This window comes from Peribacillus sp. CSMR9 (assembly GCF_033141925.1).
GTDB classification, from domain to species: Bacteria; Bacillota; Bacilli; order Bacillales; family DSM-1321; genus Peribacillus; species Peribacillus simplex_A.
Window position 1 is genome coordinate 1 of the sequence record NZ_JAOPHO010000029.1, and the last position, 55,793, is coordinate 55,793.

At 40.3% G+C, this 55,793-nt stretch carries 51 protein-coding genes and 3 pseudogenes; 13 read left to right on the forward strand and 41 right to left on the reverse strand.

Features of this window, described 5'->3' with window-relative positions; all coding sequences use genetic code 11:
• Positions 1 to 995: 995 nt before the first annotated feature.
• The 3 genes and pseudogenes from N9I19_RS14090 to N9I19_RS14100 form a co-directional block, all read left to right on the forward strand.
• Positions 996 to 2,192 (forward strand): macrolide family glycosyltransferase, encoded by a 1,197-nt coding sequence (locus tag N9I19_RS14090; protein ID WP_317778166.1) that lies wholly within the window; start codon positions 996 to 998, stop codon positions 2,190 to 2,192.
• A 509-nt stretch (positions 2,193 to 2,701) separates the two neighbouring features.
• Entirely contained in the window at positions 2,702 to 3,871 is a 1,170-nt protein-coding gene (locus N9I19_RS14095; RefSeq protein WP_317778140.1) for a serine hydrolase domain-containing protein, read from the forward strand.
• Positions 3,872 to 4,091: 220 nt separating this feature from the next.
• A pseudogene (locus N9I19_RS14100) lies at positions 4,092 to 4,334 on the forward strand (transposase); the annotation flags it as partial.
• Between the two features lie 98 nt (positions 4,335 to 4,432).
• Here N9I19_RS14100 and N9I19_RS14105 read toward each other — a convergent pair.
• The 3 genes and pseudogenes from N9I19_RS14105 to N9I19_RS14115 form a co-directional block, all read right to left on the reverse strand.
• Positions 4,433 to 4,925 (reverse strand): annotated as a pseudogene (locus tag N9I19_RS14105) (recombinase family protein).
• Positions 4,926 to 5,071: 146 nt separating this feature from the next.
• The gene (locus tag N9I19_RS14110; RefSeq protein WP_317778141.1) at positions 5,072 to 5,269 is read right to left on the reverse strand and encodes a hypothetical protein; all 198 of its coding nucleotides are present in this window, start codon (positions 5,267 to 5,269) and stop codon (positions 5,072 to 5,074) included.
• Positions 5,270 to 5,279: 10 nt separating this feature from the next.
• Positions 5,280 to 5,633, reverse strand: a complete 354-nt coding sequence (locus N9I19_RS14115) for a hypothetical protein (protein WP_317778142.1) — start codon at positions 5,631 to 5,633, stop codon at positions 5,280 to 5,282.
• 203 nt (positions 5,634 to 5,836) lie between these two features.
• Between N9I19_RS14115 and N9I19_RS14120 the strand changes: the two genes are divergently transcribed.
• From N9I19_RS14120 to N9I19_RS14135, 4 genes are all read left to right on the forward strand, one after another.
• The gene (locus N9I19_RS14120) at positions 5,837 to 6,853 is read left to right on the forward strand and encodes a multicopper oxidase domain-containing protein (RefSeq protein WP_317778143.1); all 1,017 of its coding nucleotides are present in this window, start codon (positions 5,837 to 5,839) and stop codon (positions 6,851 to 6,853) included.
• Between the two features lie 18 nt (positions 6,854 to 6,871).
• On the forward strand, positions 6,872 to 8,041 hold the full coding sequence (locus N9I19_RS14125) for a ZIP family metal transporter (RefSeq protein WP_284470884.1): 1,170 nt from the start codon (positions 6,872 to 6,874) through the stop codon (positions 8,039 to 8,041).
• A gap of 15 nt (positions 8,042 to 8,056) precedes the next feature.
• Positions 8,057 to 8,200 (forward strand): hypothetical protein, encoded by a 144-nt coding sequence (locus tag N9I19_RS14130; RefSeq protein WP_284470885.1) that lies wholly within the window; start codon positions 8,057 to 8,059, stop codon positions 8,198 to 8,200.
• 229 nt (positions 8,201 to 8,429) lie between these two features.
• Complete coding sequence (locus N9I19_RS14135; RefSeq protein WP_089364502.1) at positions 8,430 to 8,657, forward strand: twin-arginine translocase TatA/TatE family subunit; 228 nt, start codon at positions 8,430 to 8,432, stop codon at positions 8,655 to 8,657.
• Positions 8,658 to 9,132: 475 nt separating this feature from the next.
• Here the strand turns inward: N9I19_RS14135 and N9I19_RS14140 are convergent, their stop codons facing one another.
• The 13 genes from N9I19_RS14140 to N9I19_RS14200 form a co-directional block, all read right to left on the reverse strand.
• Positions 9,133 to 9,945, reverse strand: a complete 813-nt coding sequence (locus N9I19_RS14140; protein WP_317778144.1) for a VOC family protein — start codon at positions 9,943 to 9,945, stop codon at positions 9,133 to 9,135.
• 16 nt (positions 9,946 to 9,961) lie between these two features.
• Positions 9,962 to 10,093 carry a hypothetical protein gene (locus tag N9I19_RS14145; RefSeq protein ID WP_317778145.1) on the reverse strand — a complete coding sequence of 44 codons (132 nt, stop codon included), beginning with the start codon at positions 10,091 to 10,093 and terminating at the stop codon, positions 9,962 to 9,964.
• Between the two features lie 39 nt (positions 10,094 to 10,132).
• Positions 10,133 to 10,921 carry an SDR family NAD(P)-dependent oxidoreductase gene (locus N9I19_RS14150; protein ID WP_284470888.1) on the reverse strand — a complete coding sequence of 263 codons (789 nt, stop codon included), beginning with the start codon at positions 10,919 to 10,921 and terminating at the stop codon, positions 10,133 to 10,135.
• A gap of 41 nt (positions 10,922 to 10,962) precedes the next feature.
• Positions 10,963 to 11,472, reverse strand: coding sequence for an aromatic-ring-hydroxylating dioxygenase subunit beta (locus tag N9I19_RS14155; protein ID WP_089364500.1), 510 nt, complete (start codon positions 11,470 to 11,472; stop codon positions 10,963 to 10,965).
• Positions 11,473 to 11,493: 21 nt separating this feature from the next.
• Complete coding sequence (locus N9I19_RS14160; protein WP_089364499.1) at positions 11,494 to 12,795, reverse strand: aromatic ring-hydroxylating oxygenase subunit alpha; 1,302 nt, start codon at positions 12,793 to 12,795, stop codon at positions 11,494 to 11,496.
• A 39-nt stretch (positions 12,796 to 12,834) separates the two neighbouring features.
• Positions 12,835 to 13,620 carry an aspartate dehydrogenase gene (gene nadX / locus N9I19_RS14165; protein WP_089364498.1) on the reverse strand — a complete coding sequence of 262 codons (786 nt, stop codon included), beginning with the start codon at positions 13,618 to 13,620 and terminating at the stop codon, positions 12,835 to 12,837.
• Between the two features lie 16 nt (positions 13,621 to 13,636).
• Positions 13,637 to 15,082 carry an aldehyde dehydrogenase family protein gene (locus tag N9I19_RS14170; RefSeq protein WP_317778146.1) on the reverse strand — a complete coding sequence of 482 codons (1,446 nt, stop codon included), beginning with the start codon at positions 15,080 to 15,082 and terminating at the stop codon, positions 13,637 to 13,639.
• Between the two features lie 12 nt (positions 15,083 to 15,094).
• Positions 15,095 to 16,783, reverse strand: a complete 1,689-nt coding sequence (locus N9I19_RS14175) for a thiamine pyrophosphate-binding protein (RefSeq protein ID WP_317778148.1) — start codon at positions 16,781 to 16,783, stop codon at positions 15,095 to 15,097.
• 30 nt (positions 16,784 to 16,813) lie between these two features.
• Positions 16,814 to 17,605, reverse strand: coding sequence for an SDR family oxidoreductase (locus N9I19_RS14180; RefSeq protein ID WP_317778149.1), 792 nt, complete (start codon positions 17,603 to 17,605; stop codon positions 16,814 to 16,816).
• Between the two features lie 118 nt (positions 17,606 to 17,723).
• Positions 17,724 to 18,662, reverse strand: coding sequence for a VOC family protein (locus N9I19_RS14185; protein WP_317778150.1), 939 nt, complete (start codon positions 18,660 to 18,662; stop codon positions 17,724 to 17,726).
• 125 nt (positions 18,663 to 18,787) lie between these two features.
• Positions 18,788 to 19,321 (reverse strand): cupin domain-containing protein, encoded by a 534-nt coding sequence (locus tag N9I19_RS14190; protein ID WP_284470894.1) that lies wholly within the window; start codon positions 19,319 to 19,321, stop codon positions 18,788 to 18,790.
• A 292-nt stretch (positions 19,322 to 19,613) separates the two neighbouring features.
• Positions 19,614 to 20,429, reverse strand: a complete 816-nt coding sequence (locus N9I19_RS14195; RefSeq protein WP_089364494.1) for an IclR family transcriptional regulator — start codon at positions 20,427 to 20,429, stop codon at positions 19,614 to 19,616.
• Between the two features lie 152 nt (positions 20,430 to 20,581).
• Complete coding sequence (locus N9I19_RS14200; RefSeq protein ID WP_317778151.1) at positions 20,582 to 21,388, reverse strand: alpha/beta fold hydrolase; 807 nt, start codon at positions 21,386 to 21,388, stop codon at positions 20,582 to 20,584.
• Positions 21,389 to 22,117: 729 nt separating this feature from the next.
• On the opposite strand from N9I19_RS14200, the gene N9I19_RS14205 reads away from it, so the two are divergent.
• A complete protein-coding gene (locus tag N9I19_RS14205; protein WP_317778152.1) occupies positions 22,118 to 23,407 on the forward strand; it encodes an MFS transporter in 1,290 nt (429 codons plus the stop codon).
• An 877-nt stretch (positions 23,408 to 24,284) separates the two neighbouring features.
• Positions 24,285 to 24,467 carry a YppF family protein gene (gene yppF / locus N9I19_RS14210; RefSeq protein ID WP_061463025.1) on the forward strand — a complete coding sequence of 61 codons (183 nt, stop codon included), beginning with the start codon at positions 24,285 to 24,287 and terminating at the stop codon, positions 24,465 to 24,467.
• Between the two features lie 230 nt (positions 24,468 to 24,697).
• Here the strand turns inward: yppF and N9I19_RS14215 are convergent, their stop codons facing one another.
• From N9I19_RS14215 to N9I19_RS14245, 7 genes are all read right to left on the reverse strand, one after another.
• Positions 24,698 to 26,023 carry a GntT/GntP/DsdX family permease gene (locus tag N9I19_RS14215; RefSeq protein ID WP_317778153.1) on the reverse strand — a complete coding sequence of 442 codons (1,326 nt, stop codon included), beginning with the start codon at positions 26,021 to 26,023 and terminating at the stop codon, positions 24,698 to 24,700.
• Between the two features lie 56 nt (positions 26,024 to 26,079).
• A complete protein-coding gene (locus tag N9I19_RS14220) occupies positions 26,080 to 26,802 on the reverse strand; it encodes a GntR family transcriptional regulator (protein WP_089364489.1) in 723 nt (240 codons plus the stop codon).
• 17 nt (positions 26,803 to 26,819) lie between these two features.
• The gene (locus tag N9I19_RS14225; protein ID WP_317778154.1) at positions 26,820 to 27,833 is read right to left on the reverse strand and encodes a sugar kinase; all 1,014 of its coding nucleotides are present in this window, start codon (positions 27,831 to 27,833) and stop codon (positions 26,820 to 26,822) included.
• Positions 27,826 to 28,581, reverse strand: coding sequence for a 2-dehydro-3-deoxy-phosphogluconate aldolase (gene dagF, locus N9I19_RS14230; RefSeq protein ID WP_061463022.1), 756 nt, complete (start codon positions 28,579 to 28,581; stop codon positions 27,826 to 27,828). Before dagF ends, N9I19_RS14225 begins: the two co-directional genes overlap by 8 nt.
• Entirely contained in the window at positions 28,578 to 29,687 is a 1,110-nt protein-coding gene (locus N9I19_RS14235; RefSeq protein ID WP_317778155.1) for a DgaE family pyridoxal phosphate-dependent ammonia lyase, read from the reverse strand. The genes dagF and N9I19_RS14235 overlap by 4 nt, the downstream gene beginning before the upstream one ends.
• Entirely contained in the window at positions 29,665 to 30,768 is a 1,104-nt protein-coding gene (locus tag N9I19_RS14240) for an amidohydrolase/deacetylase family metallohydrolase (protein WP_317778156.1), read from the reverse strand. The genes N9I19_RS14235 and N9I19_RS14240 overlap by 23 nt, the downstream gene beginning before the upstream one ends.
• A gap of 495 nt (positions 30,769 to 31,263) precedes the next feature.
• On the reverse strand, positions 31,264 to 31,710 hold the full coding sequence (locus N9I19_RS14245) for a MarR family winged helix-turn-helix transcriptional regulator (RefSeq protein WP_061463020.1): 447 nt from the start codon (positions 31,708 to 31,710) through the stop codon (positions 31,264 to 31,266).
• A gap of 122 nt (positions 31,711 to 31,832) precedes the next feature.
• On the opposite strand from N9I19_RS14245, the gene N9I19_RS14250 reads away from it, so the two are divergent.
• Positions 31,833 to 33,020: an MFS transporter gene (locus tag N9I19_RS14250; protein WP_089364485.1), complete on the forward strand. Its 1,188-nt coding sequence runs from the start codon at positions 31,833 to 31,835 to the stop codon at positions 33,018 to 33,020.
• Positions 33,021 to 33,448: 428 nt separating this feature from the next.
• On the opposite strand, the gene N9I19_RS14255 is transcribed toward N9I19_RS14250, so the two are convergent.
• From N9I19_RS14255 to N9I19_RS14310, 12 genes are all read right to left on the reverse strand, one after another.
• Positions 33,449 to 34,492, reverse strand: coding sequence for an oxidoreductase (locus tag N9I19_RS14255; protein ID WP_317778157.1), 1,044 nt, complete (start codon positions 34,490 to 34,492; stop codon positions 33,449 to 33,451).
• 66 nt (positions 34,493 to 34,558) lie between these two features.
• Complete coding sequence (locus tag N9I19_RS14260; protein ID WP_061462999.1) at positions 34,559 to 34,981, reverse strand: DUF1801 domain-containing protein; 423 nt, start codon at positions 34,979 to 34,981, stop codon at positions 34,559 to 34,561.
• A 455-nt stretch (positions 34,982 to 35,436) separates the two neighbouring features.
• Positions 35,437 to 36,912 (reverse strand): N-acetylglucosamine-specific PTS transporter subunit IIBC, encoded by a 1,476-nt coding sequence (gene nagE / locus N9I19_RS14265; protein ID WP_317778158.1) that lies wholly within the window; start codon positions 36,910 to 36,912, stop codon positions 35,437 to 35,439.
• A gap of 188 nt (positions 36,913 to 37,100) precedes the next feature.
• The gene (locus N9I19_RS14270; RefSeq protein ID WP_411730447.1) at positions 37,101 to 38,339 is read right to left on the reverse strand and encodes an exo-beta-N-acetylmuramidase NamZ family protein; all 1,239 of its coding nucleotides are present in this window, start codon (positions 38,337 to 38,339) and stop codon (positions 37,101 to 37,103) included.
• A gap of 13 nt (positions 38,340 to 38,352) precedes the next feature.
• Entirely contained in the window at positions 38,353 to 40,293 is a 1,941-nt protein-coding gene (locus N9I19_RS14275; protein ID WP_317778159.1) for a glycoside hydrolase family 3 protein, read from the reverse strand.
• Positions 40,294 to 40,479: 186 nt separating this feature from the next.
• A complete protein-coding gene (locus N9I19_RS14280) occupies positions 40,480 to 41,514 on the reverse strand; it encodes a MupG family TIM beta-alpha barrel fold protein (RefSeq protein WP_317778160.1) in 1,035 nt (344 codons plus the stop codon).
• Positions 41,511 to 42,878 carry a PTS transporter subunit EIIC gene (locus N9I19_RS14285; protein WP_089363047.1) on the reverse strand — a complete coding sequence of 456 codons (1,368 nt, stop codon included), beginning with the start codon at positions 42,876 to 42,878 and terminating at the stop codon, positions 41,511 to 41,513. Before N9I19_RS14285 ends, N9I19_RS14280 begins: the two co-directional genes overlap by 4 nt.
• Before the next feature lie 32 nt (positions 42,879 to 42,910).
• The gene (locus N9I19_RS14290) at positions 42,911 to 43,768 is read right to left on the reverse strand and encodes a MurR/RpiR family transcriptional regulator (protein WP_061462994.1); all 858 of its coding nucleotides are present in this window, start codon (positions 43,766 to 43,768) and stop codon (positions 42,911 to 42,913) included.
• Positions 43,769 to 43,779: 11 nt separating this feature from the next.
• On the reverse strand, positions 43,780 to 44,694 hold the full coding sequence (murQ, locus tag N9I19_RS14295; protein ID WP_375166235.1) for an N-acetylmuramic acid 6-phosphate etherase: 915 nt from the start codon (positions 44,692 to 44,694) through the stop codon (positions 43,780 to 43,782).
• A gap of 1,054 nt (positions 44,695 to 45,748) precedes the next feature.
• Positions 45,749 to 48,193, reverse strand: a complete 2,445-nt coding sequence (parC, locus tag N9I19_RS14300) for a DNA topoisomerase IV subunit A (protein ID WP_317778161.1) — start codon at positions 48,191 to 48,193, stop codon at positions 45,749 to 45,751.
• Positions 48,183 to 50,168 carry a DNA topoisomerase IV subunit B gene (gene parE / locus N9I19_RS14305; RefSeq protein WP_089363049.1) on the reverse strand — a complete coding sequence of 662 codons (1,986 nt, stop codon included), beginning with the start codon at positions 50,166 to 50,168 and terminating at the stop codon, positions 48,183 to 48,185. Before parE ends, parC begins: the two co-directional genes overlap by 11 nt.
• Before the next feature lie 403 nt (positions 50,169 to 50,571).
• Entirely contained in the window at positions 50,572 to 50,982 is a 411-nt protein-coding gene (locus N9I19_RS14310) for a CoA-binding protein (protein ID WP_284470909.1), read from the reverse strand.
• A 484-nt stretch (positions 50,983 to 51,466) separates the two neighbouring features.
• Between N9I19_RS14310 and plsY the strand changes: the two genes are divergently transcribed.
• Both plsY and N9I19_RS14320 read left to right on the forward strand, forming a co-directional pair.
• Positions 51,467 to 52,054, forward strand: coding sequence for a glycerol-3-phosphate 1-O-acyltransferase PlsY (gene plsY / locus N9I19_RS14315; RefSeq protein ID WP_061462989.1), 588 nt, complete (start codon positions 51,467 to 51,469; stop codon positions 52,052 to 52,054).
• A 737-nt stretch (positions 52,055 to 52,791) separates the two neighbouring features.
• Positions 52,792 to 52,935 (forward strand): YycC family protein, encoded by a 144-nt coding sequence (locus tag N9I19_RS14320; protein WP_081108790.1) that lies wholly within the window; start codon positions 52,792 to 52,794, stop codon positions 52,933 to 52,935.
• A gap of 545 nt (positions 52,936 to 53,480) precedes the next feature.
• Here N9I19_RS14320 and N9I19_RS14325 read toward each other — a convergent pair.
• Both N9I19_RS14325 and N9I19_RS25255 read right to left on the reverse strand, forming a co-directional pair.
• Positions 53,481 to 53,675, reverse strand: a complete 195-nt coding sequence (locus N9I19_RS14325; protein ID WP_284470910.1) for an NUDIX hydrolase — start codon at positions 53,673 to 53,675, stop codon at positions 53,481 to 53,483.
• Positions 53,629 to 53,817, reverse strand: a pseudogene (locus tag N9I19_RS25255) (NUDIX domain-containing protein); the annotation flags it as partial. The pseudogene N9I19_RS25255 and the gene N9I19_RS14325, both read right to left, overlap by 47 nt.
• Before the next feature lie 119 nt (positions 53,818 to 53,936).
• On the opposite strand from N9I19_RS25255, the gene N9I19_RS14330 reads away from it, so the two are divergent.
• Positions 53,937 to 54,233 (forward strand): HesB/YadR/YfhF family protein, encoded by a 297-nt coding sequence (locus tag N9I19_RS14330; protein WP_061462987.1) that lies wholly within the window; start codon positions 53,937 to 53,939, stop codon positions 54,231 to 54,233.
• 37 nt (positions 54,234 to 54,270) lie between these two features.
• Here N9I19_RS14330 and N9I19_RS14335 read toward each other — a convergent pair whose 3' ends face one another.
• From N9I19_RS14335 to N9I19_RS14350, 4 genes are all read right to left on the reverse strand, one after another.
• A complete protein-coding gene (locus N9I19_RS14335; protein ID WP_317778163.1) occupies positions 54,271 to 54,564 on the reverse strand; it encodes a hypothetical protein in 294 nt (97 codons plus the stop codon).
• Between the two features lie 25 nt (positions 54,565 to 54,589).
• Positions 54,590 to 55,021 (reverse strand): acyl-CoA thioesterase, encoded by a 432-nt coding sequence (locus tag N9I19_RS14340; RefSeq protein WP_317778164.1) that lies wholly within the window; start codon positions 55,019 to 55,021, stop codon positions 54,590 to 54,592.
• 152 nt (positions 55,022 to 55,173) lie between these two features.
• On the reverse strand, positions 55,174 to 55,419 hold the full coding sequence (gene tlp / locus N9I19_RS14345) for a small acid-soluble spore protein Tlp (protein ID WP_317778165.1): 246 nt from the start codon (positions 55,417 to 55,419) through the stop codon (positions 55,174 to 55,176).
• A 58-nt stretch (positions 55,420 to 55,477) separates the two neighbouring features.
• Positions 55,478 to 55,621: an acid-soluble spore protein N gene (locus tag N9I19_RS14350; protein ID WP_230302655.1), complete on the reverse strand. Its 144-nt coding sequence runs from the start codon at positions 55,619 to 55,621 to the stop codon at positions 55,478 to 55,480.
• Between the last annotated feature and the right edge of the window lie 172 nt (positions 55,622 to 55,793).

A 55,793-nucleotide genomic window follows, 5' to 3' on the forward strand; every position in this document is an offset into this window, starting at 1 on the left:
TCTCGTTTTCTTAGTATGGGCTATAGGTACCTGCTTTATCCAAGATTACCGAAGGAGATCATTTAAACGTTTTTCTGTTTCTGTTTTTTTGTGTAGGAAATTATTAATTTTTATTGTTTTCATGCAAGCATTGCCACATAGAATGGATAACCTTCAATTCTAAGAGGAAACCGCTCGAAAAGGAGCGGTTTTTTTATGTTGTGTGCCCAGCAAGCCGTTAATTGTTAGTTGGTGAAAGTCCAACCGAGGTAAGAGCCAAGTCGCCTCGTAGCTGACAGGCAACTGGTGGAGAAATCCTAAGGTTGAAGCCCTGTGACCAATTTGGACACTGACTACATTTTAGTTCCTCAAGCAATTAGGCCCAGAACCAGCAACCAAACGATAAACCATAATTTTACCAACAAGTTGATTGAGTCCTTCTGGACTCATTAATACACCGGTTGAAGATTCTAGACAGCAACATAGCTGAGTTAAGGAAGTATTCGCTACCTTTTGGCTTAACCATACACACAAAGCACCATCCTTTCCATCATATTACAGAAAGGATAGCGCTTTTTTCGTTTAGGAGGTAATATTTTACCTTAGCTTGATGGGCATGGGGTTCCACCAGCAAAACGCAGATTTACAATGCATATGTCATTTCTTTAAAGTACTTTTTGCAATGACTTTTCTATCCTTAACCGGGGTACGGCAAGAATTCGTTACTTTTGGAGCCACAGAGGTAAAAATGTCATAGATGTCTTATAAGTCATTTATGAGATCGGCATAAAAGCTCCTGTAAATCCATCAGTTAACGATAAAGAAAAAGTGACGTAGAACTTCATTAATAGCTCAAATCACTATTGTCTTTAGTGAATGGCTTAAAAAAGAAATAATTCTTGCCTCCCCCCTTATAGATAAATACGATGGTTTATATTGGAAAAAGATAAGAATGGTATGTATCATGAAAAGAGATTGAGTGATTTATATATTATTGAAAAGGGGAATGAAAGTTGATGAATGTATTAATGATAAACATTCCAGCTGAGGGCCATGTTAATCCGACTCTTGGTGTAGTAAAAGCTTTAATTGATCGTGGAGATTCTGTTCATTACGTAACCACTGAAGAATTTAAAGAGAGAATTGAAGGTTTGGGTGCTAATGTATACCTTCATCCTAATCATTTAAAGGGATTAACACCTCAAAAAGTCACTAGTATCCATGAATTTATGCAAATCCAATTAAAACTTTCCTATGATATTTTGGCTGTTGTTCAAGAATTAGCTGATTCCATCCCATTTGATTATGTGTATCATGATACATTTGGTGCGGGACTACTGGTCAAAGACTATTTAAACATTCCTTCTATCTCTTCATCATCTTCCTTCGCTATTCCTCAGGAGCAATTCCTGAAAATGCTAGAAAGTAGCAAAGGTCTTCCTCTAAATCCATCGCCGGAAATGGAGAAAGAAAATTCGACTATAACGGAACGGATCCAGGAACGTTTCGGTGTGAAGGTAAAGCACCACTTCCAATTTATGATGAATACTTCTGATTTGAATATTGTCTATACAAGCAGAGAGTTTCAACCAGGTGGAGAATATATGGATGATTCATATGTATTTATCGGTCCTTCCATCACGAAACGGGTGCAAACACATGATTTTCCGTTAGAGGAACTGAAAGACCAGAAAGTACTGTATATTTCAATGGGTACCATATTGCAAGGATTTGAATCTTTCTTTCAAACCTGTGTAGAGGCTTTTAGAAACTTTGAGGGGAAAGTCATATTTTCAGTGGGCATGGCTACTGATTTAGCCAAGCTGCAGCCTTTGCCGGAAAACTTCATTGTACGTAGATATTTACCGCAGCTTGAAGTTTTAAAGCATACGGACGTCTTCATTACCCATGGAGGAATGAATAGTACGAGCGAGGCTCTCTATTATGAAGTGCCCCTTGTCGTCATCCCCCAGACCTCAGATCAGCCTATGATCGCTAATCGATTAGAGGAACTTCAAGCCGGGTTTAGAATTGATCCACATGAAGTAAGCATAGAAAAGCTACAAGAATCCGTTCAAGAGGTATTGTCCAATCCTGCTTATCGGGAAAATGCTAAGAAGTTGAGCAATAGCTTTAAAAAAGCAGGTGGAGCAAAAGAAGCTCTAACGGCTATAGATGAGTACTTAAAAAAGGTAAGTTCGGGTATCTTCTAAGGCATATAAGGGGTACGGTCAGAAAAATGATCGATTGACATCTGTATCACTCCTAGAAGAGATTATCGAAGTAACAGGTCAATTGAATCATCAAAAGGATCTTCGTTGAAGATCCTTTTTCACTGTGATTTATAAAATGAAATTCTAAATATCTAATTATAATAGGTGAAAAAGACGATCAATAGTTTGGGTACGGAAATGATTCGAATTTACACTCCTCCTCAATACATATTATGGATAAAATAGTAAAATATGGGTTGATGGTATATCTCATGTTGTATTAATCTACATTAACTAAGGTTACATAATATGCTTTCATACCTTTAAATAATTTTGTTATAGAAGGGATGGAGATTTAAATGGCTCAAATTGTTGATATTGATAGATACCTTTGTACTGGGGGTTTAATCTATCTATATGAGAGAGGGCCTTTTCCCTAAGCCTTGTCAGGAGGTAAGGAACAGTAAGAAATCACCTATACAATATTAATAGAGGAGGAGGAATGCCTTATGAAAATACGTAAGCAAATTACATTTGCAAGTCTGGCCCTTTTACTAGCTGGAAGTTCCCTGCTATACACATCGCCAACCTCAATTGCAAAAGTAAAGCCCACTCAAAATGTATCTAGTCCGTTACAAACAAGCACTCAACGAGGTCATAATTCCGTCAAGCAAGCAATGCGGGACACATTGCAACTTGGATTCCCAGGGATACTTGCTAAAACTTCCGAGGGTGGAAAAACGTGGGGTTATGCCGCTGGGGTAGCGAATCTGAGCACCAAGAAACCAATGAAAACAGATTTTCGTTTTCGCATTGGCAGCGTGACGAAGACGTTCACCGCAACGGTTGTACTTCAATTAGCTGGAGAGAACCGCTTGAGTCTAGACGACTCCATCGAAAAATGGTTGCCTGGTGTCATTCAAGGAAACGGATATAATGATAAACAGATTACCATCCGGCAGATATTGAACCATACAAGTGGTATCGCTGAATACTCAAGGTCAAAAGACGCTGATTTTATGGATACAAAAAAATCGTATACGGCTGAAGAACTAGTGAAGATGGGGATTTCACTGCCCCCAGACTTTGACCCAGGAAAGGGCTGGTCCTATTCAAACACAGGATACGTATTACTGGGTATTCTTATTGAAAAAGTAACCGGAAACAGCTACGCGGAAGAGATTGAAAATCGGATTATTGAACCGCTTGAATTGTCGGATACATTCCTACCTGGTAATTCAAGCGTTATTCCAGGCACCAAGCACGCCCGTGGATATTCCCAACCAGACGAAGCAAGTGAGATAAAAGACGTTACCTATTATAACCCAAGTGCAGCTAGCTCGGCTGGAGATATGATTTCTACTGCTGACGACTTAAATAAATTCTTCTCCTCCTTGCTCAATGGCAAATTACTAAAGGAACAGCAACTAAAACAAATGCTTACTACAGTTTCTACAGGAAGAGATGGAATCGATGGATATGGTCTTGGAATCTATGAAACCAAGCTTCCAAACGGTGTCTCGATATGGGGACACACAGGTGGCATTCTAGGGTTTTCTACTATTGCTGGAGGTACACTTGGAGGCAAGCATACGTTGGTCGTCAGTTTGAACAGTTTGGGTAGAGATAACAGTCCTAATCCTTTTAAAAATATTTTACTTGCTGAATTTAGCAAGTAGGCAAAAAGGAAAAATTTTGTCGTAGTTTTATAGTTAAAAATATACTTTTCTGGTTCAAAAGCCCCGACTTACTTTTAAAAATAAATTTAGGGCTTTTTGGAATCCAGGTGGCAACCCATGCTATTAAGCTAATAAAACAAAATCCTCCTTAAAATGAAAAAATACGCTATTCTTTCTGTAAAACCATAGGAAAGGATGGCGTTTTTACTCATTATGATGTTGGCAAATTGAACTTAACTTTAAAACATGGAAATCATTTTTTCGTATTAAGCAATGTAATTCTGTAAAACTGGAAAGATTAGAGTGTCATCTATATGGACAATTAATTAGCATCCTTCTTTGTTCCCCCAATATGCTTCAAATGCGCCAATTACTCCTCATCAAGAAGAAACGAAAATTGAGTGAATATAAGGCTGTTTATATCATTAAAGATTATTTTCCACTTTTTTATCAAGCATTAAATAACGAATATTAATAGACTGACAACCTCTAAATATCATAAACATAGATTTCACTTCCTTTTATTTATTATCTTCATATCAAGCCACAATACTAATACCTTTACTTTTTTTCTTCGTGTTGTTTTTTCGCCCGCGGCAAGGTACTTACACTGATCTCTGTCATTTATTCAACTTGTCTATAAGATTTCGTTTTTAATAAATCAAGAGAATGTGCGATCTGCTTTTTATATTTCTTGTTCGCCCTTCTTTAAAATCCGGATTTAATTTTGGAATCGCTTTTCTTCTTGTGTGTTCTACTATCGTATCTCTTTCAAATTCGGCAAATGAACTCATAATATTAAACATCAATTTTTTTCTATTGGTGTATTTTCCACTACTATCATATTGAGTATATGAACCTTAACCCCTTTTTAGAGAAAACAATCTAATTGTTTGAATAACATTTTTACCGAACGTGCAAAGCGATCAAATTTTGTTACAACAAGTGTATCTCCAGTTTCTAGTACAGAAAGTAGTTCTCTAAATTTTGGACGATCAAATTTTGTCCCCGTAAACTTTTCGGAGTAAATTACTTCGCAACCTTTTTTCAACATTTGAATTTCAGATTCCGAATCTTGGTTTAAGGTACTCACTCTGGCATATCCATATTACGCACAGTAATCTTTCTGGCATTAATCAACCGCTGTTTGGCCTGATTGATCGCATTATGAATTTTTACGTCATTCGCAAAACAGATCACCTAATCGTAGGAGTAAAGCTGATGGTCCCGTCGTCCACCGGAAAGCATATCATCAAACATCTTAATCTTGTAATCATAGCGCTTACGATCTTTCTTATTCAATTCCAGTACAACCCAAGTGGTAGACGTTCCCATCAGTTCCTTTAAAAAGAAAACAGCATCTGGTATTCGGTCTCGATTATCATTGTAGGCCTTCAATTTACTTTGATTATCTCCTTCTCCTAACATAGAAAAGCGAATTTCCCTCTCTGTTCGATATAAAGTCAACGGCCTGCTTTTCCGATTGTAGTTCATGTATCAAGTCGGTAATAAGAAGATCATGCTGCATGGTGTAGATCGTTGCCTTATTTGGAACGGTCACATTGACATTCGTTAATTTCCTTGCCTTAATCGTTCCAAGATAACCCCCTACTTTATGTGCAATGCGTTCATGCTTGACAAATTTTTGGCCGTCACCATACCATTCCTCAAAATGAACGATAAAATACTCCAAATCTTCTCTTTCAACGAAGTGTACTTTAGCATTACCAAAAATATCATCCACTTCTAGAAATATAGTCAAGCTGTACTCAAATTGAACAAAAAAACTAATAATTAGAGTTGGATCATGAATTATTGATGCACCTCTCACAGATTTGTACTTGCGTGTCTTTGCATACGAAGCATTTTGCAAAAATATGTTGACATGAACCTTGTCTCTGTTTTAAATTATAGCTAATACAAAAAAAGTTTCCTTAAAGAAACTTTTTGAGAGGTGGTCAAGTAATGTCTGAAGAAAACAAGGTCTCCCGCAGAGATATATTAAAGATGGGGACTGCAGGAGCGTTTGGGGTAGCTGGAACGTATTACTTCAATAAAATGGCACAATTTCCAACTGTAGCTAAGGCAGCAAATGATTCGTCTCACAAAACTAGCCACCATTCCAATCATTCAAACATGATTGATAAAACAAAAACCACAGGTTATAAAATGGCAGAACGGCTCCTTACTGAGTTTGATTATGGAAAAGTTACCAAGCTGCCAAACGGGCAAACACTCCGGGAATACGAGGTCGTGGCCATTGATAAAGAAATTGAAATTGCCAAAGGTATTAAATTTCCTGGCTGGACTTATAACGGGACTATTCCAGGACCAACTTTTCGTTGTACCGAAGGGGACCTTTTGCGGTTTCACTTTATTAATAAGGGCAGCCATCCCCACTCTATTCATTTTCACGGAATCCATCCTCCAGAGATGGACGGTTTAACTTCCATTTTTCCTGGACAAAAATTCACATACGAATTTGAAGCGAAACCATACGGATTACAAATTTACCATTGCCATGTACTCCCCCTAGCCCGCCATATCCATAAAGGTCTATACGGTAATTTTATTATTGATCCAAAGAAGCCAAGAGAGCCGGCATTCGAGTTAAACATGGTTATGAATGGATTTGATTTGGATTTAGATGGCGAAAACGAATTTTACACAGTGAATGGCTATGCCTTCGCATTTATGAATCACCCTATTAAAATTAAAAAAGACCAACTCGTTCGGATCTATCTAAGTAATTTAACAGAATTTGACTTATTAAATTCGTTTCACTTGCATGCGAATTATTTTACGTACTATCCAACCGGTAGAAACGATAACCCCTCCCAGTTTACAGATACCATCATGCAATGTCAGGGAGAGCGTGGAATAATTGAGGTTCGTTTTCCTTACGCGGGAACATATATGTTTCATGCCCATGTTAGTGAATTTGCTGAGTTAGGCTGGATGGGACTTTTTGAGGTCGAGTAAAGAAGGGGAGATATTAGTATGAAGGGGAAAGGAATAATTACTGGTTTAATACCGTTAATAATACTAATAGGTGTGCTGGGATTGGTGCTAAAGAATGGAGCAGGTGTAGAAAAAGATCCTGCAGCACCAATAGAAGTGTTGAACATTGAACGCATCAAGGTAACTAATACCGGTTTCGAATTATCTGTTAGTAATACGGGACCCACATCATTAACGATTTCCCAAGTTATGGTCAATGATTCGGTGTGGAATTACAGTGTCTCCCCTCAAGCTACACTTGAACGATTTGAGGAAGGAAAGGTAAACATCGCTTACCCATGGGTGGAAGGTGATCCACATACCATTAAATTAATCACAGAAAATGGAATTATCACGGAAGGTGCACTTGCAGCCACCACGCTTACTCCAGAAACCAACCGAAACAACTTTTTGAACTACGGCTTAATAGGCTTTTATGTTGGAATAGTGCCGATTACATTGGGTCTGTTGTGGTATCCATTTATGAAACGTTTCTCACGAAAGTGGATTAATTCGATTCTTGCCCTTACCGTTGGGCTGCTTTTATTTTTATTTGTTGGGACGCTAGCTGATGGATTTGAGATTGGTGCAGAAGCTCCTTCTGTCTTTCAGGGCAATATGATTGTCATTATTGGAGCTTCCTTAACCTTCTTATTATTAATCGGCTTTGATCAGTATCAACAAAGAAAGCAAGAAAAGAAGGGGTATTCACCTTTTGGTATGGCTTTGTTGATGGCTACTGGAATAGGACTTCATAACTTTGGGGAAGGCTTGGCAATTGGTTCTTCTTTTTCTCTTGGTGAAGCCGCTTTAGGAACCTTTTTAATTATCGGATTTACCCTTCACAACATTACGGAAGGTATTGGAATCGCTGCTCCTTTATTAAAGACCACACCTAGATTGAAAGACTTTTTATTACTGGGAGGTATCGCAGGTGCACCCGCCATTTTAGGTACTTGGGTTGGGGCGTTCATCTTCTCGCCAATTTGGGGAGCTTTGTTCCTGGGTATTGGTGCAGGGGCAATTCTTCAAGTAATTTATGTAATAACGAAAATGCTCATTGACGATCATAGAACACATAGAGAACCATCTGTCTCATGGTTAAACCTTTCTGGATTCACGATTGGACTGTTAATCATGTACTTTACTGCATTTTTCGTTAAATTTTAAGAGAGAACTAAATAAATGAACCTTGGAGTATTGGACCTGAAAAGCTTCCTACTGTCGGGAATAGGTTGTTCTTTAAGTGAACAATCAATTAAAGGATTAGTAGATGTCAAGGAAGAAGACATTGCAGGAGACTTCTATTCTCTTGTTCATGTTTTTTAGGTGATTTCTTGAAATAAGGTCACATGTACGACCATCATTTAAAGAGTGTTCTCTAAAGGTTCAAAAACATGGGGGCGTCATAATTTGCCTACACCACCATTTCCCCCCTAATGAAGAGGCGTAATTCATTTCAGTCCAGCACCCGAGTGGCGGATGGCACGTCACCCTGGCGAAACGATGCCTTTGTGTTACTCTGTAAAGAATTCCAATTTCAGGAGGCTGATTATTAATGTTTTCAAATATCGGAATTCCAGGTTTAATATTAGTACTTGTCATTGCCTTGATTGTTTTTGGACCAAAAAAGCTGCCGGAAATCGGCCGGGCTTTTGGACGTACTTTAACTGAATTCAAAAGTGCGACCAATGGATTAGTATCTGATGAAAAAGATAAAGAGGAAGAGAATAATCCTGAGTTAACGACTGGTGAAAAGAAACTGGATAAATCGTCAGTTTCATAAGGTACTAGGGTAGACGGGGCAACTCGTCTATTTATTTTATTTTAAAAAAACGAGACATCCGCCAAGGAATACAGCGATATACATCTTATCGGTTTCTGATGCAAATATGATTTGTTAGAAACATATAACCTCAACATCTATTTCCACTATGAATTATGAGGTTTTACTCTCTCACTTTAGGCAGACTTCACCATTTGTTGAAGTTGCCCTTTTTTCAGCATATGCATCACCTAGTCCACAGATTAATTGTTTGGCTGTTCGAAATATTTTTAGCCTAACTTAGAACGAACTCGCTAATTAATAAACCGATGATCTTGTTCGACGATATTATTCATCTGGATTTATAAAGTATATTAGAGCTATACTAAAGCCTGTTTTTTTCGGATATCCCCTACTCCCTCCGCCTACTATTGTTTTTACCAGCTTGATTCCTTGAAAAGAATAAGCATTTTGATATTCTTGGAATGAAACATGTTTACCCATCAAAACGTTCTAGTAATTCAATAATCACTTTAAAGGTCGATATTGTATCCATATAGGCATATCGCCCTTTTCCGTTAAAAAAGTTACCTGTCTGTATGACCGGATAACCCATTTCCTCCAACATCTTCATTTTACCTTCCATATCTTTAACGACAAAAGAGATATGGTGAACTCCCTCACCATTTGTTTCAAGATGATCTTTCCATGTGCTAGGTGATTCGCCCGGCTCGATTAATTCAACCTGAATTAACGGGGTATCGATGAACATGTATCTAGATTCTCCTTCAGTGGGCTTCCCTTTGTAAATCACATTTGTAATTTCGGTTGATCCAGAATGAATGATGGGAGGTTTTTCAATACCCAACAACTTACAATATGCATCTGCAGCCGCATCCAGGTCTTTTACAACTAACGCAAGCTGTTCCACTCTGTTAGTCCCTAATAACGGCTGAACTCTTTCATCTTCTGGTCTTTCCCATGCCGTTTTTCTTGGCTCTTCACTTTCAAGCAGCTCAACTAACGTTTTGTGATCATCTAGTGTATCCACATATACATACCGGCCGTCACTTGAAGTGAATTCACCCGTTTGCAAAGCTGGGTATTCACTTTTCTCCATGATTGGCAGTCTCTTTTGGATAGAATCTACATCAAAAGCAATATGGTGGATCCCTTCACCTACTTCATCCAGGAACTCACGCATCGTTCCTGGATTTTTATCTGGTTCTATTAGTTCAATTTGGACGGTTGGTGTATTCAGAAAAGCCAGTTTAGATTTTGATTCCGTTGGTACACCTCTAAAAGTCACTTTCGAAACAGAACTGTCACCAGTTAGAAATGGGTTCTGTCTTCTTAATGCCTAGCAGTCTTGTGAAAGCTAGATTAGCAGCTTCAATATCTTTAACAACAAATGCAAGTTGATTAATGTTCCTATTGCCCAATAGTGATTCTGCCAACCTTATAAACCTTCTTCCACAGTTTATTTTGTTATAAACTCAACCCAGTCCACGAACTGACAAACCACCGTCGCTGGAAATGACTTCACCGGTAATTGCACGCGCTTCGTCCGATGCTAACAGGACATAAGCAGCTACATGATCTTCGGGCATCTGGGCAAGCTGAAGTGGATTTCTTTTCTTTATGCTGCTGGCCTTCGTATCATTATCCACGATTTTAACGAATGGACTTAGAGGAGGAATGACCGATAATGCCGTCAGTGTGCCACCAGGCGCCACAGCGTTTACCCGAATATTCGGAGCGAGTTCAAAAGCAAGTTGGCGCATTAACCCTATTTGAGCATGCTTGCTTGCTGTGTACCAAACCCCGCCGCCATCAGGATAGAAACTAGCACCGGATACAGTAAAAATAATATTGCCATTCGATTTTTGCAGTTCATCAAGAGCGGCTTTTGCACCGAAGAAAGATCCTTTAACGTTAATATCGAACAGAAAGTCATATGCTTCGGAAAGTGCATCGGGAGTTACGTCGGCAAATTTGGCAAACCCATCAAAGACTCCAGCATTAGCAACGAAAACATCCAGCTTTCCGAATTGCCTGACAGTGGCCTGTACAGCCCTCTCATTGTCTTCATATTTGCTTACATCACCTTGATGAACCAGAATCCCTTCACCAAATTCCTCCTTCATTTTCTTCAGCGTTTCTATTGAGCGGCCGATAATGCTAACTTTTGCTCCTTCTTGTATGAAACGTCTAGTGACAGCTTCCCCTATACCAGAGTTCCCTCCGGTAATCAACACTACTTTATCCTTTAACGCCATTGCCATTACAACCAGCCTCCTTGTTATCCTTTTTATGCTAGTAATATTTATACGAAGATAGCAAGATTCCTGGTATTTATCGTTGTTTGGTCAACGATGAATATCCGTTTGGAAAGTTTCCATTTACCCTCTTCGAATATGAATTCATCATTTCGTTCGCCCGAAATCAAATCGTGTTGAATATCCGTGCTACGGCTTCGATAGATAAGAAGATAGCTCTTGACGACTGCCTTTTCACCTTCAACAAAGTCCTTAACGCGCACGTTAGAGACAAAACGGCGTGTTCTTGATGGCGGTATTTCCGCCCATGCATAATCTGTTTTCAAACGATCCACGCGCAGTCTCAGCAGCTCAATATCATCATTAAATGTAAACATTTCCGTTGAATAATCCGGGCGTTCCACCCCTTCTTTATTAATGCGAACAGGCATTTGGTAGCGCAAGCTTGAGTGCATTAGATCGAACCAATCATCAAATTCAATATCATCCAGTAATTGTGCTTCATCATACAGCCACTGTTCAAATTCACATTTAAGCAACATTTTCTCCACATTCATTTCCATTCCCCCTCCCGCTTATCATTTCGTCATCAACTCCAGCCAGTACTTGTAAAAATTCCGTTGGCTCGCTTCTGTGAATTTATCATCGTAAGCAATGCCCGGTCCTATGAAATCAACAGGGTCACGATGAAGACCCATGGTATAATTATAGGTTAAATTCTTTAGGAAAGGCATTGGGCCCTGGGCTGCTTCAGTAATATCCGTAAACACTTCCGTATCATCCTGTTCGAAAATACCGGATGGGCTAAAGGTCAAGATAAACGAATCTCTTGATCTATCTTTCCAATCTTGGGAGGCGTTCTTTTCGACGAGCATCCAAGCGATCACTTCCATTTTATTGTGACCAATTGGCCGCCACATTCTAATTGAAGTGTTGGAGATGAACTGGTCTTTGATTTTTGTATGGGATATTAAAAATGATAAGTTGGGGAAAACGTTCCCAATCATATTCTTTAAGTTTGATAAAACTTCATATTGTTCTTCAGACAAATTACTTTTAAATTCATCTTTCAATTCTTCCGGGAAGGCGAAGTCAGGGTTAGGTGTCCCTAAGTTCAGCCCATGGCCGTTATCCATATGGATTTGAAAACCACGCTTTGAATAGGTGGCATTGGGTACCATGCCAAGTTTTGCAATGGATCCGTGTGTGACCATCGTGTGATAGGAATCACCAACAAAGTTATCGGAACCCACTTTCCAGTTGGAATTAACAACGAATCTTTGCGGGACCCCGATAACTTCCATTTCTGCGCGTCCTACGAGTATATCCAAATACCATTTAATATCTCCAAGAAACTCTTCAAGCGGCTCAGCGTCTTCATTCCAAGTTCCAAATAAAAGTCCTTTATAAGAATCAAGCTTCACTTTGTGAAGGCCCATTTCTGAGCGGTCAAGTGTGCTCCCATATATGTCCTTTTGAAGTGGTACCCCCACTAGCTCACCAGTGTTTTTAAAGTTAAATCCATGATAGGGACACGTAAATAAAGACTTGTTTCCTTTATCAGCACGGCATAGTTTCATTCCGCGATGTGTGCACATATTATAAAACGCCCTGATTTCCCCTTCACCGTCACGGGTTATGATGAGCGAATATCCAGCCAGTTCACGGGTCAAGAAATCTCCTTTGTTGGGTACTTCAGATTCATGGCCGACAAAAACCCATGTTTTCAAAAACACTTTTTCATGTTCTATATCATAAACCTTTTGATCTCCAAGGAGGTATGCAGGTATAACGCCTTCCTCTGGTTTAACCGTTTCGTTCAAATAGTTAACAACTTGCTGTTTCGACATTTCTTCCAGGGACTTATCAGTTTTAAGCATACTTTTCTCTCCCTTCCATAAATTTGACCTCATAATTCATTATCCGATTTGAACGCTCTTTTCCTTGTTTTGCAGAGTAGCCAAAACACTTAATGCGGCTAAGTAACTCGTTTTCGGATTATTTGGCATCGGATCATTTTCCACTTCGAGTTTGAGTTTCCCGAACGAACCTGACGCTTCTATTAGATGGATGTTTTTCAGTACACTTGGATCGGCAATGATTTTCACTTTTGTCTTTTCAGATCCCAGACCAGCCAAAGCCAGCACAATCGCAACATTAATGTTTCTCGGAAACTGCTTGATCGCTTCTGCAGCCGACCCATCAAATAAAACCGTTTCTTCTTCCATTGAAGAACCTGCAGGTAATGCGTTTGGCGGTTTTCTCGTGGTGATGCAAACAGATTCAAGACCATTCACCGCTTTTGCCGATTTAAGTACATCAAGACCTCCAATCGCACCAGACGGAAGGAAAATATTCACGTTATTATTTTTGCAAATCAGGTTTGATTGTTCTTCAAAGGCAGCATTGGCCATCACGCCTATGCTGCTTAGTAAGAGATTTTTCCCGCTTTTAAGCACTTTAAATGCGTACTCTTCAGCAGCTTCAATCGTTGCAGCCTCTATGACTAAATCTACATCGGATTTAAGTAGTTCATCAACATCATTAAATGGCTGTGTCCTGAATTCTTCAGCTAGTTGAGCTGCGATTTCTTCACGGCGGGCATAAATCGAGACGATTTTCCCACCTGGAAGAAGCCCATCGTTATTTATTGCCTGAAGCAGAAATTTCCCGATATTGCCGCATCCGATTAAGCCTAACCTCATGTAGATTCATCCTTCCTCAATTAGCAAACCCGTATGAGTCCGCAAAGAATTCCAGCCCACAATGTCTTGTTTCCCGGGAAACACCACTTTCTTTTAATCCAGGGAAGTCGAGAGCCAAGTCACTGAAAACGGTATGATTATTATGGAAAACCGCACCAGCTTCGAGTCGATCTGCCATATCAATAGCTATCTCTTCATTCTCGGTCCAAACAGATGCACGCAAGCCAAACTCACTATCATTCGCTAATTTCACAGCCTCCTCAATATCATTGAAAGGTAGGATGGGAATGACAGGTCCGAATTGTTCCACCCGAACCACTTCGCTCTGCTGATTGACATCAGTAATAATAGAAGGAAGCATATAATAACCTTTATCCCAAGCTTCAGGATTATGTTGAATGCCAGTGGTGATTATGTTTGCTCCAGACTTAGCTGTACGTTCGATCAAGCCATTCACAAAGTCATACTGTGCTTTATTATTCAATGGACCCATCGTTACGTCAGGCTGAATGCCATCACCAACTACCATCCGGCTAAATTCTTTGGTCAGCTTTTCAACAACCTCATCAAAACGTGATTCTTGGACGTACACTCGTTTAACAGCAGAACACACCTGGCCTGCAGCTCGTAAAATCCCCATCCTCAAACGTTTGATTGCCGCTTCATCCATAGTGGCGTCTTCCAAAATAATGGCAGGGTCGTTGCCGCCGAGTTCCATATATACTTTTTGTAGATTTCCAGCTGATTTCTGCATGATATTTTTTCCGGTTTCAGTACTACCGACAAACGCCACTGTCCGGACGCGGGAATCGGAACAAAGTGTATCGCCGATTGCTTTTCCTGATCCTGAGACTATATTGATGACTCCTGGTGGAAAATGTTCAGCAACTACTTTTAAATAGGTCATTATCGTTAACGGGCAATTCGTTGCAGGTTTCACTACAACGGCATTGCCTGCCAAGACAGCAGGTATGACCCTTTTGAACGTTAATATCATTGGAGAATTCCACGGAGTTATAATTGCCGTGACGCCTCTTGCCCTTCTTCGGATTTGGACTTTTTGATTTCCTTGAAGCACTTCAGGTTTCCACCAATCAAGTAACTCTGTAGCGCAGCCCTTCATGACTTCAACACATCGTAGTAAATCCTTTTTAGCTTCAACTAGTGTTTTGCCATTTTCACGTACGAACACTGTAACATTTTCCTCGATTACTTTTGAAAGTTCTTCTGCCGCCGAGTTCATCCGGTTAGCCCGATCCCTGACATCAGAACGAGACCAACTTTCAAAAGCATATTCTGCCGCTTCAATCGCTTCATTCACGATATCCCCAGAGCATATTGCCACCTGGCCAACTACTTCCGATCTGTTTGCCGGATTTATCACATCCACTTTTTCCGGCATTTCTATCCATTCTCCATTAACAAGGTATTTTCCTGAAACAAATGGATATGTCGAAATCATCCTCAATCCCCCCTACAGTTTTTTGGGCTTAAATGCTTCCGCAGCTCCTGGCGGTCCCCCAAATGGCTTTGCCATTGGTCCCACAGCTTCCATATCAACAACGATCATGGAGGGCTTACGTCTTTCTTTTGCCTTTTTCAATTCGGATATGAATTCATCTCCAGAACCAATCCGTACAGCATCGAAATGCATGGACTCAGCCAGTTTCACAAAATCGGGACTCAATAAATCCACGGCAACCTGCCGGCCATATGCGGCTGTTTGAATATTGCGCAGAACCCCATAACCTGAGTCATCAAACAATACGATGATAACTGGTAAGTTTTCTTCGGCGGCCGTAACCATTTCCCCGACATTCACCATAAAGCCTCCGTCTCCAGCCATAAGAACGACAGTTTTATCTTGACACCCTATTTGGGCACCGATTGCTGTTGGAAGACCTTGACCAATTCCACCCCCAGATGCATGAATGGAGGTTCTCGGTTCATAGATTTCAAATAAACGGCTGCCCCATACGTTTGCCTGCACAGTTACATCTCGAACTAAAATGGTATCGTCAGGTAATATCTCCCTCATGCCATCTAAAAATTCCGCATAAGGTCCAAGCGTTTCCCGGAGTTGAGCGCGCACTTCATTTCTAAGCGAAAGAACTTCTTGTAAGTAAGAAGGTTCCGCATTCACTGAGTTTTCTTCGAGCTTTTGAATGATACCAGCTAGCATATCTTTTGCATCGCCAACCAAACCTAGTGTGGCTTTGTAGTTGCGGTTAATTGCCTGCCAATCTGCATCTATCGCTATATGTTCTTCTGGAACCGGTACTTTCCAGTTGGATGTTTCGTTTCCCCTAAACCTTACACCTACGCTAATCAATAAATCCGCATTTCTCAAAAACTCTTTTGTAGTTTCATAGGCCGCAAAATGTCCTATGCATTGTTCATGATTTTCTGGGATCGAACCTTTTCCTGACTGACTGGTTATCACTGCTGCACCAAGGATTTCCGCCAATTTTTGCAGTTCGTGCGAAGCATTGGCACTTATGACCCCACCCCCGGCCCATATCACAGGACGGCGTGCACCAACCATTTTTTTCACGGCTTGTTCGGGAATAAATGGCTTTGAATTTGTTTCAAACGCCGAAACTCGTAGCTCCTCGAGTGAAAGATCTTCTATGATTGCCGATTGAAAGTCAATGGGAATTTCCAATGTGACCGGTCCAGTTGGTGCCGTTAAGGCTTCTTGGATCACCTTCCTTACAACCGCTGCTGATTGGGCAGGGTTTCTAAGCCTCACTGCATTTTTACAAGCACCTCTCATCATTGAAAGCTGGTCTTTACACTCATGTATGTATCCTTTGCCTGTACCAAGATAAGAAGAAGCGACCTCACCGGTAAGATGAAGAAGGGGGACACCAGCTGCCCAAGCTTCCACTAGTGAACCAGCAGCATTTCCTGCCCCTGTTCCGGTACTGGTAATCACCACACCCAATTTCCCAGTGGCGCGGGCATAGCCATCAGCCATATTGACGGCACCGCTTTCTCCGCGTGAACAAATGAGTTTAATGCTACCTTCTCTAAGAATTGCATCATAGATTGGCATATTGTGAATACTGACAATCCCGAAAGCAACTGCCACTCCTGCTTGAACCAGCTCCTTTACGATGGAATCGGCGGTCGTAAACTCTATTTCTTCTTGTATTTTCATCGCGTTTGCCTACCTTTTTTAATGATATATTTAAAGTGCCTTTCCGATCGCTCCTGCCGTCTCAATTGTCGAACCCGCTACATAACTTGCTTTGTCTGAAGCAAGGAAAACAATGACACTGGCCACTTCTTCCGCTTCCCCTACGCGGCCGAGAGGGATATTCCGTTTTTTCGCAAGTTCCCCGTAATATTCTTCCGGATCCATATCCGGCGCATTTTTCAATCTTCTTCGCTCCCATTGATCGGTCCGGATCAATCCAAGACTCACTGAATTAACCAATATATTGTCAAAGGCCAATTCCTGGGACAAGGTTTTGCTTAAATTAAGGAGACCAGCCCTTGCTGCTGCAGTCGCTACCATATGACGTTCAGGTTCTTTAGCAAGCGTTGCGTTAATATTAATAATCCGCCCCCCTCCCCTTTTCACTAAATGAGGGTGCGAAGCACGAACGGCATATATGATGGCAAAGAATTTTAATTGAATCTGTTCATCCCACTGCTCATCCGTAATGTCAAAAAAGTGACCCATGACGCTTTGACCGGCTGCATTCACCAATATATCGATCCCGCCAAACCTCTCAGCCGTAACATTAATGAAAGAATCCACATCCGATTTTGAGGTGACATCACAGGTTGATGCAAAGATATCCGCCTTCTCACCAAATGAGAGTAGTTGACTTTGTGCACTTTCCATTCGCTCTGTGCTTCTGCCGCATATAGCCACTTTCGCTCCCTCAGCTAAAAACATTTCTGCTGTTTTTAATCCTACGCCCGACGTGCCTCCCATAATGACAGCCACTTTACCTTGCAATCCTAAATCCATCTCTTCACTCCTTTAAAACCATTTTCCTTAAGCGCAGTCCTTTAAAAAACAAGAAGTTAACGTTCACTGTAACCATAACATCCAGTGCAAGAAGAAATGGAGGAAATGGACGTCCATCTCATTTATCGGCCGTTACTGAATCATCTATAACAGAATTCACCCAGCCCGGATCGGGTTCTCCTCCCATTGCTTTGCGGGCTTCCGGTTTCGGCGGCCCTGCAATCCCCCATTGATCCATTAGATGTGGTACACGTTTCCATACACGTGCTCTCCACTCCGATTCATCTTCAATCGTTTCCAGATAACATGTATACTCCATAACAAAACCGCCTGGGTCTTGGAAATAACAAAAAATATTGTCTCCAGGTCCATGACGTCCAGGTCCCCAAAGTTCTGACAATCCCGCTTTTCGCACATTGCTTATGCCGCGCATCAGTTCATCCACTGAATCGACTTCGTATGCGATATGATTGATTGACGCATGTTCATCTTGATTAAAGGCAATGGAGTGATGCTTCCTGTTGCATCGCAGAAATGACATTTGATGCTCACTCCAATCGGTAACTTTAAAACCAAGTACATCTGTATAAAACTCAACGATCATATCTAAGTTCTTCGTATTCATTACAACATGATTCAGTTTCACTGGATCAACATTTTTCTTGTTCCAAATTGACGTTTGAACTTCAACCCAAGCCGAAAGCTCAATCACGCGGTTTTCCGGATCAATAAACCGTAATCCATAACCAGCACCTGCTTCATCCAAATAGCCAGGTGGTTCAATAATTCTAACGCCCTTCGATTGTAATATCCCCGCTGAACGATCCACTGCATTTTTATCGACCATGCCGAAAGATATATGATGCAAACCACGTTTTTCTCCCCTATGAAGGCTTAAAATATGATGTTCCGGTCCTGCACCCCGAAAATAAACCGTATTCTCCTCTTCCGGAGCATCCACCCTATCCAGTCCCCAAACCTTTTCATAAAACTCTGCTTGATCGTCGAAATTCGGAGTAATCATGCTAATATGCCGTAAATGAGTAATCCCAAGCATCCTTTTTATACCTCCCATAAATTAGATTGCTTTTTAGAAGATTTGCATTGACCACATCTAACAATCTAATCGAAAAGGGCGCCTCATTAATTTCCATAATGCAGGTGCCCTTTTCGGCTAAATGATCAGTCTTTAATGATGGCTTCTCTTTCTTTTGAGCGTTGTTTCCGCAGTTCTTCCAGTTCACTGCCTTCAGGATATGTTGGCAAGTTAGGCTTCACTGCCCCTAGCATTACGAGCATGCGCGCCTCAACATCCCCGTCATTCCTAATTCCCCGATAAACCCCTGGCGGACTGCTGATGCAGTCTCTCGCACTTAGTTTAATTTCATGCACTTCGCTGTAGCTATCCTCTTGAATTAACGCCGTGACTTCACCCTCAAGAATGAAAAACACTTCTTCAACATCATCGTGAAGATGCAAAGGCCCGATACATCCCGGCGGTAGAACCATTGTACTTAGAGTGAAATGTTCACCTGCAATTACATTTGTATCGTTATTTGCAGTGGCACCTCGTCCTATATATCTCATTTGTGCACGTCTATAAGCTGGATCGATTTCTTCTTGGAACTTCAAGACATCCCAATCAAGCGTACGGTCTTTCAATCGGGCAACATATTTTTTTTCAAAATCTTTCACTGAAAAAATTTCTTTTGTCATTTTAAAAATCCTCCCTTATTTGTTGTTTCTAAATTACATTATGTTTCATTGGTAAAACAGTGTTTCATCTATGAATTAATTCTAAAATGAAACCTTTTCATTGTCAATTAATTTTTAGAATATTTGAAACTATTTTTATAATCCAAACAATTTATTCTTTTACGATAACTTGGAACGATTTAACCAAATATTTCTTTTTCTTAACGCAAAAAAGTGCGGACACCCTAGATTTGGGATATCCACACTTTCGAAAGAGATTATCTTTTTTATTAGATTGGCACTAAAAGCATGTTCACACATCATCATGTTGAAACGACATAACCCCACTATACCCCATATAAAGGGATAACTGCCGAGAAACCTCCAGCAGTTTCGGCAAGGCGATTTTATCGATGAAATCTTCCTGATAAGCCGACTCTGTTGCAACGACATTCAAGGCTGCCAATACTTTTCCAGTCCGGTCAAAAATCGGAGCGGCAACAGATCGGATGCCAGGGTGGAATTCCCCGCTTGTCATCGAATAACCATTTTGCCGAATCGATTCCAACTGTTTTTGAAACTCACCCGGCGCGGTAAGTGTTTTGTCTGTATAAGGAGTGAGGTTTGAGATTTTGAACATTTGCATGAGCATTTCTTTTGGTTGATATGCCAAAAGTAATTTTCCATTGGCCAAAGCATGTGCTGGCAGCCGCAACCCTATGTTCACATTGACAGCAGATACCCCTCTGATCGGGGCACTGCCAACATAAACAACTTCCAATCCATCCAAAATGGACAGGTGGCAGGAGGCTCCGATTTCATCACGCAGGGTCTCCATATAAGGTTGGACTATTTCCTGGAATTTCAAACTATTCAAATAGCTGAAGCCCAATTCAAGAACCTTTGGTGTTAAACTATAACGTTTGGTATGCTCATCCTGAGACAGATAACCAATATTTTGTAAGGTGAATAATAAACGATATGGCACCGTTCGGCTTACTCCCAGTTGTTTTGCAATTTCTGAAAGAGACAAACTCGGCTGTAATTCATTAAAGAGCTTAATGATTTCCAACCCTCTTACCAATGAATTAGCACTATATTTCTCTTTATCTTTTTCTTCGCTTTCCATTCGAGTATTCCCCCCGTTGTATATCTCAATTCTCTAAGAGTTATAAACCATTTTATTAAGCTTTCTCACCTCAACTCTTACCTAGAAGGAACTTGCAGTATTTACAACTTTTACTGCAAATTAAGTTGATGTATATTTTTTTCATGCATACTTCAACTTTGCTCTACCTGTTGTCTCTGTAAAAAATCCGTAACATATTCATTGAACACCCCTGGATCTTCCTGATAACATAAATGGCCGGTATTCGGTACGATGGCAAATTCGGAATTAGGAATCAATTCATGAAAAATTCTCGATTCACTAACCGGTGTGACCTGATCCAGTTCACCGCATATGACCAAGGTCGGAACGGATATAGAAGAAAGGATTTCCATTTGGTTTAAATTTGATAAAGAGAAGGAAACAGACCGGTATCCAGCCGGGCGCACTTGCGACATGATGCGTTCTGCTTCCTTAACTAACTCAACAGAAGCATTTGGCGACATTAGCGCTTTGACCCTTTTCTTTGCCAGTTCACCCGGATTTAACGTATTGATGGAGTGCAATCTATTCTGAAGTTTCCGTTTATTTTCTTCCTGGCTAACACCAGCTGCCCCGCGAGTCGCATCAGATATAATCAGCGCCTCGACCATCTCGGGGAAACGGCTAGTAAAATCGAGTGCGATAGCCGAGCCCATCGAATGACCGAGCAGGTATACCGATTGCAAACCAAGACTCTCAAGGAATTCTTTCAATACATCTGCAAATTGAGAAAAATCTTGAAATTCCTCTTTTGGATCGGAACTTTCACCGTACCCTGGCGCATCCCAGGCAATTACCCTAAATTCTTCATTCATCTGACAGAGCTGTTTTCTCCATGACTGAGAATTATTTCCCAAACCATGCAGGATAACAAGCGCTTTGCCTTCTCCCGATTCCAGATAATGAATCGAGAATTCTTTTAATTGGCTAATTGGCATCCTTTTCAACCTCACAATCCTTTGAATAAATAATTTAAGTGTTTATTTGTCAATTAAAGCATAATTACACATTTAAAACTATTTGGGAGGCCTAACTTAATTGGCATATTATCGAAGACATATCGATCAACAAAATATATCCAAATATGCAGGTAAGAACAATTAAAGAATTTTAATCCATAAATATTTTCCATAATAAGTATTTCATATGCAAAACAATATAAGTGAATTATAGATTTTCCTGATTTTAAATTCAATATCAACAAGTCAGAATTTTTAATAATTTGATATTAATTACTTCTTTTGACACAAAAGATCAAATCCACTCCCCCTTTTAAGTCCTTAATAAAGGCCATTTAGCTCATTCCCTTGTATGATTCCCCTCACAACGCAAAAAGGAATGCCATTGTAGTTCGATTTTAAACATAAAAAAACACAATGGAAGAAGTTAAAAATGACAATATATTTATTTATTCTAAAAATATTAAATTATCAAAATATTAAATTGACAATCAATTCTATTTATTTTATCGTTAATAAAGTAAAACTTTGTTTTACTTACAAAACATTACCATTACTTATCTATCTCTCAGTATTTTAAAGAAAGGCGGGATGCAGCTCGTAAATGGGGAAATCGAAACTAGTGCCTATCTAAAGGAAAACCTTAGTCCACCTATTCTCAATGGTAAGTGTTTTTGCAATGCTAAAAAGCGACAAGGAGATGGTATTATGTTAAATGGGCAAAAAAGATGGTTGTATATTGCCGTTCCAATTTTTTTCTTTTGGTTTTTCGGACAAATTGATAAGGTTGGCATTTCCATCATTCAAACAGATCCAGAATTCTTGAATGCACTCGGAATGACAGGCGATGACAAAAATGCAAAGATCGGTCTTCTTTCCTTTGTATTCACCATAGCTTATGGAGTTTCAAATCTTTTTTGGGGCTTCATCATTGATAAATTAGGGGCCCGAAAAACAGCCATCGCCGGACTATTCGTATGGACACTTACCATGATTATGTCAGGCTTCGCAAATTCATATGAAATGTTTTTAATAAGCAGGGTCATTCTTGGTTTTGGCGAAGGGATGATGATTCCAGTTTCCGGAAAAATGATTTCTAACTGGTTTAATAAACGCGAATTGGGGAGGGCCCAGGCATCATGGCTTACCGGAAACTATTTAGGTCCGGCAACTGGAGCCATTGTTTTGGTGCTCGTGATATCTTTACTCCACTGGCAAGCAGCTTTCTTTATGCTTGCGGCCTTCAACTTATTTATTAATATCCCGATGTTCATCTTTATGACAAGGAATACACCAGAAGAGCACCCCCGTATAAGTAAGGATGAATTGGCCTTCATTCGCCAATCGGAAGATGAAGGGAAAGAAATTGCCCCTTCAGAGAAAAAGAGTTTCGCTCAGGATTATCGTTTCTGGATTGTATGGTTCGGTATGCTCGTATGCTCCTTCCTTTTTTTCGGAATCAGCATTTGGCTCCCTACCTATCTAATTGAAGCAAAAGGATTCGAAAAGGAAGGGATGTCGAGCATCACTTCGCTTTCCTGGCTATTTGCTTTAGGATTTGTCTTGGCCTGCGGCTTTCTGGCGGACAAAACCAGGCGTCCAAGTTTGATGGCCTCGATTCTATTTTCATTGACTGCTGTCTTTTTAACTGTTGCGGTCTTCATCCCCAACCCTATTATGGCCGGGCTATGTATGGGACTGGCAATGGGATGTCAAGGCGGTGTTTTCCATTTAAGTAATATGCTCATGATAAAATACTCAACACCCGAAACGGCAGGACGGGCTGCTGGTCTAATTGGATTCACGAATATAATGGGTGGCTTTTCAAGCTATATCATGGGGTGGCTTCGTGACTTGTCTGGCGGGGACTTCAGTACATCGATCGCCATGCTGATTTTTACAGCCATCTTAGGTTTCGGAGCGTATATATTCTCCATTAAAAGAGAAGCGGCAGAACTGCATTTATCATCTTTGCCTGCACAAAAGATCCAAGTATGAAGCGTAAGTTCCTTGAAATCATGACCTACATTTTGATGGACTTTATCCAACCCTTGAATTATCAAGGGTTTTTTCTTGAGCGGACTATGAGTCATGTACTATTATCCCTTCAATTACTCCCTTGTAGCTACTAGATAGTTCTTTTACTCTTGTCCCTCGGCATCTTTCCTTGTTCCTTGATCCAATCCTATTCTTCTGCGAATTCATGGATCTAATTTTTTCAAATATCCCAGAATCTTAATATGGCTGCCATCCACCATCCATCTTAAAAATAGCTTCACTTATTCCAACTTCCATTAGTAAGTGCATCATTCCTGGATCAATTGTTTGGATAGTCGACCTTCGGGTTCTTCCTGGTCTTCCACAACTGAAGCATAAAACCGTTTTATTTCCAAGAAAGTCCTGCTCAATACCACCGGCTTTATCATTTAGTCATCACTTAATAGAACAGATCGCGACCAAAAGGAGCACGCAGTAAAGTCATGCCCCGTTCTTAATTAGCATGGATCACTAGTTCAAACTTCTTAAAATGGCGGATAACTATTAAAGTGGACCCACCCTTTTCCTGGTTATTATTTTGAAGTACACTTGAAAACAATTCTGAGTGAACGAGCATATCCTATAATAAGCATTAAAGATTATATAACTTCATTTATGTAATCCTAATTATCTCTGTTATACAGCAAGAGTTGGAAAACAGCATTTTAAAAAAACGCTAAAACTAGATGAGGAGAGCATAATCTAAATTCACTCTGAATGTCTTGTCCTTTTTTTTGTATAAAAATGTCGATAGTTAAAATATTCAAAAAATGACAATCACTCGGTAACCCATGTTATATTGTTAATGATAAAAATACTTGTCAAGTAAGGTGAGTGCGTGAATATTGAAGTTTTAATACTCCATTATATTCAGGAAAAACGTCAAAAGCCCAATCATGCCAATGAATTATTGGATTATATTCAGAAGGAATATGTAAACGGGAAGCTGTCAATCTTTCAATATAGGAGTCTCTGTCAGGAATTATATCTTCGAGGAGCAAAACAAACATCTTCTGGATGAAAGGAACACTTCTGACACATAGATTTGAAATTTGTTTCTGCCCTGTTGCATCGACCTATCTTTAGGGACTAAGTCAGCTATTTTCACCCCTTTTCTTTACTAAGAAAGGCTATATCCCCATCCCATCCCGAATGTTTTCCATAAATAAAAGCCTCCGTAATATGTCACCCCAAGACATATTACGGAGGTAAAGACTACTTATTCTGCAATCACAGAATTTCCTTTGTTGACTATATGAATATATCCAAAATTAAAACCAAACCGAATGCCACGAAAGAAAGTAAGGTTTCCATGACTGTCCATGTTTTGAACGTTTCTTTTACGGTCAATCCCATATATTCTTTTACTAACCAGAAACCGGCGTCATTAACATGGGAAAACATAAGTGAGCCTGCCCCAGTTGCAATTACAAGTAATTCTAGATTTACACCCGTCATATTTGCAACCACCGGTGAAACAATTCCTGCTGCCGTGGTCAAAGCGACTGTTGCAGAACCTGTGGCAATCCGAATCAATCCGGCCACCAGGAATGCAAGGACGATTGGTGATAATGATATTTCTTCAGACATGGAAGCAATTGCGGTCCCTACGCCACTATCAATTAAAATTTGCTTGAACCCGCCACCCGCACCGATAATTAGTATTATTGAGGCTAATGGCAATAAACATTCTTCCGTTAACTTTTTAATTAGCGATTTATCCATTCCCTGTCTGTAGCCCAGGAAATAGTAAGCTGCAAAACAGGAGATTAATAGGGCGATCACCGGACTGCCGATAAACACCAAGAATTTTCCAACGGAACCCGGCAGCGGCAAATAAGGCGCCAATACAGTTAAAACCATCAACAATACAGGCAAAAGGATGATGAAGAACGAAACTCCAGTCCCTGGTAATCCACTTGACTTTGTTACCACCCGGATCAATTCCGGTTCACCAACGGGTATAACCCGCTTATGAATCCATTTTGCGAAAAGAGGTCCGGCAATTACAGCAGTCGGGAAAGCGATGATCAATGAGTACAGAAGTACGTGTCCCATGTTTGCATTATAGATCCCTATAGCTGTCATGGCTCCCGGATGCGGAGGTACCAGCCCATGTACAATCGATAAACCAGCAAGTACTGGAATACCTATTAACAAGATGTTCACTTTGGTTGATTTCCGAATGGAAATGACCAAAGGCAGCAATATTACTAAACCAACCTCGAAAAATACCGGAATGCCTATGATGAAACCTGATAAAAGCATGGCCCATGGCAGGTTCTTCACGCCGAATTTATTAATGAAAAAGTCAGCAACCTGCATACCGGCTCCAGAGTCGGACATCATCTTTCCTAAGATGGTCCCTAATGCCAATATTCCAATAAGGTGACCAAGGACCGCTCCGACACCCGTTTCATATGCTCCTACAATCTTGTCCATCGGCAGTCCAGAAAAAACCGCTAAAAATAAACTGGCCACAGTCAAACTTATGAATGCATGCCATTTCCACCATGATACCCCCAAAATAACAATTACGATTGCTATCAGCGTGATTCCTAATAAATATAGATCCATATGTTCTCCCCACCCTTAATGAAATCGCTTACAATCAACCCATACAATAAATAGGCTTATTGTACCGGCTCGTTATATGTCACAATGTAGTTCTGTTTAGCCGTGTTGTAATACCCTTCACTGTATTCCATTACATTTCCGTCCCCATCACTGGAAATCCGAATCCTTTTTAATACTGGGCTATTGTTTTCGATTTTCAGTGTTTCGCAAATGTGATCAGGTGCGATGGCAACAGCAAACTCATCTCTGAATGTTTCAAGTTTGACGTTTTGATTTTCCAAAAATCTGTACAAAGAATTGATTTGGACCTCTTTTATCTCTTCTTGGTTTAAATTAAGTGAAACATAATGTGTAAAGTAAATATAAGGTTCATTGTCCAATAAATATATTCGTTCGATTCTTGTGCAATGGTCACCAAATAAAGAATGCAACTTAGAGCCTGAAGAAAGATCAACATGACTTATGTTTAACACCTTTTTTAAAATGAAGTGCCCTTCCTCCACCAAAAGCTCTGTGAAACGCTTTCCTTTGGAAAGTTTGACAATCGAACCATTCGCTATGACCCTAGTGCCTTTGCCGCTTTTCTTTTCAACATACCCCTCTTGCACAAGTTCTTTGATTGCATTACGGACAGTGACCTTACTTACGTTAAATTCTTCTTCCAAAAGAGGCTCAGAGGGAATGTTTGTGTCGATGGCATAAACCCCATGTAAAATACGATCCTTCATTATTTCTTTTATCTGTAAATACATCGGTCCATTTTTTCTGTTCACATTCATTCCTAATCTCCTGCCTTTTATCTCTTAATATCTTCCATTTCACCTTCCATTGCCGAGAGTATCTCCCTTTCGGTTGCCAAAGGAGTATCTCCAACGACAGTACATGCCAGCATTCCTGAAACAGCCGCAAACCGAACTGTCTTTTCTGGGGGAAATCCCAGCAATTCGCCATGTAAGATTCCACTGGTGTAAGCATCGCCTGAACCTATTCTATCATATACGGAAAATGATAGGATATCGGAAAAGTAAAATGTTTCTTCTTTGTATATATACCCCCTCAACGTATGGCTATTATCACTGTTGATTGAACGATGTGTCCCTGCTATCGACTGAATATTGAATTTCTTTGCCGCCTCAGGGATCAACTCGATTAGCTGTTCTTCCCTTGTGGAGCCTTCAGACTTCATTCCTAAAATATATAGGGCGTCTTTCTCATTCATCATGACGATATCAGCCAAAAAAAGCATTTCTTCATAATGAGTCTTTGCGTCAGCATAACCTCCCTCCCATAAAGAGGGGCGGTAGTTACAATCGAAACAGACTGTACCGCCTTTTTCTTTGACTTTTCTAGCCAGCACCTTCATACTTTCCCGTACAGTTTCCGCCATTGCAAGCGTAATTCCGCAAAAATGGATGATATCCGTATTTTCCGAAATCATATCCATATCATAATCGGATAAGGAGGCTGTATTAAAACTGCTTTCCAGTCGATTGGAATATGTGACACGGCTAGCCCGCTGTCCAAAACCATTTTCCAAAAAATACATCCCCAAGTATTTTCCACCTCTAGAGATGAAGTCCCTTCCAATTCCTAAGCGTTGCAAAGATGAAATCGCGGAATCCCCAAGGGGGTTATCCGGTAACTTTGTCACAAGATACCCATCATGTCCTAGCTTTGTCATCGCAGAAGCAACGTTTACTCCCGTGCCTGAAAAGGAGTATTTCAGAGTGTTGGCCTGTGATAGCAATTCATGCCCTGGTACCTGCAAACGCATCATTACTTCCCCGAATGCCACAATCCTTTTAGGCATATTTTTCAACCAATTTTTTTGTTATGGCCAATAATTTCCGTACATCCTCCCCATTCGTTTTTCCAGTCTCTTCATCGATTATGGAAGAATATACATGTGGAATGACTTTAGGCACTTTTGCTTCTAATGCGATTTCTAGTATGGTCTCGAAATTATTTAAATCGATTCCACCTGTTGGTTCCAAAGCAAATCCCTCTTCACCACAAGCTTTTGCCACAGCACGATATTCATCTTCATGCTTCAGGCCTTTCATCGGGAAGTATTTCAAAGCATTTCCTCCCATATCGCGTACAAGCGCAATGGCAGCTTTGATAGGCACAATGGCAGTTTCACTTGCACCTGCACTTACTGGACCAGTGGAAATATTCACATAACCTACTTTCCCAGTTGGAGATACAAGTGAATTTATCCAGCTATCCTTCTCACCTAAATTGGCCCTTGTAGCACCAACAGCAGGAAAAACCTGGTTAATATGACTGCCTGGATAGTATTTTGCTATTTCTGCGACAACCGCTGCCTGTCTATTATCGCCCGCGCCCAATCCTATTGAAACGGCCTCATCAATGGCTTCCCCGTATTCTTTCATTGCTGTAACACCAGCTTCGACAGTTGGATAATCCTTTGAGAGTACACCAACCAATACATGGCCTTCCGCTGCTTCAAAGACTTCCACTGCATTTTCTACACTATTTGCAAGTACATTTAAGGCTACACGATCATTCAATAACCGTTTGTTTATGTTTGTCATCCTTGTTTTCCTCCTAATATGGTTCTTAATTGTGCTTCAATGACATGTATATCATCACCTTGCAATGGACGCGGGTCTATATCGAAAAAGCCTTGCCGTATCCCATAATCACGTGTGTAAATGGCGATTTCCCCATTTCTGAGCTGCTCGTTCACTTCCTTCGCCGTTGTTTCCGTTATTAAAGAATCAATGGAAATACGTGCTCTATATATGGCACGTCCGGCTTCATCCTGAACGATCGTTACTTTTACGCCATCAATTGAGTCAAGTGTTTTGAGAACTTGTAAACTAGCTTTCTCTTTTTCACTATTATCCTGTTTGACAAAATACTCATCCAATGCCTGAAGCAGCCCAAAGCTGGTTTCCTTACCGACCTTCATGCTCCTGCCGATGCAGTGCAATTGAACCTTTACCCATTCGATATACTTTTTTCTGCCCGCAACGATACCGGATGTGGGTCCTTCAATGGCTTTTGATCCACTATATATCGCCAAGTCGGAGAACTGTACATATTTTTCCAAATCCTCCTCCGCTGCTGCATCGACAATCAGAGGGATATTATTCATTTTGGCCACTTCCCATGCTTCTTCGACTGATATCATATTTTTCTGAACAGCATGATGCGATTTCACGTATAAAATGGCGGAAGTATTTTCATTTATGGCATCCGCAATATGTTCTGCGTTCCCTTCGTTTGCATACCCAACTTCAACCAATTTTCCGCCACCCAGGTAAATCATGGTTTCAACCGGTGCACCATACTGTACGTTATGACCTTTCAGCATGATGATTTCATTCTTTTGAATGAGATCTTGATGAAGCCTTTCGCTTTTCCTTCTATTTCCTTCAGTAACGATCGCCGCTACTGAAAGCGCAATTCCACTTGATGCTGAGTTTACGACGACAGCTGCTTCAGAATGAAGCAAATTCGCTATATGCTGGCCTGACTTATCGACTAAATCAGAAATCTCAACATAATTTTGCCCACCTTTTTTCATCGCATCCATCACTGTGTCAGTTGGGGCAGAAACCCCCAATATGCTCATTCTTCCGCTTGCATTGATGACTCTTTTCAAACCGTATTTAGCATTCAATGAATTCTCCATTTATAACCACTCCTTTAACGACAACTCTTTTTTCTGCCATCCGTTTTTCTCCTTCGGAATCAATTAAAAGGGTCGGCTCATTCTTGATCGAGAATAAGGTTAAGTTCGCAATATCCCCAGCTGAAATCCTGCCAAGCTCGGGTTTATGCAACCAAGCTGCTGCATTGACCGTAACGGCTTCTATTACTTCCTTTAATGGATAACCCAGATACAAAAATTTTGTAAGCACATTTGCCATATTAAAAACTGGCCCATTCTCTCTGTTTTTCCGATATATATCCGTACTGATCGTATTGAAGCGTATTCCCCGCTTTTTCGCCATTTCTGCAGTTTTAAAAGAAAAGCTTGCCGTTCCATGACCTACATCCAAATGGACACCACGTTCAATCGCCTTACTGAACTCAGGCAGCGGTTCTTCTCTTTCATCAAATAAATTATTCGCTTTACCATTTAAGAAATGTGTAATAATGTCCTTTTCCTCAAGTAATTCAAGGACTTCTTTAATATCAGGCGGCCCTGAACCGATATGGACCATTAATGGTAAACCAGTTTCAGCCGAGAACTTCCTAGCGACTTTTAATGGCTCGATACCATTTGGACCAACCACACTTTTACTTATTCTCGCTTTAAGTCCAACGACAAAATCCCCGTACTTGGAGATTGCATTCCTTAATTCCCCTTCGTCCAGCCATGAAATATCCGATAACTCATCAATCCTTTTCAAGCCAATCCGCGAAATATTCAGAAAGGCGAAAACATTTGTTTTGGAATTTTCATAGCTGTTAACGAGATCAGATATCCTATCTGCCCCCGTGCTTCCCGCATCAATGACCGTTGTTACACCAGTTTTATATCCAATCTCATCAACCTCATCACCATAAGGATCGAATTCCGGGAATGCATGTACATGCATATCAATCCATCCGCTGGAAACAAAAACTTTGTGATCATAATCTATTATTTCATCTCCAGATGCAGTTCCGGGCAAAGCGATTTCTTTAATCATCCCATTTTCCAGTATGATATCTGCTGCATTTCCGTCTAACATCTTTACATTTTTCAGAATTAAACTACCTGTCATTTCCCTCATCCTTTTCGGTACATCCTATCGATTGCAAGTAACTTTGTATAAGGTTGCTCAATTGTGAGAATTCATTTAATTTTCTTACAGAAATAGATTATCACATTTCCATGAACTAATCAATATAACGTTATAATGTTTAATTTCACTTTTTAAAAAAAATCATTCATTATTTATCCATTGCAAATCTACTTATATAGAGTGATCAATTAAGGGGATGCCCAATAAGTCCTTAAAATTAAAACGAATTGTTACAAAGTAAATGAATGCCCGCTATTTTTTTCTGAAGAAGATCTTATTTTCAATGCTGTCATTTTATAAACCCAAAAGAAACTCTCGAAAATTAATTGATTATTCTGATAATTAACTACCTAAAAGCAGTGAAGCTATACTGAAATTCACTGCTTTAATACGTATTTTTCAAAAAAGACCAAAATGAAAATTAATATAGTGCCTTTCTTTCTATATGTAATGGAACCTGTACATGCCAGGAAACTATATTTTATTCTCTATGCGAGATGTCACGTGTTCGGTCAGTTTTCCCACTATTTGTTTAAGCCGTTCCGTTTCCTCTTCATTTAAGACGCTATAAAAGTCACGAAAGATTTTGGCGAAACACTTATTGATGGAATGATAGGTTTCCCTTCCACTTTCGGTTGATTGGATAAAAACGACCCGCCGATCATCCTCACTGTGTACCCTCTCAATCAATTTCTTCCGTTCGAGCCGGTCAATTAGCGCAGTTCCTGCTGCAGGTTTGATCTTCAAATGATTCGAAACATATTTAACGGCCATGGATTCATTGAAGACTATTAATTGCAATGCCCGATACTGTACTGAGGTTAAATCATATTTAACCAATAACGGTTCCACCAATTCCTGTGAGAGACTGCTTAGTTCTTTGATTTCTATATGTAAATTGTACAATTCACCTGAATGCATGTTTGACAATCCTTTCTTATTGACAACTATCCATCTAAAACTATAACATAATTAACGTATCAAAAAATTAACCATACGAATTAAAATGGTTATTGATCAATAAAGAGAGAGAGAGGCTGTACATGTCAGCAGAGCAACGTAAAAAGATCATTATCCTAATGATCAATATGTTTATAGCAATAGGAAGTTTCGGTATCATCATTCCCATTTTACCAGCATACCTGGCCTCCATTAATCAAGGCGGTACCGCCGCTGGCCTAATGATTGCCATTTTCGCAGGTGCACAACTTATCTTTTCACCAATTGCCGGAAAATGGACAGACCAATTTGGGCGCAGAAAAATGATTATTTATGGGTTGGTCGGTTTGACATTATCCATGTTTATTTTTTATGCAGTCAATTCCATTTGGTTATTATATGCTTCGCGTATCATCGGCGGGATCGGTGCCGCATTGCTTATACCGGCAATATTTGCTTATGTAGCTGATATCACCACATTTGATCAGCGCGCTAAGGGCAATAGTTTAGTATCTGCCGCCATGTCCCTAGGTATTGTAGTCGGTCCGGGAATTGGAGGATTTCTAGCTGACTTTGGCTTGAAGTTTCCCTTTTTGATTTCCGCGCTTGTATCCCTGTCAGCAGTGGTATTTTCCATTTTTGTTTTAAAAGAAAGCGAAACGGCACAAGTTACTCAACCCATGGATGCAAAATCTGAAACGATGGTTCGGAAGATTGCCCTATCCGTGAAAATGCCCTATTTCATCCCACTCATCATTACACTTGTAATGAGCTTTGGTTTAATGGCATATGAGTCTGTAATTGGGCTTTATCTTGATAATCAATTCAATTCAAGTCCTAAGGACATCGCCGTAATGGTTACAGCCACAGGTATCGTCAGTGTAATTGTACAATTGTTTGTCGTCGACCGGATTGTACGCCGTTTTGGGGAAGTGAATGTGCTGAATATCTTTATCAGTGTTGCAGCCATCGGTTTCCTCCTATCACTTTTTGCTTCAAGTTACCTGATTTTCTTTTTAATCTCACTTATCATCTTCCTTTCCACCTCCATCTTACGTCCAGTTCTTAACACACTGATTTCCAAGATGGCAGGAAATGAGCAGGGCTTTGCAATGGGTATGAATAATGCGTATATGAGCATCGGAAATGTGCTCGGACCCACACTTGCCGGAATGATGTATGATGTGCACATTACCTATCCGTTCATGTTGGGCCTTTTCCTCTTATTCATCACTTTGATGATCACTATGGCTTGGCAAAAGCGATCTCTTCATGCAAAGGCATTATCCTAGACCTGAAGAAGGTACTATCAATTTTATTCATTTAACAAAAACCCCGAGTAGCTGCCGCTATTCGGGGTTTTCGTTATGATTTTTATATCCTTAATAAATATTCACGAGTATTTGCTTCGAATTCACGAGTAAATGCACGAATCTCACGAGTATTTGCTCCAATTTCACGAGTAAATGCACGAATCTCACGAGTAACGCTTCAATCTCTTCAAGTATTTGCTCCAATTTCGTGCGTAAACAGCTCAAAATCTTCTGGAAAGCTCGAATTCACGAGTATATGCGATATATATAGGTTTGATTTCCCTAATAAACCAGGAAATAAGGCATTTGACCATAATAAAAAGCGGCCTTTTTCCGCTTGGAAGGGAATTAGGCCGCTTATCATTCCGTTCTTCTCATTTCATATTGTTATAAGGGGCAAATGGATTTCATCTAATAAAAACCGCTTTCTTCCCCTTACTGCTTTCGAAAGCCGCATCAATGATTTTAATGACCGATAGCCCCTCCTGAGCAGTGACTGGAGCTTTTTTCCCGTTCAATATACTATCGGCAACTGCCTGGTAATACGTTAAATAAGAACCATGCAGAGTTTCAATGGTTTCATGTGTCTCATTTTCACCTTCAACGGTAACCAGCTTGCCATAAAACTCAGGATCATCTGAACCCCAAGAGCCATCCAACGGTTTTTTCCCCTCACTCAACGCCGCCTCTTGGCAATCAAGACCGTTCTTGATAAATGATCCTTTACTTCCATGCACTTGAAACCGCGGTCCATTAACCGGTACGATCGAGCCTGAATGCAATATCACTCTCAGCTTTTCATATCCTAATATCACATGGAAATAATCATCCGTTTGGGCATTCTCTTTTTGCGAAAATACATCTGCCCAAACGAATTGCGGCAACCCAAACAAATACAAGGCTTGATCGATCAGATGTGATCCTAAATCAAATAGCATACCTGTTCCTGGCCCTGATTTTTCCCTCCATCTATCCCTGACCACCGGCCTGAATCGATCATAATGGACCTGGTATGTATTGATTTCCCCAAGCACTCCATCATCAATAAGTTTTTTAACCGTCAAAAAGTCATTATCCCATCTCCGGTTATGATAGACGCTTAATAGCAGATTCTTTTCCACGCCAATCTTAATGAGCTCCTCTGCCTCCCAAGCTTCCACTACCATCGGCTTTTCCAGGATGACATGCTTCCCGGCTAACAAGCTTTGCTTGGCCATTTCATAATGTAAACCACTCGGTGTCGTAATAACAGCCAAATCGATGGACGCATCTTCAAGAATATCCTCTAAGCTGCTTACCACCTCCACATCCTTCAAATCTTTTTGGACTTTTTCCTTTTTGGAGCTGACTACTTTCGTTATTTGAAATTCCCCTAAAACACTTAGTAATGGCGCATGAAATGTAGCCCCTGACAATCCATACCCAACTATACCGACTTTAATTTTTCTCATTCGTTCCCTCTCGCTTTCTTGTTCCTCTGATACAATCATAAAACTGATTTTATGCTTTATTTTTCATCATTTGTCCGGATATGTTTCTCTCAAAAACTTTACAGACTGATTAATCAATTCTTTCAAAACATTAATTTCGATATCTGCCACTTTATTGATGTATACACATCCTTTTCCGGTGGTGTGTTTTCCAAATGCCTGTAACAATTCTACCCTTCTTTTGTCGCCCGGAGTAAAATATAGACTGATTTTTGCTTTACGAGGTGAAAAGCCAACTAGAGGGGCATCACCTTCGTGACCAGATTCATATTTATAATGATAGGTACCGAAACCAATGATGCTCGGTCCCCACATCTTTGCCTCAAAACCTGTCGTTTCGGTAAAAATATCTAATAATTTATATGCGTCTTCACGTTTTTTTAGATTATCGACTTTCTCAATGAACTCAGTGACACTGCTGTCAGTTTCTTTGGTTTTTGGTTTATACATGACCGGAACCTCTCCTATACTAGTAAAAATTCAAAAGATTTCCTTTGCCAAAAACTTAATACCCTAGACGATCGTGTTTTTAGCGGTGACGTGTATGTATGCAGCTAAAACATTAATTTTCGATGAAATCCTAACCATTCAATTGCATGAGGGACGATCTTCATTACTAATTCTCCAAGCCTCATGGCAAATCCTTTAATACAATACCCCTAATATATTATAGAACATCGATTCGTTTTATTCTAATTTAAGGGCAAAGTGTATAAAGGTATATTTACTATATTAGGAATCGATTAAATGAAAATCGATTTATTGGTACGTTTAAAACGGTACTTTTTCATAAAAATCTCTACGATCAGAAAAGATGAGAAGGAACAATACTGACCGTAGATTAGAGTAAATCAATAGTTGCATTAAAGAAGGGAATTGGAGAGCAAAATAACAGTTTCGGTTCTCTATTGCCGTCGGATCTTTTCAATTTCATCGGCTATGAATTGCACCTGTGTCCCTACGATGACTTGAATGCTTTGGGGACCAACGATATTAATTCCTGCAACCCCTGTTGATTTGATTTTATTCTGATCGACAGCTCCCATACTCTCCACTTCAACTCTTAAACGGGTAACGCAGTTATCTACAGTTGTTACGTTAGCGTCTCCGCCCAGCCCCTCATAAATTGCAGAGGCCATCCCAAAGAATTTACTCTTATTAGACCCGTCTAGACTGCTGTCTGCTTGTGCACTCGCTCCTCCACCATCAAGCTCATCTTCTGTATCATCTTCTCTACCGGGAGTCATTAAATTAAACCTTATTATCAAGAAGCGGAATAAGAAATAGTAGATAACGGCGAAAACCAGTCCTTGAAGAAGGAGCATATAAGGTTCATTTGCCAATGGCAATCTTGAACTTAAAACAAAGTCAATGAATCCTGCACTAAAACCAAACCCTGCTGTCCATTGGAAGGTCGCAGCTATAGCTAACGAAATTCCGGTTAATAAGGCATGCACCACAAAAAGGGCAGGTGCGACAAACATGAAAGCAAATTCCAATGGTTCAGTAACACCTGTAAAAAACGAAGCGAAACCTGCAGCGAGCATTAATGATGCCACTTGTTTTTTCTTCTGGGATTTTGCCGAATGGTACATGGCAAGAGCCGCAGCTGGCAAACCGAACATCATGACGGGAAAGAATCCGGCTTGGTACATGCCTGTGGTTCCTTTTATTCCTGTTCCAGCCCAGAAATTGCCGATATCATTAAGTCCTATTACATCGAACCAGAAAACGGAGTTTAACGCATGATGTAAACCTGTTGGTATCAACAGCCTATTGAAGAATCCATAGAGTCCTGCTCCTGCAGCACCCATTTCACTTATTCCTTCTCCAAATATAACTAACCAGGAGTAGATGAGTGGCCATACGAAGAATAATATAAGGGAAACCAGTAACATGGCAACAGCAGTAAGGATGGGGACAAGTCGTTTACCGCTAAAGAAAGCGAGTGCATCCGGCAGCTCGACCTTACTGAACCGATTATACATAGCTGCAGCTACAAGCCCTGAGAGAATTCCGACAAATGCATTTTCTATTTTCTCAAATGCTGGATTTACATCTTTTGCATCAATTCCCTGAAGCATCGCTACCGAGTCCGTGGAAAGCAATGTCGTTATGACCAGATAGGCTACCAGCCCGCTCAAAGCAGCGGCCCCATCTTTTCCTTTCGACATCCCCAACGCTACCCCTACAGCAAACAAGATAGCCATATTGTCAATGATCGAAGAACCTGCTTTTATTAAGAAAGCTGCTAACGGACTTCCGGCTCCCCATCCTGCTGGATCTATCCAATAACCGATCCCCATTAAAATGGCGGCTGCCGGCAATACGGCTACTGGCAGCATCAAGGAACGTCCAATTTTTTGAAGATATTTTTTCATCTCGCTTTCCTCCTGACAATTACTGATTTAGGGCAAACCCTATATTCTATTAGACAACGGTTCCTTCCATTTTAGAACTTCATTTCATTTTTAAATTTGGCTATATTCAGGAATAAAGTCTTAGCGATTTACTCCTCCATCGAAAGTTAATAAAAAAAGAAAAGTCCAACCGGACTTTTCTTTCACTTTTATTTATAGAGCAAGTAATTTTTGCGAACCTTTTTAAAAGCATCCTGCTTTACTTGATATTCTTTCATGATTTCATCTACTGATGAACCTTCTTCAATCCTTGACTTTACCCAGCCATTGCCAATCAATAGGTTGAAATTGTTGGCTGCAAGGAATTCGAAATCATCTGGGTATAGATCATGGATGGTCTTGATGATATGAAGTCCAGTAGGAACAGCCTTGAATTCCGCTCTATCCGTTACATAAATTTCGACTCCATGACTGAGTTTACCCGCATGCTTTGAAAACGTAGGTGTAAAAGAGGCAGCCCTGAATTTTACGCCAGGTAACCGTAATGCATTTAATTTCCCAGCAAGTTCATCGCTGTTTATATAGGGAGCACCAATCAGTTCGAATGGTTTAGTCGTCCCTCTGCCTTCCGAGACATTCGTTCCTTCGATCAATCCTGTAGCGGGGTATACGAATGATGTGGATACGGTCGGCATGTTCGGTGACGGCAAGACAAAAGGAAGCCCAGTATCGTCATAATCCATATCTCGTTTCCAGCCTCTCATCTTGATGACCTTTAGATCGGCTCCAATTTTAAACTCCTTATTGAACAAAGTCGCGAGTTCACCAACTGTCATCCCATGTTTAAGAGGAATTGGGTACATACCAACAAACGATGAGAATTCTGGTTCAAGTACAGGTCCATCTACCGATTCCCCTCCTTGTGGGTTCGGCCGGTCCAGCACGATAATGGGAATATCATTTTCTCTTGCTGCTTCCATTGCATAAGCCATCGTGTAGATATAAGTGTAATAGCGTGTTCCGACATCCTGAATATCAAAGACAAGGACCTCAACATCTTTTAACATTTCAGGTGTCGGTTTTTTCGTTTTACCATATAAGCTATAGACGGGCAAACCTGTTTTTTCATCAATATAATATTCAACACTAGCACCAGCTTGCGCATCTCCGCGCACTCCATGTTCGGGACCAAATAACGCAGTCAAATTAATATCCGGATCGTCATGTAGTAGATCGACAATGCTGGTTAATTTAGAATCGATGCCAGTTGGATTCGTAATTAGCCCCACTTTCTTTCCTCTTAACACGTTCTTTTCTTCTTTTAAAAGGACTTCAATTCCGGGACTGACCTTTTGATTTTTCTTCTCCTTAACAGCCGTCACACTTTTTGAGGAAACGATGCCGAAAGCAAACAGGCAAATGGTAAATAATATAATCATTCGTTTCAAATTATTTCCCCCTCTATTGTTTAATGGGTTTTCCTGATTTAATATCTAATCCATATCCAAGTTTATAAAGGCTTTCAGAGGGTTTAGTCACTGATGGTATATCGACCGGCAAAGTTCCTTTAGGTTTTGATCCTCCAAAAATCGTCGAGATGCCTGCCGGAATATTTGGCTGTCTATAACGCCCATTCGAATACCCTTTAAATCCGTAAACAGCAAGCACCGCTTTCGCTTCTTCAAAATTTGCAACATCATAAGGGTTTCTTAAACTCATTAAAACAAATTCTTTATCTTGCTTCTTAGCATGATTCATGACCGCTCTTGGGAAGGCTGTTGCCCACTTCGAAGAATCTTGAACGCTATCATCGATCACTCCATCATTGACAGCCGGATCGTTTTTGACAATATAGGAACCAGTAATGACAAAGTCTGATTCATCAATAAGTCTAGCCACTTCATCTGTAAATGACTTTTCCGAAAAACTCATACCCGTTATTTGGACTTTCTTTATTTTCTTTTTATCAGCTAATTCGCGGATGCTCCTTGACATTGATTCAACTTGATCATCAAAAGGAGCAAGCACTAAAACTTTTTCATTTTTCTTAGGTTTGAAAGGCAAAGTTCTGCCTTCATTTTTTAATAGTGTGATGGCATCTTCCGCAATTTCCGTTTCTTTTTTCAGATGATCTTCATTCCCGACCACTTGAAGCGCGATTTTGATCTTTTTATCGATTGGAGTTTTATCAGGGTTTAAAATCCCTCTTTTCACTTTTAGTTCAAGTATCCTCGTTACAGATTGATTGACTTGAGCTATAGGAATTTCGCCGCTTTCCACTGCTGCCTTCACTGCATTGAATACAGTGGTTATATTCTTTTCCATTTGGAGCGAATTTACTTGTGCAGGCATCAATGCAATATCAACACCCGATTTCAGGGCAAGGACCACAGCTTCTTCCTGTCCGAAGTTGTCCGCGATGGCTTTCATATTCAAAGCATCTGTAACCACAACACCGTCAAAACCCATTTCTTCACGTAATAGACCCGTGATAACCTTATGTGACAATGTTGCAGGAACCATAATTTCTTGACCGTCTTTTTTACTGATATACGTAGTGTTGTCGAATGCAGGGAATTGAACATGTGCAGTCATCATCATATCCACTCCAGCATCGATGGCCTTTTGGAAAGGAACCAACTCGATGGAACGCAAGCGCTCTTTATCATGAGAGACAAGAGGGAGACCATAATGACTATCGACTGCTGTATCTCCGTGGCCAGGGAAATGCTTGGCCGTTGCTATCATGTTCTGATTTTGCAATCCATTTATCGTTTGAATGCCCAACTTTGATACAAGTTCCGGATCAGAACTGAAGGAGCGAACGCCAATAACTGGATTTCCGGGATTATTATTGACATCGACAGACGGCCCAAAATTGACATTTATGCCAAGTGACGACAGTTCCCTCCCGATGATTTCTCCAGTTTGGTAAGCGTAATTCTCATTTCTGGTTGCACCAAGCGCCATATTACCTGGAAGGTTCGTTCCGGTTTGAAGGCGGGTTACGATTCCACCTTCCTGATCAATCGTTAAGAACAGCGGAAGGTCTTGGCTTGCCATCTGCAAACCCTCCGTGAGCCGAACCGTTTGTTCGGTGTCGACTACATTCTCAGCGAACAAAATCACACCGCCTAGATGATATTTTTTAATAATGCTTGCAATTTCTGAGTTCATTTCAATAAACCCTGTGGCCTTCACTTCTTCTTGTTTTTTCCAATTACGAAAATCCGGCATGAGCATTTGGCCGACTTTTTCATCAACTGTCATGTTTTCAACGATTTTCTGAACATCCGATGCTGAATTTTCGTTCTCTAATCCCGTTGCAGCCGCATTCCCTCCCAGAATGGATATAACCAAGAATAATGCGATTCCAGCTGGGACACATATCCTTATTATCATTTAGGCTTCCTCCCTTGTTTACCTTTAAGTTCTTGTAGTAACACTTCCATATCCAGTACCATGAAAGGGGTGAAAATGAATGGAAATGATCTAAATAGATCCTATAAAGAAATCAAGGCAGTATCCGGAATCCCATCAGCCGCCTCTTTAACAAGCCTTCATGTAATATATCCGTTTATCCCAGTATCATTGATCGTTCGATCTCACTTTCCCTTCACTCAACAGTTCTATGGATTGACCAGGTTTTAGAAGGGACAGCAAGGGAATATCTTCAACTATTACTCGCCCTATCACATTGACTCTATGATCAGCCTCCAGGTCTCTCCTGCAAATTTGGATCTCTCCCCGATACCTTCCGTAAGCATCATTGTCCATCGTTATGGATCCAAGGCTGCGTGTAACTGTATTACTCGGCACGATATTTGCTGAGACGCGGGTATTTTGCAGCCGGAAAACATCTTGAGAAACATCTGGCCTTAATTTATACTGACCGCCTTGCAAAAGTTGGGATTCCATTCTAATAGAAAGAATATTGAGATTTTTATAGACAGTTAGATTCTCAAGCAAATTATTCTCGGTTCCTTGATCTCCTACGTAAACTCCGTCCACATGCTGAAATAGCTCAACACCGGCAGCGTAAGGATTCATTAACCTGTGTTTTTCAAGCGTCGGAAGGCCATCATGAAGAGGACCGCGTTTACTTCCAGCACCCGGGATGAAAGCAAAGATCGGTATACCGTATTTCTTGAATATTCGATTTTGTTCATGAAAGAATTCTTCCTCAAGGCCCGTTTCACGCCTTGGATAAAAGTTATGCCAAGCTATCAAACTTTCCGGTTCTACGCCGCTCCCGAGTATGGCTAGAAGTTCATCTTCATTTAACGTACTTGCATTCAGTGAGAGGGAAAACACCTTGGATAAAGATGTAACAGTTTCTCGATCAAACCCATCATCAAGTCGAATACCTTTAATACCCAATTGCCTTAAATCCGTAAATCTGCCAATTCCTAAATGATCAAGAGTGTTTAATGACACATCCGCATGGATTTCCATTCCATAGGACTCTGAAAGCTTTAAAAGCCTGATCATCCTCTTTACGAGGTCACCCTTTTCTTCAGGAATATGAAGCGAGGTAAAGGCCCTTTTCACTCCTAGGTAAGCAGCATGGTTGATTTGTGCTTCTGCAAGTGGGTCCTGTAGATAAAAAGAGATTCCGATCACTTGAATTCAACAGCCATTTCATCATTAAATCCAAACAAATACGTAAAAATAAATCCTGCTATATAGGAAATGAACAACCCAGCCAAGAATAGACCGATTTGATTTGGATGCACTAAAAAGGTAAGCGGTAGTCCAGAAACACCAATGGACGACGTCGCAATTCCGAATTGTGCTTGGAATGCCCCGCCTACTCCAGCACCTAAACAGGCAGTTAAGAAAGGCCGGCCCAGTGGCAGAGTCACTCCAAATATAAGGGGTTCGCCGATACCAAGCATCCCTGAAGGAAGGCCTCCGCCGATTGCCCTCTTTAAACTCGCTTTCTTCGTTTTCATATAGATGGCAAATGCCGCCCCAACTTGGCCTGCACCACCCATTGCCAAAATGGGAAGCAGCGGATCATCCCCGATAGAATTGATCAATTCTAGATGGACAGGCGTTAAACCTTGATGTAAACCAGTAATGACTAGGGGAAGGAAGGCCGCACCAAGCACGAATCCAGCCACAACACCGCCGAAGTCCAACACATTCAATAACCCTGTCGTAATGGCATCCGATAAAAACCCTCCTACCGGCATAAAAACAATGTAAGTGACAATCCCAGTAATGAGTAAAGCGATGGTTGGCGTCAAAATGATATCAAGTGATTGAGGAATGAATTTCCTGACCTGTTTTTCCACCAAGGCTATGAAAATAGCTGCAAAGAGGACTCCTATCAACCCACCGCGGCCAGGGAGCAAATTTTCACCGAACAGGGAAATGTCGCCGACAGCCGGATTGATGACCAAGATACCCGCCAACGCACCAAGTGCAGGGGATCCGCCGTATTCCTTAGCGGCATTGGTCCCAACCAAAATCCCCAGGTAGGCAAACAAACCAGATCCAATAACGGTTAATATGATGGCTAATTGCGATTCTGCTGCAAGCCACCCCGCTTGAACGGTCGCTTTTGTTATACCGGTAATCAAACCGGATGCCACTAAGGCGGGAATTAAAGGGATGAAAATACTTGCAATCCTGCGTAAAAAAAGTTTAAAAGGTTTTGCATTTTTTCTATCATTCTCTGATTTGTTCTTCGATGCCACCTCTTTTAAGTTTAAACCGCCGTAAGATTCCAAAAGCTTTTCAAATTCTGTATGAACCTTGTTCACCACGCCTGGCCCAAGGACGATTTGTATCGTTTCCTCTTCAATGACGCCCAGAACACCTTCCGTATTTTTTATATCTTCCATGTTTACTTTTAAACGATCGATTGGCAATACCCTTAGTCTGGTCATACAATGTGCAGCATCGGCAACATTTGATGCCCCGCCTAATTTCCCCAATAACTCTTCTGCTAAACTGGCGTACTTATCCCCCTTACCCATTTAAAAGCCCCCTTTGTCAAATCTCGTAATATTCATTTATAACGATCCGTCATCGACTTGATTGCAGACTTGGTATTATCAATATATTGGACAGTCTCTTCATATTGCTCTGAAGCCATCCCCAAAAACAAAATATCAATCATATATAACTGCGCCAATCTTGATGATGTCGCTGCACTCCTAAATGGTGCTTCATTCGAAAAGGATGTATACAGTGTGGCGTCACACAAGGAAGATACCGTTGTTTGGCCAAAATGAGTCAGCCCGATCGTCTTGACACCACGTTCTTTAGCAAGCTTCAGTATATTGACAACTTCAGGTGTTTCCCCAGAGAATGAAATGGCAAAAACGATGTCATTTTCATCAGCATTTGCAATCAGGGTTGCAACTAAATGCATATCCGTAAAAGCCGTTGCCCCTTTATTGATGCGAAGTAATTTTTGCTGAGCGTCTGCAGCAACTATATTCGAGGCACCCACTCCGCAAAAGTGGACAGTTTTAGCGTTCAGCATCAACGTTATCGCCTGTTTGAGAGTGTCGTGATCGATTATTTCAGATGTGTCTCGAATGGACTGAATCGAATTACTCGTTGTTTTTTCAACAATCCGATACAGTGATTCTGAGGGCTCGATATCCCTGTAGCCCTGTTCAACAGTCTTCATCAAATCTCCGGCAATCCTTATTTTCAAATCTTGAAACCCTTTTATTCCGAGCGATTTACACAACCTAATAACAGCAGCCCCGCTTGTTTGAGCAGAAGTACTCAATTCCTGTACAGTGCTGTTCACAACTTCATGAGGATTCTGAAGAATATATTCTGCTAGTTTTTGTTCTGATTGCGGGAGCTTGCTCAACATCGTCTGTATGATGGATAATCCTCCTGTAGCCATTGCTTCCCTCCTTAATCTTCATAGATCGAAATGGCTTTTCTGACATCTCCACCCGCTTTTTCTAGTAACTCCATTGCTTTATCATAATCTGTTGACGTTTTTATCATGACTATCGCTGGTTTAACTTGATTATTTGCTTTTTCAAGCATATTCAAAGCATGATCATAGTCAGCATTTGTTAAAGTTTCTATGATGCTAATTGCACGATCCTTCAGTTTTTGATTACTGACATTTACATCAACCATCAGATTTTCATAGACTTTTCCCAACCGGATCATGGTAGCCGTTGAGATCATATTGAGGACCATTTTCTGTGCGGTTGCCGCTTTCATTCTTGTGGACCCTGTTAAGACTTCCGGTCCGACCACCACTTCAATCCCTATATCAGCTGCTTCTGTGATGCTCGCGTTTTTATTGCATGATAATGCCACCGCTTTAGCCCCAACCTTTCTTGCATAACGTAAAGCGCCTTTCACATATGGGGTACGGCCGCTTGCCGCAATGCCAATAACCGTATCATTTGCTGTTAGATCCACGTCGATTAAATCACATTCCCCAAACTCTTCTTTATCCTCCGCTCCTTCGATGGCTCGAACAAACGCCTTTTCCCCTCCTGCGATTATGCCAAGCACCCTATCAGGTGGTGTGCTGAATGTCGGTGGACATTCCACGGCATCCAGCACACCGAGTCTTCCACTCGTTCCTGCACCGATGTATACGAGTCTCCCACCTTTTTTTAATGATTCTAAAGCCCATTCAACTACCGTTTTTATTTCTGGCAAAACCTCCTGGACCGCTGCTGCCACTTTTAAATCTTCCTTATTGATTGCTGAAATGATTTCCATCGTATTTACACTATCGATATTCATCGTATCTTCGTTCCGTAATTCAGTCGTTAATGAACGCAGATGTTCTTCCATAGACAATTGAATCCTCCTATTATCAATTACTTAAATAAAATTTCATTATTCAATAGATAATAATGAAATTATATTTCATATTATATTCAATGATAGCGTTTTCATTACTTAGATACAAGATATTTTTGTGATGTTTTTTAGTAAGCATTCATTTATTTCCTAAAAAACCATTGCCATTGCACATTATCCGGAATCCATGAAAATTTCATTACTCTGGATATAATCGTGGATATATAGCCTATTAATGTGCCGTAATTCCCTCATAGGATCCTTCTTTTTTGTCCTGACTTTTTCTACAATAAAAAACGTGTATGTTCCCCAAATTTGGGAACGGTACACTCAAAGTAATATAACAAAATGCTAAACTAGGATACTTCGCCGGACCCGGGAAACCTCCATCCCTTGACCCAGTTAACGGATGGGGACAACTTTCCCGAATTCTACTGCGCCTACGACAATTGTTGGTGCAAATCCTCCATTTTCATCAATCGACGAATTATAATCGACACCGCCTTGCTTTTCCCAATATGGAAGAACGGCTTTCGTCCAGCCTTTACCCTATTGAGAATAAGTTGGTAACGCGGCAATTTTCTTGCCGAAAATATTCCATTGCCTATGTTGTAAAAGGTTCGATATACCCTTTATAATTCAGGTAATCCGAACGGTTAATGTATTTTCCGCTCTCGGTCACTGCCGGTTCACTATAATACTCTTTTGGAATGCCCGTGATCCATTTAATTGCTGAATTGGATGTCATACAAACAAGACGCAAGGAATATGCCAAAATAAATCGTTATACTACCTAGATTCAATCGAAATTAAAATTCAAAATTGAATTATTTATGGCTCGAGTAAGATTTTTAAGTTCGTAATACAAGGATTTAAAAATGACTCAATAAGTCATTTTTGACTTAAGAAGGTAACCACAGAATGAAGTCAATATACATGGGGATGACCGGGGTATTTTCTTGACTTGCATATCAACTACTTACTGTCCATTTGTTGTTACAATATAAAACGGGATGCTGATTATAATCAGCATCCCGTTTTAAAAAATGATTCACTGCTCAATGGCAGAGTCATCTTCCAATGATATTTTCCACATTTCTTTCGCTTTTCCACTAACCGTTTCATCAAAAACAAAAGATCCATTCGTGTAACGATCATGATTTTTTAATGAAGCGGCATGAATGGTTTCAATGGTTCCCTTTTCAGAAAGAATGAATAGACTGTCGGTTTTGTTAATGGTATCAAATCCAATGACCCTATGAGGATTTGATTTCAATTCCCTCAAGACCACGACACCCCGTTTTGCCCGGCTCGTTTTTTCAAACTCGGTTAATTTCATTTTCTTGATGGCTCCGCGCTGGGTAACTATAAAGATCGATTCTTTACTATCCTTGGCTAAAACCTTTCCGCCAATGACATAGTCATCTTCCTTCAAATTAATCCCTTTGACTCCTGCTGCCCGGACACCGACAATACTTACTTCTTCTTCATCAAACCATAAACCATAGCCGTTATGAGTGACTAGGAAAAGGTCTGCCTGTCCATCGGTATGATGGACATCGACCAGTTCATCTTCACCTTTTAAATTGACACCAACCAACGGTTTTGAATGTCTCTGTGCTTTATAAGAAGCTATTTCAGTCTTTTTAACCATACCATTTTTCGTGATGAACACTAAGAATTGCGGCAGGGTAAAATCTTTGATCGGAATCGCTTTTATGATTTGTTCTTCTCTGTCAATCGGAATGATGTTCGCGATATGCTGACCTGTTTCCTTCCATCGAATGTCAGGAAGCTGATGAACTGGACAATAGAGGTAGTTCCCTTTGGATGTGAAAAGCAACAGGACATCTGTTGTATTCATCTCCAGCCTCTGGAGCAGGCGATCGGAATCCTTCATGCCAAAATCAAGACCGCCTGAAGCTGCAAATGACCGTAATGACGTCCGTTTAACATACCCTTCTTTCGTCACTGTCACCATCACGTCTTCACTCGCAATCAAGACTTCAAGATTAATTTTGATTTCTTCAATTTCTTTTTCTATTTTGGAACGCCTTCCGTCATCAAAGCCCTTTTTAATGAATCGAAGTTCTTTTTTTATTACTTGAAGAAGGACTTTTTCACTGCCGAGAATCTTGGTCAATTCCTCAATTTTGTTCTTCAATTCCGCTGCCTCTGCTTCAAGTGCCGTAATATCAGTATTTGTCAGCCTATATAACTGTAAGGAAACAATGGCTTCAGCTTGCGCTTCTGTAAAAGCGAATTTAGCAATGAGGTTATCTTTGGCATTCCGTTTATCTTTAGACGCACGGATGACAGAGATGACTTCATCTAATATGGACAAAGCCTTCACTAAACCATCTACGATATGTGCCCTGTCATGTGCTTTTTGCAACTCATAACGGGAACGATTCACAATTACCTCTTTACGGTGATCGATATACGCATCAAGCATTTTTGGCAGGCTCATCAATGTCGGCCGTTTTTTATAAATCGCGACCATATTAAAATTGTAAGCAATTTGAAGATCGGAATTTTTATATAAATAATGCAGGACTCCATTTGCATCCGCTTCTTTTTTCAATTCAATGACGATACGCAGTCCTGTACGGTCCGTTTCATCCCTTACTTCAGCGATGCCTTCAACTTTCCGGTCAAGACGGAACTCATCCATTTTCTTAACAAGGTTCGCTTTATTGACTTCATATGGGATTTCAGTGATGACGATTTGCTGTTTGCCGCCGCGAATCGTTTCCACTTCCGCCAAGCCGCGAATGATGATTTTCCCTTTACCTGTTTCATAGGCTTTACGAATGCCTTCAATTCCTTGAATGATACCGCCTGTAGGGAAATCCGGCCCCTTAATGACCGTCATTAAATCAGCGACTGTCGCTTCAGGCTTATCGATTCGCATAATGGCTGCATCAATGACTTCACCTATTTGATGTGGTGGGATTTCCGTTGCGTAGCCGGCAGATATTCCTGTGGATCCGTTTACAAGCAAGTTAGGGAACATTGCTGGCAATACAATGGGTTCTTCCGAAGTATCATCGAAGTTCGGTACAAAATCTACAGTCCTTTTTTCAATATCACGTAACATCTCTGAGGCGATCGATGAAAGCCTGGCTTCAGTATACCGCATCGCAGCAGGCGGATCGCCATCAATACTACCATTGTTTCCGTGCATTTGAACCATGACTTTCCGAAGCTTCCAGTCTTGGCTCATCCGGACCATTGCCTCATAAACAGATGAATCTCCATGGGGGTGATAGTTACCAATTACATTACCGACTGTTTTTGCTGATTTCCTAAATCCTTTTTCCTGTGTATTTCCTTCTACATGCATCGCATACAATATCCTGCGCTGTACCGGTTTTAATCCGTCCCTTGCATCTGGCAGTGCCCGATCTTGGATAATATATTTACTGTATCGCCCGAAGCGGTCTCCGATTACCTCTTCAAGCGGCAAATCTCTAAACGTTTCTTCAAATGCCATCGTTAATGACCTCCTCTTCAATCGACATATTTTCATTATCTAAAATATTCGATTCTTCTTCGAGACCAAAAGCGACATTGGCTTCAATCCATTTACGGCGCGGTTCAACCTTGTCCCCCATTAACGTTGTCACACGTCTTTCTGCACGGGCACCATCGTCGATCTTCACGCGTATCAATGTCCTGGTTTCCGGGTTCATGGTAGTATCCCATAATTGATCGGCATTCATTTCACCCAGCCCTTTATAGCGCTGAATCATATAGCCTTTCCCTACCTTGTCTATCGCTCCCTGAAGTTCCTCATCACTCCAAGCATATTCAATGATTTCTTTCTTTCCGGTCCCTTTACTCACTTTATATAAAGGAGGCAAGGCAATGTAAACCTTTCCTGACTCTATCAATGGCTTCATATAGCGGTAAAAGAATGTTAACAGAAGCACTTGGATATGGGCCCCATCCGTATCGGCATCAGTCATGATGATCACTTTATCATAGTTGGTGTCCGGCGTATTGAACTCTGCCCCGACCCCTGCCCCGATAGCGTGGATGATCGTATTTATTTCCTCGTTTTTAAAAATGTCCGCTAGTTTGGCCTTTTCCGTATTGATAACTTTACCACGTAATGGCAGTACCGCTTGGAAACGGCGATCACGACCTTGCTTTGCGGAACCTCCTGCAGAGTCCCCTTCTACAAGATACAATTCATTCCGTTCAGGATTTTTAGATTGAGCTGGCGTTAATTTTCCAGAAAGGATGGCATCAGATTTCTTCCGTTTCTTCCCGCTTCTTGCATCTTCACGCGCTTTGCGTGCTGCTTCCCGGGCCTGGAAAGCTTTAATCGATTTCTTGACCAACAGGGTACTCGTGGTCGGATCTTCTTCAAAAAAGTAGGCTAAGTGCTCTGACACGATGGAATCGACTGCAGAACGGGCTTCACTGGTTCCAAGCTTGCTCTTGGTCTGTCCTTCGAATTGAAGAAGTTCTTCTGGGATACGTACAGAAATTATTGAAGACAATCCTTCGCGTATATCGGTACCTTCGAGGTTTTTATCTTTTTCCTTCAATAGCCCCATTTTTCTGGCATAATCATTAAATGCCCTCGTCATGGCCGTCTTTGCGCCAATCTCATGGGTGCCGCCGTCTTTTGTTCGAACATTATTTACAAAGCTTAAAATATTTTCTGAATAACCATCGTTGAATTGAAAGGCCAGATCGACTTCTATCCCATTCTGTTCCCCTTCTAGACTGACAACACTATGAAGGGTTTCTTTTTCTTCATTCAAGTAATCCACAAAAGCTTCTATTCCATTTTCATAGTGAAAAGTTTCTTGCTGGTCGTTACGTTCATCCGTCAATTCAATTTTCATGCCTTTTAGAAGAAATGCCGATTCACGGAGACGTTCACAAAGGATATCATAATTAAAAGTTGTCACCGAAAATATTTTCGGATCGGGCTTGAAGTGGATTTTGGTACCAGCTTGATTGGTTTTACCGATTTTCTCAAGAGTCGTTTCTGGCTTTCCGCCATTGAAAAAACGTTGTTCGTAAATGAACCCGTCCCTTTTGATTGTCACGACAAGCCATTCAGACAACGCATTGACGACCGAGGCACCTACTCCATGAAGGCCTCCGCTCGTTTTATATCCGCCCTGTCCAAATTTACCGCCAGCATGAAGAATAGTCAAAATGACTTCAGGCGTAGGTTTACCCAATTTATGCATACCGGTAGGCATTCCACGCCCCTTATCTGACACACTTACACTGTTATCTTTATGTATTTTCACACTAATTTGGTCTCCATATCCAGCCAAAGCCTCATCTACGGAGTTATCTACAATCTCGTACACTAAATGATGAAGTCCGCGTGCATCAGTACTGCCGATATACATACCGGGACGTTTTCTGACCGCTTCGAGTCCTTCCAGTACCTGAATTGCATCATCATTGTACTCGATTGTTTTTACTTTCTTTGCCACAGAAATTCCCCTTTCCTTACTAAACACAATTTCCGGGCCAAATCATACTGCAATGAAATGACTCACTAGCTTTAACAAATTAATTCATACGTTAATATCATATTAAAAGTATAATACTTTTACGAACAAAGAACAAGTGTTCTATTTTTTCGTCCCTTTTATTAGCGTTAGCACCCTTGGTTGGATCTTTTCACTTTGTTGAAACGTGTCATAGCTACCGTTCTAATTGTAGCGGTAATTTTTCATTTGGCAAATATACTTTTACTTTTTTAATCAAATTATTCTTAAATTGCATGGATATGCCGCCCGTTCTCAACCTCCGCCATGGCTGGCATTATTGATTTTTACACTGCTAAACATTGCGATTCCTTTAAAAAAGAGCGGAAGTTCCGCTCTTTTCACTCTACTTAGTAAGGGCGTGTTCTACTTTTATGCATCGATCCATGATGACAGTATAACCTTTTTCTTTCAAAAAATTATAGGCTTCCCCGTTTTCTACCCCTAACTGCGCCCAAAAGATATCAGCATCTATTTCTGCAAATTCTTTGGCAATCCCGGGAAGGAATTCTGAACGGCGAAAAATATTTACGATATCGACGTGCCCTTCAATATCTTTAAGTGCCTTTACTGCCTTGACACCCAGCACTTCAGATACAGCAGGGTTTACAGGGATGATTTCATACCCACTATCCTGCATGGCCTTCGATACCATATAAGAAGTTCGCTCGGGGTTATTTGATAAACCAACAACAGCGATGCGCTTCGATTTTTTTAACATCTGACCCATTTCTTCTCTGCTTGGATTTTGTATCATTCTTATCAATCCCCTTTATCATAAAATGTAATAATTGCTTAAAAAGTATTCCTTAACAAAGATATTTCACAGAGTAAAGCAGAGTATTACCATTATTAAGAAAAACCATTATACAAGAAAGAATAGGTTTCGAAAAGGTGTGCACCACTTATGTTCATACAGGCTACCGCGTATTGTATCATTATACACAATTAGGTACTCTTCATTATATTTACGAAAATAAGAAAACATAAACCTTTTGCCCTTCATGAACTTAAACGTATATCAAAAGACGGATGTTCATCAAGGAAAATTCATTTTTCAATGGATTTTTTTTGGACATCCGTACCATTTTGTCACGAAAATGTTACAATAAGAGAAGCATATCAGGTATTTTTAGGTTGTTTTTTAGCTATTCCTTCAGTTTATTTCCGAAAAAGGGAAAAAACAGCCTCTTAATCGTGATAAAAATAAGAAGATTTTTCTATAAAGAAAGGGTCATACAATGCTTACATTCATCACTATACTGTCTGCCTACTTGATTGGTTCGATTCCTTCCGGTTTAATTATCGGTAAAACCTTTTACAAAATCGACATTAGGGAGCATGGCAGTAAAAATCTGGGTGGGACAAATACCTTCCGGACACTAGGTGTCAAGGCAGGGCTTACCGTTACTACCATGGATATCCTAAAGGGAACTCTAGCAACTTTTCTCCCGTTATTGCTAGGCGTGGAAATGAATTTATTGCTAGCTGGCTTATTTGCCGTCATTGGGCATATGTTTCCCATTTTCGCAAACTTTCGGGGCGGGAAAGCGGTGGCAACTTCTGCCGGTGTCATTCTTGCTTATGAACCATTACTTTTTGTCATTGCCGTCATCATATTCTTCATTACCTTATACATATCCAAATATGTCTCGCTTTCTTCGATGATTGCTTGTCTTCTTGCTCTTATATACAGTTTAGTGTTTCATACAAATGATTTGGCCCTTATTATTGTAATCGGTATATTAACGATTTTCATTTTTTACCGGCATCGGGCGAACATTAAACGAATTATCGATAAAACTGAACCCAAAGTAAAATGGCTGTAAGAGAAATTCTTGAGGATATTTAAATGGGAAAAAGCCCGTCCGACGCACGGGCTTTTTTCCATTCTATAATTCATTTGATGTTTGCACGATTGCATCCATTTCAGCTATCGACTTTTTAGTCTGTTCAGCAAGTTTCCTGAGCTCATTCGAAACAGCCGCAAATCATTTACCATGTTCGCCTGCATGCGCTGCCTCGATGGCTTTAGTTCAATGATAGTAAATTTGTCTGGTCGGCTGTACAAGCTTAATAAACTCGGTAATGCTTAAGAAGGATTGGTTTAATAAAACGGTTTTCATCAACATTTTTCATGAAAATAACAAGGTTACCTGAAGTTTCACCTGTTCACTGCTTACATCCAATATACCCTCTGTCTCTTTTGCTTTTTGAAACCAGATTGCTTTTTTCGGCTTCGATTTATGAAAATCCCCATTTTCCCACTCCCCCTAATCTTGTAAATCACGATAAGACGAATCTAAGATATCCCATCAAATCATAGGAGCTTTATATCCATTCAATTGAAAATATACAGTTCATTTGAACCATAAAAAACCCTATTCTGCCTTCGATCCAATTCTATTGTCAAGGTATAAGGTACTAGAATTTTTCTTCATTAACTTCCCATCAAAAGAATAGTATGGATTTTGTTTGATGGAGAAATGGTCAAGTAAGGATTGAATAATTGGAGAACAGAGGCTAAACTGGAATTAGCTAATAAAAATTGATTGGAGAAAGTGCCATGAAGCCATTGCAAATATCACCGGAAACCGCATTAAAGTTATCCAAGTCCCTAAACTTGCCTTTAGAGCAAATCATGCATATGCCTACACCCGTCTTGCTGAGAAAGCTTGCCGAGGCTGAAGCACAAGAAAATACAAAATAGCTGCAGGAATCTGCAGCTATTTTTGTGTGCGTTCATATATGTGTGAAACGACCTTACGGATTACCCTTGAAAGGCGTTCAATTCTTCCCATTGATCTTGAAACTGAGCAATACCCAATTTCGTCGCATAATAATTTTTCATTTTCGCTCCTTATGTCCTGCCAGTAACTATTTACATAATCTTTCTCCTCCAGTCTTTTTAAAGCTGGATATAAAACATGCTTTCTTTATAATGTAAATAACCATCACTTAACTGTTTGAGCTGTTCGATCATCTCATACCCTTACATTTTCTTTTGAGCCATAATGAAAACAGCACCATTTATGTACTCCCTTTTAACAGCTCTGTTTTCCGCAATAAGCAGCCCCTCTATATAAGGATATTAATTGGGCATTTCACTTTTATCATCCAAATATATACTTTCCAGAATATTTGTTACCCATTAAATATACAGAATTCTATTCTACCTCTTTGTGATATTTAGCCCATGAAACAAAATATGCAAAAAAACCGCTTATGGGCGGTTTTTCAATTGGTGAAAGTCATTTAAATTAAATCAGGCAACGGCTTAGGAACAGGCAAATTCCTGTGGCTGTCATCCTGTAATATATCTTTTAGATAATACTCTATGTTGGAAACAACTTCATTTGCCTCCATAACCCTTTGATATGGCTTCCAGGCAAGTTCCCCTTCATCACAGGCAGGAAAGCCCGCCTCCTGCCTCTTCAGCTCTGTAAACATACATTCCACCCGTTTGATTCCATGTCACAACCCCTCGAAAGGCCATACCCTTTACCTTCAATCCAGTTTCTTCTAGAATTTCGCGTTCCATCGATTCATCGATGGTTTCACCTTGTTCTATTTTCCCACCTATACCATTGAATTTATGCCTATTCGGATTCTTTTAGCGATAGTCGTTTCCTTTCTTAAATCCACATTATTCGCATCTACTTCATAATTACTTTATACTTAAATAACGAACCTCTAGGAAGGAGAATTAGTATGAAACTGACCATTTCCGATCAAGCAGCTAAGTGGTATATTGATGAGCTGGGGCTTCAAGAAGGCTCTCATTTGCGCTTTTATGTAAGATATGGCGGGCATAGTTCCGTCCAAAGCGGCTTTTCATTAGGTATCATGAAAGAAGAACCTGAAACTGCAGCAGCCGTAACAACTATGAATGAGATTAATTTTTATGTAGAAGAAAAAGATTTATGGTACTTTGATGGTCACGATTTACTTATTACTTTTAATGAAAAACTGACTGAACCAGAATTCCACTATGAAAAGAGTGCCTGACAATAAAGCAGCGGTGTTAACTGCTGTTTTTTCTTGTTCAATCGAGCAGGCGCTCTTTTATATGTTCCGCCCTTAAAATTTCCGCTTGCTTGTCCCCTAAAAGATCGAAATGAGAATAGCCATCCTTCCTGTGGTGAATCCACTCTTTTTTAAGCCCGTATTTCTTACCCCACTCCGATAAACGCCGTAAATCTTTGCATCCCACTTTTGTAACCGTCTTGCAGCCAGGAAATCGGTCATCCAGCCAATAATGAGTTAAAAAAGCTATTTGGCCTTGATCGATTTTCTGCTTCCAGGTTACTACGTCTGCCCGTTTAATCCCAAAAGCCATTTCTTAATCACCTCAATGATTGTCATTAAACCAATTCATCCTGCTTTTTATTTTTCTCATAGGCCTCATGCCAATCAGGAAACATCCGTTTAATGGATATCGGGCGGAAGCTCTCCTTTTTAACGCAAACGTGAGAAGAATGACCTGTAGCCGCCACTTCATTTTTCCCATTAACGATCTCATACCCATAAATGACCCGTAAGCCGTCATACTTTTCAATCCAAGTTTTAACTTTTACCTTATCACCATATCTTACAGGGGTTTTATACGAAGCCTGAATATCCATAACAGGTGAGAGGATGCCATCCGCTTCCATATCAGCATAATAAAATCCTAAATCATTTATCAATTTTGTCCTGCCTAGTTCCATCCATATTAAATAATTCGCATGGTAAACAACACCCATTTGATCTGTCTCTGCATACCGCACTTCAATTTCGTTTTCAGCTATGAACATTTTGTTTCCCCACTTTCATTTCTATTGCAATAAACATTCTACCATAACAAATGTGCCAATTTCATTTAAGCTGTCTTGATTGACTGCCTCCCTGTCATGAAAAACAAAGAGGAGAAAGATTTTGCGCCTCTTTCTCCCCTTTACTTAGTCGTTTAAATATTATCGTTACTATAACCGCTTTCCCGAGCTTCTTGTTCATCTTGCATTTCATCTTTCATTCCTTCAATGCTCTTTCTTCTTCGGTCATTTTTGGCCTCAATTGCCTGTTTCTCCACATCTGAAGAGAATGATAACGTTTCATTTGCAGCGGATATGTTTTCTTCTGTATTTTGAATCGCATCCTGAATTTTTTCAACATTATCCAAACGGTTATCCTGATTGTGTTTATAAGAGCCCATTAATTTCACCTCATGAATTTTTATTTACATAATATTATTACGACTACTTTATTAAGGATTACTCGCCTTTAGTTTGAATGACCTGAGCATGTTTGCCGGATTTGTCCTGCATTTTCTTACCGTTATTCCCACCCGCTGCTATTGGTTGTGTCCCATGATGGCTCGGTCTAAAGTGTTTGGAATCTTTTTTTGGATTACCCATTTTATCGCCTCCTTCTCTTATCATGGATAAAAAAGAGGAAATTCATGAATGCCAGTTTTTGAAAGCCATGAAAAAAGAGCCAGCACTTTGAAGGGTGCACATAACCCTGTCAAGTAGACAATAAAAAAAGAGTATTTCAAGCTGCGGCCTTTTCTCGATATTCAATCGGGGA

What these genes read in the sequence shown, in the direction of transcription:
- N9I19_RS14090 (WP_317778166.1), top strand. Translation starts at nt 996, where the DNA reads ATGAATGTATTAATGATAAACATTCCAGCTGAGGGCCATGTTAATCCG.
- N9I19_RS14095 (WP_317778140.1), top strand. Translation starts at nt 2,702, where the DNA reads ATGAAAATACGTAAGCAAATTACATTTGCAAGTCTGGCCCTTTTACTA.
- N9I19_RS14120 (WP_317778143.1), top strand. Translation starts at nt 5,837, where the DNA reads ATGTCTGAAGAAAACAAGGTCTCCCGCAGAGATATATTAAAGATGGGG.
- N9I19_RS14125 (WP_284470884.1), top strand. Translation starts at nt 6,872, where the DNA reads ATGAAGGGGAAAGGAATAATTACTGGTTTAATACCGTTAATAATACTA.
- N9I19_RS14130 (WP_284470885.1), top strand. Translation starts at nt 8,057, where the DNA reads ATGAACCTTGGAGTATTGGACCTGAAAAGCTTCCTACTGTCGGGAATA.
- N9I19_RS14135 (WP_089364502.1), top strand. Translation starts at nt 8,430, where the DNA reads ATGTTTTCAAATATCGGAATTCCAGGTTTAATATTAGTACTTGTCATT.
- N9I19_RS14150 (WP_284470888.1), bottom strand. Translation starts at nt 10,921, where the DNA reads ATGGCAATGGCGTTAAAGGATAAAGTAGTGTTGATTACCGGAGGGAAC.
- N9I19_RS14155 (WP_089364500.1), bottom strand. Translation starts at nt 11,472, where the DNA reads ATGAATGTGGAGAAAATGTTGCTTAAATGTGAATTTGAACAGTGGCTG.
- N9I19_RS14160 (WP_089364499.1), bottom strand. Translation starts at nt 12,795, where the DNA reads ATGCTTAAAACTGATAAGTCCCTGGAAGAAATGTCGAAACAGCAAGTT.
- nadX (WP_089364498.1), bottom strand. Translation starts at nt 13,620, where the DNA reads ATGAGGTTAGGCTTAATCGGATGCGGCAATATCGGGAAATTTCTGCTT.
- N9I19_RS14170 (WP_317778146.1), bottom strand. Translation starts at nt 15,082, where the DNA reads ATGATTTCGACATATCCATTTGTTTCAGGAAAATACCTTGTTAATGGA.
- N9I19_RS14175 (WP_317778148.1), bottom strand. Translation starts at nt 16,783, where the DNA reads ATGAAAATACAAGAAGAAATAGAGTTTACGACCGCCGATTCCATCGTA.
- N9I19_RS14180 (WP_317778149.1), bottom strand. Translation starts at nt 17,605, where the DNA reads ATGGATTTAGGATTGCAAGGTAAAGTGGCTGTCATTATGGGAGGCACG.
- N9I19_RS14185 (WP_317778150.1), bottom strand. Translation starts at nt 18,662, where the DNA reads ATGCTTGGGATTACTCATTTACGGCATATTAGCATGATTACTCCGAAT.
- N9I19_RS14190 (WP_284470894.1), bottom strand. Translation starts at nt 19,321, where the DNA reads ATGACAAAAGAAATTTTTTCAGTGAAAGATTTTGAAAAAAAATATGTT.
- N9I19_RS14195 (WP_089364494.1), bottom strand. Translation starts at nt 20,429, where the DNA reads ATGGAAAGCGAAGAAAAAGATAAAGAGAAATATAGTGCTAATTCATTG.
- N9I19_RS14200 (WP_317778151.1), bottom strand. Translation starts at nt 21,388, where the DNA reads ATGCCAATTAGCCAATTAAAAGAATTCTCGATTCATTATCTGGAATCG.
- N9I19_RS14205 (WP_317778152.1), top strand. Translation starts at nt 22,118, where the DNA reads ATGTTAAATGGGCAAAAAAGATGGTTGTATATTGCCGTTCCAATTTTT.
- N9I19_RS14215 (WP_317778153.1), bottom strand. Translation starts at nt 26,023, where the DNA reads ATGGATCTATATTTATTAGGAATCACGCTGATAGCAATCGTAATTGTT.
- N9I19_RS14220 (WP_089364489.1), bottom strand. Translation starts at nt 26,802, where the DNA reads ATGAATGTGAACAGAAAAAATGGACCGATGTATTTACAGATAAAAGAA.
- N9I19_RS14225 (WP_317778154.1), bottom strand. Translation starts at nt 27,833, where the DNA reads ATGCCTAAAAGGATTGTGGCATTCGGGGAAGTAATGATGCGTTTGCAG.
- dagF (WP_061463022.1), bottom strand. Translation starts at nt 28,581, where the DNA reads ATGACAAACATAAACAAACGGTTATTGAATGATCGTGTAGCCTTAAAT.
- N9I19_RS14235 (WP_317778155.1), bottom strand. Translation starts at nt 29,687, where the DNA reads ATGGAGAATTCATTGAATGCTAAATACGGTTTGAAAAGAGTCATCAAT.
- N9I19_RS14240 (WP_317778156.1), bottom strand. Translation starts at nt 30,768, where the DNA reads ATGACAGGTAGTTTAATTCTGAAAAATGTAAAGATGTTAGACGGAAAT.
- N9I19_RS14245 (WP_061463020.1), bottom strand. Translation starts at nt 31,710, where the DNA reads ATGCATTCAGGTGAATTGTACAATTTACATATAGAAATCAAAGAACTA.
- N9I19_RS14250 (WP_089364485.1), top strand. Translation starts at nt 31,833, where the DNA reads ATGTCAGCAGAGCAACGTAAAAAGATCATTATCCTAATGATCAATATG.
- N9I19_RS14255 (WP_317778157.1), bottom strand. Translation starts at nt 34,492, where the DNA reads ATGAGAAAAATTAAAGTCGGTATAGTTGGGTATGGATTGTCAGGGGCT.
- N9I19_RS14260 (WP_061462999.1), bottom strand. Translation starts at nt 34,981, where the DNA reads ATGTATAAACCAAAAACCAAAGAAACTGACAGCAGTGTCACTGAGTTC.
- nagE (WP_317778158.1), bottom strand. Translation starts at nt 36,912, where the DNA reads ATGAAAAAATATCTTCAAAAAATTGGACGTTCCTTGATGCTGCCAGTA.
- N9I19_RS14275 (WP_317778159.1), bottom strand. Translation starts at nt 40,293, where the DNA reads ATGATAATAAGGATATGTGTCCCAGCTGGAATCGCATTATTCTTGGTT.
- N9I19_RS14285 (WP_089363047.1), bottom strand. Translation starts at nt 42,878, where the DNA reads ATGGGTAAGGGGGATAAGTACGCCAGTTTAGCAGAAGAGTTATTGGGG.
- N9I19_RS14290 (WP_061462994.1), bottom strand. Translation starts at nt 43,768, where the DNA reads ATGGCTACAGGAGGATTATCCATCATACAGACGATGTTGAGCAAGCTC.
- parC (WP_317778161.1), bottom strand. Translation starts at nt 48,193, where the DNA reads ATGGCATTTGAAGAAACGTTTAGAGATTTGCCGCTTGAAGAGGTAATC.
- N9I19_RS14310 (WP_284470909.1), bottom strand. Translation starts at nt 50,982, where the DNA reads ATGATACAAAATCCAAGCAGAGAAGAAATGGGTCAGATGTTAAAAAAA.
- plsY (WP_061462989.1), top strand. Translation starts at nt 51,467, where the DNA reads ATGCTTACATTCATCACTATACTGTCTGCCTACTTGATTGGTTCGATT.
- N9I19_RS14320 (WP_081108790.1), top strand. Translation starts at nt 52,792, where the DNA reads ATGAAGCCATTGCAAATATCACCGGAAACCGCATTAAAGTTATCCAAG.
- N9I19_RS14325 (WP_284470910.1), bottom strand. Translation starts at nt 53,675, where the DNA reads ATGTTTACAGAGCTGAAGAGGCAGGAGGCGGGCTTTCCTGCCTGTGAT.
- N9I19_RS14330 (WP_061462987.1), top strand. Translation starts at nt 53,937, where the DNA reads ATGAAACTGACCATTTCCGATCAAGCAGCTAAGTGGTATATTGATGAG.
- N9I19_RS14335 (WP_317778163.1), bottom strand. Translation starts at nt 54,564, where the DNA reads ATGGCTTTTGGGATTAAACGGGCAGACGTAGTAACCTGGAAGCAGAAA.
- N9I19_RS14340 (WP_317778164.1), bottom strand. Translation starts at nt 55,021, where the DNA reads ATGTTCATAGCTGAAAACGAAATTGAAGTGCGGTATGCAGAGACAGAT.
- tlp (WP_317778165.1), bottom strand. Translation starts at nt 55,419, where the DNA reads ATGGGCTCTTATAAACACAATCAGGATAACCGTTTGGATAATGTTGAA.
- N9I19_RS14350 (WP_230302655.1), bottom strand. Translation starts at nt 55,621, where the DNA reads ATGGGTAATCCAAAAAAAGATTCCAAACACTTTAGACCGAGCCATCAT.